Consider the following 56,187-nt stretch of genomic DNA (forward strand, 5'->3'; position numbering starts at 1 on the left):
GGCTCATAAGCCTCCATGTCGGCGACGCGGTAGTATTCCGAAAGCGCTGCCTTCAGCTTGCCGTCCAGCGCATCATAGGGCGCGTCGCCAATGCCGAGCACGGTCGCGCCGGCTTTCTTCAGCCGGTCGCAGAAATCAGCGCCGTTGGCGGGAAAATGCGGCGAGAAGAACACGAAATTCATGGACACCCCCTCCCGGCGGCGGCGCACCGCAGCCCCCGCCGGCGTTCAAGTCTGGCGCATTTGTGGGGCGCGGGGAAGAGCGCTCGCATTAGGGATTATACTCGACAAGGGCCGGGTGCGCTTGCCTCTCACAAGCCGCTCCTGTAAGAGAACCGGCATGAACACCCGCGCCACCCCCGCTTCCCGTCAGACCGGCTTTGCCGGCGAGACCGTGCGCGCGCTTGCCTCGACCCTGCTTCTTCTCGGCCTTATCGGCGATCGCCGGGTTCGCTGAAGGAGCGCCCGGCGGTCGAACCGCCGCGCAAGCGCATGCTCCTTGGCAAATCACATCAAGCGAACGAAATTCTGGTAAAGGCGCCGCTTGGCACCCCATCCGCCTGAAAGGTGGACCCGCCAGCCGCCGGGAGACACGACGATGAACGCACGAGAAGACATCCGCGCAAGCGAAGCCCCGACGGGCAAGCAGGCCGGCGGCATGCCGGACGCCGCCCGTAAATATCAACCCTATCCCACCGTCGGCCTCACCGACCGCACCTGGCCCTCGAAGGTGATCGACAAGGCGCCGATCTGGTGCTCGGTCGACCTGCGCGACGGCAACCAGGCGCTGATCGATCCGATGGGTCACGAGCGCAAGGCGCGCATGTTCGCGCTGCTGCTCGACATGGGCTTCAAGGAAATCGAGATCGGCTTCCCGTCGGCCTCGCAGACCGACTTCGACTTCGCCCGCTGGTGCATCGAGGAAGGCAATGTGCCGCCCGATGTGTCATTGCAGGTGCTGGTACAGTGCCGGCCCGAACTGATCAGCCGCACCTTCGAGGCGCTCAAGGGCGCCACCAACCCGATCGTGCATTTCTACAATTCGACCAGCGAATTGCAGCGCCGCGTCGTCTTCGAGAAGGATGTCGGCGGCATCAAGCGCATCGCCACCGATGCCGCCAAGATGATCACCGACATGGCGGCCAAGGCGGGCGGCGGCTACCGTTTCGAATATTCGCCGGAGAGTTTTACCGGCACGGAACTCGAGGTCGCGTTGGAGATCTGCAACGCCGTCACCGACATCGTCAGGCCGACGCCTGACAACAAGCTGATCATCAACCTGCCCTCGACGGTCGAGATGTCGACGCCCAACATCTATGCAGACCGCATCGAATGGATGTGCCGCAACCTCGACAACCGCGAGAACCTGATCATCTCGCTGCATCCGCACAATGACCGCGGCACCGGCATCGCCACCACCGAACTCGGCCTGATGGCGGGCGCTGACCGCGTCGAAGGCACGCTGTTCGGCAATGGCGAGCGCACCGGCAATGTCGACATCGTCACCTTGGCGCTCAACATGTACACGCAAGGCGTCGATCCGGGCATCGACTGTTCCGATATCAACCGGATGAAGGACGTCTACGAATATTCGAACCAGCTGAAGATCCCCGAGCGCCACCCCTATGTCGGCGAACTCGTCTACACGGCCTTTTCCGGCTCGCACCAGGACGCCATCAACAAGGGCATGAAGGCGCTGAAAAAGGCCAACACAAGCCTGTGGGAAGTGCCCTATCTGCCGATCGATCCAGCCGATGTCGGCCGCAGCTACGAGGCCATCATCCGCATCAACTCGCAGTCGGGCAAGGGCGGCATCGCCTATGTGCTGCAGGCCGATTATGGCCTCAATCTGCCGCGCAATCTGCAGATCGAGTTCAGCCAGGCGATCCAGGCGATCACCGATGCCGAAGGCAAGGAAGTGCCGGCCCAGCGCATTTACGAGCGTTTCCTCGAAACTTATATCGACCAGCCCGGCGCGCGCCTGAAATTCCTCGACCATCACACCTATCCGGATACCGAGATCAAGGGCCGGCGGGTGGTCGAGGCGATCATTCTAGACAATGGCAAGGAAGTAACGATTTCGGGCAGCGGGACCGGCCCGATCGACGGCTTCGTCGATGCGCTGTCGCGCCATGTCGGCGTCGAGATGTCGGTGCTCGATTATTCCGAGCATTCGATGCAGCGCGGCTCGAACGCGTCGGCCATCTCCTATGTCGAGATGGAATATCCCGGCGGCAAGCTGTTCGGCGCCGGCATCAACACCAACATCGTCGCCGCCTCGCTGGAAGCGGTGACGTCAGCCGCCAATCGGATCGTCGGTCGCAAGGCGCGGTAGCATCGGCCGGCGGCGCGAGGGACTTGGAGGAGCCCTCTCGCGCCGTCATTTTTTCAAGCTCGTGCAAGACCTTGGCCCGATTGGCCGATGATGTTTGCAGTGATGACCGTGCCGAGATTGGCCACGCCATTAACCACCGGGAAAATATCCGGTGAGGTACGCGATCGCATAATGGGTGTATACTTGTGTGGCGGTGCGGGCATTATATGATCCGTGCCTTAACCTGTGCCGAGTTCGAGAGGATCGACACTTGCAGCATGCCACGCCTGCCGCCCCCGCAGTGCGCGAAACATTGGAGCGACTGCTTGCCAGCGAAACGTTCGGGAGATCCGAACGAGCGCGCAAGTTGATCCGTTATCTTGTCGAACGCGAGCAGGCTGGCGAAGCCGACAGGCTCAAGGGCTTTTCCATCGCCATGGACGTCTTCGGCAAGGACGGCGATTTCGATCCGTCGACCGACGCCGTGGTGCGGGTTCAGGCCGGTCGGCTGCGTGATCTGCTGCAGCAATATTTCGCCAATGAAGGCATCGCCGAGCCTGTCCGCATCGCCATTCCGCGCGGCGGCTATGTCCCGGCCTACGAGCTCAATGCGATCCGCTTGCCGGAAACGGCCAAGCTCGCCAGCCAGACGGGAGCAGCGGCGGCACCATCGTCGCAACCCGACGTCGCCGCGAATGTCGAGGCACCCGCCGCGCTTCTGGCACCGGTGGTCGCGCCGGTGCCGTCGGTGGCGCGTCACCTCAGATTCTTCTGGATGGCGATCGCCCTCGTCATCGCCATGCTCGGCGTTTTGATCCTGCGTCAGGGCAGCGGTGGGCTGCTGACAGGCGGCGACCTGGCGGCGACGCTCGAGACCGCCGGCCTGACCGGCGTCTCGCCGTCCCCCGCCAGCGAGGCCTTGCCGCTCGTCTACATCGCCGTCAAGGCCAGTGGCACGGATGCCAGCCGTGTCGCCGCATCGCTGCGCGCCGGCCTGAGCGGCTTCGATACGATCGACTTCATCGGTCGCGACACGGTCGGCAAAACCGATCCAGCCACCAATGCCACGAGCTTCATCTTCGATGTTCTGCCTGGCCCGGACACGGGCGACATCATGGTCGAACTGCAGAGCGTGGCGACCGGACGGGTGCTGTTGTCGCGCAACCTGACCGCCGCCGACAGCGCACCGGCCGCCGTCGAGGACAGTATAGGTGGCATCTTGACGTCCGCTCTTCCCGATTCCGGCACGATCTACACCTATCTCGAACAGAGCGGCATCCAAACAGGCCTGACGCAGTGCCTGCTGCTCAACGGCAAATACTATCTCGACCAGAACGCCAGGACCCACGAGGCCGCCTATCGCTGCCTCGAAAACCTCGCTGAAAGCAGCGCCAAATCGTCGCTGGTTTATTCCGAGCTCGCTTCATTGCAGCTCGAGGCCGTGAACGACCACTACGCCTATCCGCCGGATGCGACGATCGAGAAGGCGCTGACATTCGCCCACCGCGCCGTGCAGATGGGGCCAACCAGCCCTAACGCGCATCGCGCCTATGGCTACATCTATTCGCGACTTGGCAATGCCGACGAAGCACTGCGCTGGATGCGCAAGGCCCACGACCTTAACCGCTACGATATAACCATGGCTGCCGCCTACGGCTACGCGCTGATTTTCGCCGGCCGGTATGCCGAGGGGACGCCGATCCTGGCCCAGGCGGTGGACGTCTCCAGCAGTCATCCGACATGGTGGGATTTCGGACTTTTCGCCGGCGAACTCATGCTTGGCGACACGAACAAGGCCGCCATCGCCAGTTCCTCTCTGAGAACAACCGCAACGAAGTCGCACTATCTTGCCGCCCGGCTGATTGGCGCCAAGATCGCTGGTCAGGACAATATGGCGCGCAAGCTGCTCGATGAGCTGACCGCCCAATTTCCAAAATTCGCCGCCAACCCGCGCGCGACCTTCATCGACCGGAAGTACCCGCCCGATCTGACCGAGCGGCTGGTCGGCGCCCTGCGCGCCGCGGGCCTCGGCAACGCGAGCTGACGTCCAACGGGCAGAACTGTTGGACCAACCGAATTGCCGGTCGCCGCAAGCACGTGGCGAAGCCCGATAGAGGTGATTTTGCCGGTTTTCCTGGGCGAACGCGCAAATCGCATAGTCGACAACCAGGAGTCGTCGCGAAAATTTTACTGGCCATCGTGCTGGACGAGGCGCAATCCAGCCGCATTTGGTGTCTGGTCCCGCGATTTCCCACAGCCCCGCAACAAGCCTCCCCGTCTCATGACTTCATCGCCTCATGCCGCCGACCACGGTGCTGGTTCGAAGACCATCGCCCTGCTGCATGGTTTTGGCGGCTGCCATGATATCTGGGATGATGTGATCGCGTCGCTGTCGCCCGCGTTGCGCACACTCGCCTATGATTTGCCCGGGCACGGGCTGTCGCTCGATTTCCCTGGTGCCGGCCCGGCCAAGGTTGCGGCAAGGGCCGTTCTGGCCGATCTCGCCGCTCGGGCGGTGAAACGCGTTCATCTTGTGGGCCACTCGATGGGTGGCGCGGTGGCGACGCTGATGGCCTTGACGGAGCCCGAGAAGGTGGCCTCGCTGACGCTCCTGGCGCCCGGCGGCTTCGGCCCCGAGATCAACGGTCCGCTGTTGCGCCGCTTTGCCGCCGCAAGGGATGCCTCCGACATCCGCTCGTGCCTCGTCGCGATGTCGGGACCGCTGACGCGGCCCTTCGATCACACGGTGGAGGCCCTTCGGGACATGCGCGCGCGACCAGGCCAGGTGGAGAAACTCGTCGACATCGCAGCCGCCATGACCAGCGGCGACCGGCAGGGCGTCATCCCCCGCGACCGATTGGACACGCTGACCATGCCGGTGATGGTGGTATGGGGAAGCGATGATCCGATGCTGTCCTTTACCCATACGGATGATCTGCCCGCGCGATTTCATGTGCACCATGTGCTGGGGGCTGGCCATATGCTGATCGAGGAGGCGCCCGATCTGGTCGCCACGATCATCCAGCGCAACATGAACCGCCGCCCCAGGCCCATGCCCGCGAAACTCGCCGCGACCGGTTGATACTTCCAGCGCGGTACCGCCCAGGCGCCTTGCCACCTGATCTCGCCAGTGCATTTTGCCGGCGGCTGTGTTAACTGCGTGTTAACCAACCCCGCGAGGCAGACGCCGATGAAGGACGCAGGCGAGAAGATCGATCCGTCAAGCAAACTGTCCGATGCCATCCGCGACGTGAAGAATGCCTTCGCCGACCGCGACGATGTCGTCGTCGACATGCGCGAGGCGCACCGCATGCGCCTCGACCTCCTGGCTGCGGAGCTCGCGCCCGTCTTCGCCGATGTTCCGGCCGACATGGACAATTTCGACTTTGTCGTCTCTTCGGGCCTGCAGCCGCGCCTGTGGATCGACGCCGTCAGCCATGTCGCGATGGGACGCGACCGCCGCACCTACCGCTTCCTCAAGGACACCCGCATTGGCCGCGTCGTGCTTGCCGAATCGACCGAGATGAAGCCGGTCGCCGATTCCGTGACGCGTTATGTCGCGGAGCGCATCGTCGAGCGCCGCAGGATGATGGAAGGCGGTGTCGAGCCTGCGGTCGCCGGCATGAAGCGCGCCGAGGTCGCGGAGGCCGAACCGCCCCTGCGAGCCTCGACGCCTGGCAAAGGCTGGTCGGCCTTCCTGTCCGGCCTTGGCCTGGTCGCCGCCGGCGCACTGGTCGGCCTCGCCGTATCGGCCGCGCTGCTCTGGGACCGCATCGCGGCCATGCTTGTCAACTGGCGGCCGTAGCCGCGCCGGCCTCCACACCGAGCTCCAGGCTCTGCAGATCGGTAGGCGGTATGGACGGCCCGGTCAGGCCGCGCCGCGTCAGGCGGATGCGCCAGTTTCCCTTTTCACCGTCGATGTCGATGAGATTGTACTGCGCTGCCGGGTGATTGCCGCCCGGCGCCTGGCCGGCGGCCGCGACGCCGACCACCGGAACCTTCGCACCGCGCTGCCCGATCTGGAACAGCGATGGCAGATGCGAATGGCCATGCAGCACGAGTTCGGCTCCATGGCGGCGGATGATCTTGTGGAAGCGGGCGATTCCGAACAGCCGCTTGTGCTGGGAGACCGCGCCGCGCACCGGCGGATGATGGATCATGATCGTCCGGAACAGCCCTTGCCTGGCCGTGCTCTCGAGGATCTTGCCTAGCCTTTCCGCCTGCCCTTCCATGAAGAAGCCATTGGCCATGAAGGGCGCCGTGGCGCGCGCCGTCGAGACCCCGATCAGCGCGACATCGCCGCGCACGCGCAGATAGGGGAAGGCGTTGCGGTCGACCGGGCTGTTGACGCCGTCGCCGCTCATCCACGCCGCCCACGAGCGGCAGACTTTGTCGAAGGCGCCCGGCACATAGGCATCATGGTTTCCCGGCACGACCGAAACGTCATGCGGCGACCCCAGCGTCTCGAGCCAGTGTTTTGCCATCTCGATCTCGCCGTCGAGCGCCAGGTTGACGAGGTCGCCGGTGACGGCGAGATGGTCCGGGTTTTGCGCCTTGATGTCGGCGGTGATGGCGTCGATGACGGCATCGTGCATGTGGCGGCGTCGGTTGCGCTGCCAGTTCACATAGCCGAGCACGCGCTTGGACGCGAGATCGCGATAGGATACATCGGGAAGCGGCCCCAGATGGACATCGGAAATATGCGCGAGCCTGAACATTCCTCTTTCATAGGCGACGCGCACGCGCCTTTCCACCCACGGTTTCGCTCCTGATGTCGACCGATGACGAAGCCGCGTTCCGCCAGACCGGCTGGGCGGGCTTGAGGGCCCGGCTGTTCCATCTCTATTTCGTGCTGCGGCGGCCGATGACGCTGGGCGTGCGCGGCCTGATCCACGATGCCGCGTCCAATTCCGTCTTCCTCATCCGCCACACCTATGTGCCCGGCTGGCAGCTTCCCGGCGGTGGCGTCGAGGTTGGCGAGACCATGGCCGAGGCGCTGGCGCGCGAACTGGCCGAAGAGGGCAACATCCATCTCGCGGACGCGCCGGTTCTCAAATCGATGCATTTCAATCGCCGCGCCAGCCGGCGCGACCATGTCGGCTTCTATCTCGTCGAAAGTTTTAGCCAGACCGCGCCGAAGCTGCCCGACCATGAAATCGCCGAGGCCGGCTTCTTTCCTCTCGACCGCTTGCCGCAGGGGACGACGCCGGCAACGCTGCGGCGGATTGCCGAGGTTTTCGGCAGCGTGCCGGCATCGCCCTATTGGTAGATCAGGCCGCCGCCCTCGCGAACTTCGCCCGGTCATGCGGCGCACCATAGTCGAGTTCCGGTCCCACCGGCACGATCCGCGTCGGATTGATCGTTTCGTGGCTGCGGTAATAATGCGCCTTGATGTGATGCAGGTTCACCGTCCCCGCCACACCGGGCACCTGATAGAGGTCGCGCAGATAGTTCGACAGGTTCGGATAATCGGCGATGCGGCGCAGGTTGCATTTGAAATGGCCGACATAGACCGGGTCGAAGCGCACCAGCGTGGTGAACAGCCGCCAGTCGGCCTCGGTGATGCGGTCACCCACGAGATAGCGTTGCCTGGACAGGCGATCCTCCAGCCCATCGAGCGTCGAAAACAGCTCGCCGAAGGCTTCTTCATAGGCCGCCTGCGTGGTGGCGAAGCCGGCGCGGTAGACGCCGTTGTTGACGGAGGGATAGACCAGCGCGTTGATCGCGTCGATCTCGCCGCGCAGTGCCTGGGGATACAAATCGAGGCCGGCATCGCCCCACTGATCGAAGGCCGAGTTGAGCATCCGGATGATTTCGGAGGATTCGTTGGAGACGATGGTCTGTCCCTTTTTGTCCCAAAGCACCGGCACCGTCACCCGTCCTGAATAGGAGGAGTCCGCCCTGGTGTAGATCTGGTGCAGGAAGTCGAGGCCATGGAGCGTGTCGCCGGTGGCGCCGTCCTCGGCGACAAACGTCCAGCCATTGGCACCCAGGAAATGATGCACGATCGAGACGGAGATGATGCCTTCGAGCCTCTTCAACGCTCGAAAGATCAGCGTCCGGTGCGCCCAGGGACAAGCGAGCGAAACATAAAGGTGATAGCGGCCGGGCTCCGCCTTGAAGCCTCGGCCGCGGCCTTGCGCCGGTGCGCCGTCTCGCGTGACCCAATCGCGCCACTGCGATTGCGGCCGCACGAACTTGCCACCGCTGTCCTTGGTGTCATACCAGCGGTCTTGCCATTTGCCGTCGACCAGCAATCCCATGGAATATCCTTTCGCGTTTCCACCTCATGTAGAGCGCGATGCGGCACGGCGGAATCATTCAGGACTGAACAGATCGTCAATCGGTAGGGCCAGCGAACGGGTCGATTGCGGCGGCGCCAAATTGATGCTAGCGGACACTCCGCATGTTCGACTTTGCTTTGATCCGGTTTGACCGACGACGAAAGGGCGCCCGCGCTTGATGAAGCGCTGACTGGCGAATGCTGCCGTTTGCAGCAATCTTTCCTCCTCTACCGGAACGCAAAGACCATGAGCCTTGCCGACGTGAAAGACCTGGCCGACGTGAAGTACCTGCCGGAAACCCCGGCGCACGACCCTGAAATCGAAGCCATCAATGACGAAGCCTTCGGGCCCGGCCGTTTCGTGCTGGCTGCCTACAAGATCCGCGAGGCCGGCGGCCACGAGCGCTCCCTTTCCTTTGTCGCGGTCGACGGCGACCTCGTCGTCGCCTCGGTGCGCATGACGCGCATTGCCGCCGGTGCCGGCCGGGCGCTGATGCTCGGGCCGCTCGCGGTGCGGCCCGCCTTCAAGAATCTCGGCATCGGCCGCCGGCTGGTGGCGATCGCACTGGAGGCAGCCGCCAAGGCCGGCGCGCCCGCCGTCATCCTGGTTGGTGACGAGCCCTATTACGGGCCGCTCGGCTTCAAGCGCATCCCGCGCGGCCAGATTTCGATGCCGCGGCCTGTCGACCTCGACCGCTTGCTCTCGCACGAGATCACGCCGGGCGCCGTGGCCAGGCTTTCGGGCGAAGTCGGCCACGCCAGCCAGGCCAGGATCGTCGAGCACGCCTAGGGCGGCTCCACGAAATTATGAGCGGTTTTCCGCGGTTCGCCGTTTCCTCAAGACGGCGAGCGGACCTTGACCTTGTCCGTCGATCCGGGCCTGATCCTGGCTCACGCAAAAGCCGGTTCTCATAAGAAGCCCGTTTTCAAGAAAAGGATGACGCCATGAATCCCAACGGCCAGATCGCGATCGTGACCGGCGGCGGCTCCGGACTTGGCGAGGCAACGGCGCGCGCGCTTGCCGCCAAGGGGGCGCGCGTCGCCATCTTCGACGTCGGCATCGAGCGCGCGGCCAAGGTCGCGGCGGAGATCGGCGGCATCGCCGTCCAGTGCGACGTCGCGAGCGCCGACAGCGGCGCCGCCGCACTGGCCGAGGTCGCCGCCAAGCTTGGCGAGCCGCGCATCCTGGTCAATTGCGCCGGCATTGCCATCGGCGTGAAGACGATCGGCAAGGATGGTCCCCATCCGCTCGAACAGTACCGCAAGGTGATCGAGGTCAATCTGATCGGCACGTTCAACATGATCCGCCTTGTTGCCGACCGCGCCGCCAAACTCGAGCCGCTGCAGGGCGGCGAGCGCGGCGTCATCGTCAACACCGCCTCGGTCGCCGCCTATGAGGGCCAGATCGGCCAGGCCGCCTATTCCGCCTCCAAGGGGGGCGTCGTCGGCATGACGCTGCCGGTGGCGCGCGATCTCGCCCGGTCCGGCATCAGGGTCTGCACCATCGCGCCCGGCATCTTCAAGACGCCGATGATGGCAGGCATGCCGCAGGACGTGCAGGACTCGCTGGGCGCCGCCGTGCCCTTCCCGTCACGCCTCGGCGAACCATCCGAATATGCGGCACTTGCCCTGCACATCGTCGAAAACCAGATGCTGAACGGCGAGACCATCCGCCTCGACGGCGCCATCCGTATGGCGCCGAAATAGCGCCAGGCGAACTGTTGTCGGAAGGACCAAATTCGGCCGGCAACACTGATAAGCGAGATAAATTGTGGCGAGCGTTTCGATGCAGCAAAATCAAAATAACGATGTGGTCCGAGAGACCGACGCCGAGGCGATTCGGTTGGCAAAAATACTTCTGCGCAGTGCCCGCTTCGGCGCCCTGGCGGTGCTGGAGCCAACCACCGGGGCGCCCCTGGCCAGCCGGGTGGGCGTCGCCACCGACATCGACGGCGCGCCGCTTATCCTGGTGTCGATGCTGGCGGCGCACACGCCTGCCCTGCTCGCCGATCCGCGCTGTTCCCTGCTGCTCGGCGAGCCCGGCAAAGGCGATCCGCTGGCGCATCCTCGGCTGACACTGGTCTGCCAGGCGTCGCGGCTGGAGCGCGGCTCGCAGCCGCATGCCCGCGCCGAGCGCCGTTATCTCAACCGCAATCCCAAGGCGAGCCTCTATGCCGGGCTCGGCGACTTCTCATTCTTTCGCCTGGAGCCGCGACGCGCCAGACTCAATGGCGGCTTCGGCAAGGCCTATCTGCTCGAACGGCCCGATCTCATCACCGATGGGCCCATCATCGAAGAACTCGCGGCAAGCGAACAGTCGGCCGTCGAGCACATGAATGCGGACCATCTCGACGCGATCGCCGTCTATGCCCGTCATTTCGCCAAGGCATCAGGCGATGGCTGGACCATAGCTGGTTTCGACACCGATGGCATGGACCTGGTGTCGGGGGACAATGTTTGCCGGGTATTCTTCCCACAACCCTTGGTAAAGGCGCGGGAATTGCGTCCCGTTCTGGTCGAAATGGCCACGGCCGGCAGGGCCGCATCATAGACATAAGACGAAACTAAATTGCATTTGATCAAAAGCACCCTTGAGATTTGAAGGAAATGTTCTAGGCTTAGCTGTGGTGTTGACTCGTCGGCACCTTCGCAAGTGAATTTATGGATTCAGGCACCATTGCCCCCATGGCGCCTCGATGAGCAAACAGCATGGGGCATCAATGGTCTCGACAAAGCTAATCGCAAACGCCGAATCGGCCGCCGAATTTCTGATGCTGATGGGCAACGAAAAACGGCTGTTGATCATGAGCTATCTGATCGACGGTGAAATGTCGGTCGGCGCCATCGCCGAAAAGGTGATGCTCAGCCAATCCGCCCTCTCGCAGCACCTGGCCAAGTTGCGGGCGCTCGACCTCGTGGACACCCGCCGCGACCGCCAGATGATCTACTATTCCTGCAAATCCGATGCGGTGCGCGAACTGCTCGCCATGCTGGATGGCATTTTCGGCGGCGGCAAGGAAGATCTGTCCCAGATGGCGCAGAGGTTGCGTCGCGCCGGGACTTGACCGGGCACTGCCGCGGCCGTTTACCTCGCTGACGGTTTCCGGAGCGTCGCTCATGTGCCTTTGCCGGCACACGAGCCGCGCTTTTTATTGTTGAGCGGGACATGGACCCAATTCGCATCGACGACCCCCGCGATCCCCGTGTCGCGGCCTATTTCGATATCCGCGAGCGCGACCTGGCCGGCCGGCAAGGCCGCTTCGTCGCCGAGGGCAAGGTCGTGCTCGACCTGCTTTTGTCGTCGAGCCGCTTCGGTGCCGAATCCGTCCTGATCCTGGAAAACCGGCTTGGCGGGCTTGAGGACATACTGCGCAAGGCACAGGCGGACCTGCCGGTCTACGTCGTCGCCGGTGAGGTGATGGACGCCATCGCCGGATTCCACATGCATCGCGGCATCCTGGCCATCGGCCGCAAGGAGGCACTCCAGCCGACCGGTTCATTGCTGGATGCCTTGCCCGCCCGAGCCCTGGTCGTCGTGCTTGTCGGCATCGCCAACCACGACAATATGGGCTCGATCTTCCGCAACGCCGCCGCCTTCGGCGCCGATGCGGTTCTGATGGACCCGACATGCTGCGATCCGCTGTACCGCAAGGCGATCCGGGTTTCGGTTGGCGCCGTGCTCAAGGTCCCTTTCGCGTCCTTCGACGACACGGCGGACTTCACCGCGGACCTTGATCGGCGGGGTTATGACCAGTTCGCCCTGTCACCGCGCGGCCGGATCGACATAGGTCAGGCACGGCGTGGCGAGCGCCTGGCGCTCTATCTCGGCACAGAGGGAGAAGGCCTGCCCGAAAGCCTGCTCGCCCGTTTGCAAACGGTGCGGATCACCATGTCGAAAGGCTTCGACAGCTTGAACGTCGCCGCCGCCTCGGCAATTGCCTTGCATCATTTCTCGCAATGACGGGCGTGTGAGCCGGGACGCCTCGCGAGGGCGGCCAGCCCGCGCCGTGTCAGTTGGCTTCCGCCTTCTGCAGGTCCCGCACGCGGTCGGCCAGGCTGCGGTCGTGGCCGGCCGAACGGTTCTCCTGCGGTGCCGCCAGCGCCTTGGCGATTGGTGAATCGGGGCCTTCGAGCTTGGCCGTCAGGTGGACGACCTCCGCCGCCAACTCGTTCATCTGCTCACGCAGCGCGGCACCGCCATTCGTCAAACCCGAAGATGCCACGGCGCCGAGATCCGCCTTAAGGCGCTTGTTCTCGCGCGCCAGCGCCGTCAGCCTGGCCTCCAGCCGTTCGCGGTCGCCGTCGAGCTTGGCAATCGCCCGCTCCACGTCGTCGCGCATGCCGGCCTCGTCATGGCGGCCCGCTTCATCGGGCTTGCCGACCAGCCGCAGGGCCGGTGTGCCGTCCTCGGCTTTCGCTTTTTCCCGCAACCGCGCCAACTCCTTTTCGCGCCGATCCAGCTTGTCCTCTCGGTCGGCGAGCGTTGCCATCAGCCTCTCGACCTTCTTGTCGAGTTCGGCGGCCCTTTTCTTCTCGGCTTTCAGGGCATCGCGCGCGGCCTTGCTTTCCGCCGCGATCTCCTGGTTGCGCCGGTCCGCTTCCTTGCGCTGGCCGCGCAGCAGCGCGATGTCGCTGGCAAGCTTCTGCAATTCGGATTCGCGCGCCACGAGTTCGATCTGGCGGCTGCTGGAGGCAAAACTGGCATCGTCATACATGTGCTCCAGCTTTTCGAGATCGAGCGCCCGCCTTTCCAGTTTTCGCTCGGTTTCCTTGAGCCGCTCCGAAAGCTGATGCAGTTCCTCTTCGCGCTGCCGCAGTGCGTCATTCTTGGCGCCGAGTTCGGCCAGCGCGTGGTCCTTGTCCGTGCGCTCGATCGCCAGCCCCTTCAGCGCCTCGCGGCCGCGATTGATCTCGACGAGTTGTTCGGCCACCTTCCCGCGCAATGTCTTGACGTTGATTTCGAGGCGCCGCGTCGTCATGGCGTACTCGGCCCGGATCCGGTCCTTGTCGGCCTGGATCTCGGCTTGCGTCAGCGGAATGGAGGCTTCGATGCGCCGACGGGTCAGGGCGACGGCACGCCGCCAGACGGCCGGAGCCACCATCAGCGCCAGAAAGCCGGCACAGAGAAAGCCGAGGGCAAAGAACAGGACCGACTGAACCAAAGGACTACCCGTTATCGACGACAACTTGGAAGGCTGGACCGTGCCATCTTGGCATGGCGGAAATCCGGCACCACGGCAAGGGCTTGCCGCGGCTCATTCGGGTCCTGGGTTCGACATCCGGTCAAAAATGCCGCGCTTCGATCATGTCGGACAGATCAGAACGGATTCCACGTCGCCCGCTCGGTCAGTTTCAGGTAGCCGAGATTGACGCCGAGCCGTGCGCCGACGCCGGTACGGATGGGAACCAGCAGCACATTGTTGTTCTTCAGCACGTTGAAGCCGACGCCCGCAACCACATAGGCCGAACCGGCGACACCGCCATAGCGGTTGTAGAGATTGCCGACATCGTCGAGATTGTAGACCAGCATCATCACGCGCGAGCCCTCGCCGCCGAAATCCCAGCCCAGCGACGGGCCTTGCCAGAACACTTTGTGATCGCCGGCATTCTTGGTGTAGAGCGTACCTTCGCCATAGGTCAGGCCGCCGATCAGCGCGCCGGATCCTTCCTCGCCGAGCAGATAACCATTGGGCAGGCCGTAGGAGGCGAAGATCTTCTCCACGACGGTGGCCAACCCACCCGATGTCGCGCCGAAGAACTTGTGGCCTGAATCGACAATCTCCTGAGCGGTGTACTCCTGGGCCCGCAGGGCCGATGGCGAGAAGACGAGAACGCCCATGAGCGTGATCGCCATTGAGAGGACACGGAGAAAACTCCGGTCATAGAATCGGGAAAACATGCTTCCAATCTCCGTCATGAAGCACTTTCGCCGACGCCTCGCATCCGTACGGCTCTTTAGGCGGCCGTTAAGGATGACTGTTAGGGGCAAACTATGCCGTAATTCTTTTTCAACCATTAAACTTCCACATGAAGATGGCGGTTCGAAGGCTGTTTGGCGGTCGCGCGGGGCCGGAAGCCTACGCGAACACGCCATTTGCCCCGACGACAATTCCGGATTTGTTGCTGTACGTACGAGTGCTGTGTATTCAGAAGGCCTCGGGTTGGAACGTGATTCGTGTGGGCAGGCGCGATAACAACTCGCCCGGTCACGACTAGTGGATTTTGCAGGGATTTTCACCGATGGCCGATCTGTTCACCCTCTCCGCTCCGGATCTGGCGGCGCTTTTGTGCAGTCGCGTCTGCCACGACATCATCTCGCCGGTCGGCGCGATCAACAACGGACTTGAACTGCTCGACGAGGGTGGCGCCGACGAAGACGCCATGCGGCTGATCCGCCAGAGTGCAAAGAACGCCTCTGCCCGGTTGCAGTTCGCCCGGATCGCCTTCGGCGCCGCCGGCTCGGCCGGCATGATGATCGACACCGGAGATGCCGAGGCCGTCGCCATCGCTTTCCTCAAGAATGAAAAGCCGGAATTGGTCTGGAACGGACCTCGCGCGCTGTTGCCGAAGAACAAGGTCAAGCTGCTGCTCAACCTGCTCCTGGTCGCCAATGCCGCCATTCCGCGCGGCGGCAAGCTGGTCGCGACGCTCGAGAATCTCGAAACCGAGCCGCGCTTTTCGCTTTCGTCAAGCGGGCCGATGCTGCGCGTGCCGCCGAAATTCCTCGAACTGCATTCCGGTCACAAGCCGGAGGAACCGATCGACGCGCATTCGGTGCAGCCTTATTACACGCTGCTGCTGGCCCGCGAAGCCAACATGACGATTTCGATCCACGCGACAGCTGAGGAAATTGTCCTTTCAGCGGCCTGAGATCGGCACCGGCGACACGACCGAGCAAAGTATTTCAATCTGAAATATTTCATTGACGCCCAATTGGGGCGCGATGAACTTTGCCAGCGCGGCAACCCCGAAGCATCGCGAAGGAAAAGTCCGACGAACGGCATCTTTGCAAAAATTTTACCTAACGGCTTTTCGGCTTCTTTACCAGATCGGTCTAGGCTGCACCGCAGATGCCCAGAACGACCGGATCGCCCAAGGGCAAAGAGGACCCGGATATGAAACGCTGCATGTTCGTCGACGATTCAAGCGTCATCCGGAAGGTTGCAAAACGCATCCTCGGCGGTTCCGACATGATGGTCATCGAGGCGGCCAGCGGACTTGACGCGCTGGAGATGTGCGCCGCCGACATGCCCGACATCATCGTCGTCGACGGCGCCCTGCCGGATGTGCAGGCGGTCGACCTCATCCGTCGCGTGCGCGCCATGGAAAGCCCGATCAGGCCGCAGATCCTGATCTCGCTGGTCGAGCTCGACATCGCCTCGATCATGCGGGCCAAGCGCGCCGGTGCCCAGGGCTACCTGTTGAAGCCCTTCAACCGCCCGCAGCTACTCGAACGCTTTCGCGCCTTGAAGATCGCGCCTGATTCGGTGCTGGCGGGCAATTCCAGGAAAAGTGCGTAACGGTTCCGCCCGCGATTGCGTGAAACCGGATGGTGCCTGTCCAACGCAAAAACCCGGCCGCGGCCGGGTTTTTTATTGAAAGAAATCGGACGCTGTTCGTCGCTCAGGCGCTGACGCGGATGTCTTCCGGTTCGCGCAGCACATAGCCGCGGCCCCAGACGGTCTCGATGTAATTCTGGCCACCGGACGCGGCGTCGAGCTTCTTGCGCAGCTTGCAGATGAAGACGTCGATGATTTTCAGTTCCGGCTCGTCCATGCCGCCATAGAGGTGATTGAGGAACATTTCCTTGGTGAGCGTGGTGCCCTTGCGCAGCGAGAGCAGCTCCAGCATCTGGTATTCCTTGCCGGTGAGGTGCACGCGCTGGCCACCGACCTCGACGGTCTTGGCGTCGAGGTTGACCACCAGATCGCCCGTGGTGATGACCGACTGGGCGTGGCCCTTGGAGCGGCGCACGATGGCATGAATGCGCGCCACCAGCTCATCCTTGTGGAACGGCTTGGTCATGTAGTCGTCGGCGCCGAAGCCAAGGCCGCGCACCTTGTCCTCGATGCCGGCCATGCCGGAAAGGATGAGGATAGGCGTCTTTACCTTGGAGAGCCGAAGCGTTCTCAAGACCTCGTAGCCGGACATGTCGGGCAGGTTGAGATCGAGAAGGATGATGTCATAGTCGTAGAGCTTGCCCAGATCGACACCCTCTTCGCCGAGGTCTGTCGTATAGACATTGAAACTTTCCGATTTCAGCATCAGTTCGATGCTTTGTGCGGTTGCACTGTCATCTTCTATCAGCAGAACACGCATTTCATTCCCCTTTTCTGCTGCCGGGTCATTTCACGACCCGTCCTGCCCCGGAGCAGTGGTTGCCTTGTGCAGAGGCTGCCATCAAATGGTTAACAAAACCTAATTTCCCGTCCAATACGGTACCAGATTTTTTAACCTCTTTCTACACCCTCTTGAATCTAATAATGAATCACAAACCCAAATTCCTAATGCGACACATTAACAACCTGGACTAAGCGACTCCAGGGACTCATCGAGGCGGCTTCGCTTCGGCGGCCGGAATTTTTACCCGGCCTTAAGCCCTGACCCGTATGATTAACAATGCCCGTAAACGAATGGTTACCGCCGGCAAAAAACTTTAGGGTTTTGTTTCCCATAGTGTGGGGAAAGCCGGTGGACACGGGCAGTGCTTGGGCCTTTCCAGGTGGTTTGGACGATATGTGCGGGTGTGCGTTTCCGGGAGTACCGAATCATGAAGTCACGTGAAAACCTCGTTCGACTGAAGCAGTTTCAGGTGAATGAGAAGCGGCGGCAGCTGCTGCAGCTCGACATGATGATCGCCGAGTTCGAACGCATGGCCGTCGAACTGGAGCTTCAGATCACCGCCGAGGAAAAGAAAGCCGGCATCACAGATATCAACCATTTCGCCTATCCGACCTTCGCCAAGGCGGCGCGCCTGCGCCGCGACAATCTCAGGAACTCGCAAGGCGACCTCGCCCAGCAGCGAAGCGCCGCCGAATCATTACTCGGCGAAGCTGAAGCGGAGCTTTCCAAGGCTGAAATGCTGGAATCGCGCGATACCAAGATTCGCGAGGCCGAAACCGGCGGCCGCAGCGCCATGATCGGCTGAACCGGCCGACATCGGCGCGGTTCGGCACGCCCACCGTCGGACGACAAATTGAACCAGCGCAGGGTGGCGGCCACAAAGTGTGCTGTTGGCACGCAGGACCTAGGCTGCACTATTCCCTTCATTTCCAACGATCGCCCTTGCCCGCGCATCCTTTGATATCGGGCGCATGCTGCTCGGCCCATGATCTGATCTGGGTGAGCAGTCCAGCCAGGTTCTGGCCGAGCTCGGTCAGTTCATATTCGACGCGCGGCGGGATGACCGGATAGACCTCTCGCCGCACCAGGCCATCACGTTCCAGCACGCGCAGCGTCTGCGTCAGCATCTTCGGCGTGACGCCTTCGAGCTCGCGGGCGAGTTCGCCATTGCGCCGCCGGCCTTTGCGCAGCGCGCAATCGATGCAGGCAAGCTCGCCGTTCACGTTGCCAAGAACTTCTCGCTCGAGCATGCCGGTGCCGCCCACGCCTTTCTTGCCACCAGGCCGATCGGCAAGGTGGCGCTGACGGTCTGAACGTGGGAAGCAGCAGGTCCAAAACAAAAGGGCGCGGAGTGCCGCGCCCTTTGATCGTGCTCAGGCCGGCTCTAGTGCCGGTATTGCTGGATACGCGTGGTGCGCAGCCCGGCAAGGCCGTATTCGTCGATCGACGCCTGCCAGGACAGGAATTCCTCCGTGGTCAGCTTGTAGCGCTGGCATGCCTCTTCGAGGCTCAGAAGTCCGCCGCGCACGGCTGCAACCACCTCCGCCTTGCGCCGGATAACCCAGCGACGCGTGTTCGTCGGCGGCAGATCGGCAATCGTAAGAGGGCTGCCGTCGGGCCCGATAACATACTTAACTCTAGGTCTAACCAGATCGGTCATCGTACTCTCTACAAAAAACTCAAAGACCCAATCCCCGCCACGTTACCGCCACAGCTTTAAAAATTGCCTAAGCAGACCCTAATGACTAGGTAAGGATCGTGAACGCCGCGTTAGTCTTTTCACGGGCATTTGAAATATCGGGCTCGAAGCCCTGTTTTAGCCCGGAGAAATGTTTCGTCCGCGGCGTCCGCCACACCCGGCGGGTCGCGGTGCAAGCTGGCGCCGCCGGAAAGCTTGACCTATATTCTCGACATTGGCATTTGAGGTGCCGCGGAATGAAAGCACCATGAACAGTCTCGACCTTCCCAGACGTCCCGAAGAAACCCGCATCGTCGTCGCCATGTCGGGCGGTGTCGATTCATCCGTGGTCGCCGGGCTGTTGAAGCGCGAGGGCTATGATGTCGTCGGCGTCACCTTGCAGCTCTACGATCATGGCGCGGCGACGCATCGGGCCGGATCGTGCTGCGCCGGCCAGGACATCGACGACGCCCGCCGCGTCTCCGAGACGTTGGGCATTCCCCATTATGTGCTCGATTATGAAGAGCGTTTCCGCAAGGCGGTCATCGACCCGTTCGCCGAAAGCTATGTCGCCGGCGAAACGCCCATTCCGTGCGTGTCCTGCAACCAGACGGTCAAGTTCGCCGATCTCCTGGCCACGGCCAAGGATCTCGGCGCCGACGCGCTGGCCACCGGCCACTATATCCGCTCCGGCGCCAATGGTGCCCACCGGGCGCTTTACCGGCCGGTCGATGCCGACCGCGACCAGAGCTATTTCCTGTTCGCCACCACGCAGGCGCAGATCGACTATCTGCGCTTTCCGCTTGGCGGCCTGTCGAAGCCACAGGTTCGCGCCATCGCCGAGGAGATGGGGCTGACGGTCGCCGCCAAGCAGGACAGCCAGGACATCTGCTTCGTGCCGCAGGGCAAATATTCCGACATCATCGCCAAGCTGAAGCCGGCCGCCGCCAATCCGGGCGACATCGTCCATATAGACGGCCGCGTGCTTGGCCGCCACGAGGGCATTCTGCGCTACACGATCGGCCAGCGCCGTGGCATCGGCATTGCCTCCGGCGAGCCGCTCTATGTCGTCCATCTCGATGCCGAGCGCGCCCGTGTCGTGGTCGGCCCGCGCGAGGCGCTGGAGACGCACAAGATCTATCTGCGCAACATGAACTGGCTGGGTGACGGCGCGCTCGCCGATGTGCCCGCCGGCGGCATGGAGCTGTTCGCCAAGGTGCGCTCGACCAGGCCGCCACGGCCGGCCGTGCTGCGCCACGAGGCAGGCATGATCTCGGTCGAACTGGCCGATGGCGAATCCGGCATCGCGCCCGGACAGGCCTGCGTGCTCTATTCCGACGATGGCAACGAGGCCCGTGTCTTCGGCGGCGGCTTCATCGAGCGCTCCGAGCGCGGCGCCGAGGCCGAAGCGATGTTGAGCCGGCTTGCCGCGAAGCCGGCTCAGGTTGCCGCCGAATAGGCGCAGCCGGAGTAGAATTTCCAAACGGTCTCAGGATTTGGTGTGGGTGACGGTCCCCGCCGTCAGGATGCGCAGCACCCTGATCGCTTCCTCGCCGCTGGTGCGCGGTTCGGCGCGCGTCTCGATGCACTGGATGAAATGCTCCAGTTCGCGCGTCAGCGGCATGCCCTGGGCAACCGCGACATAGGACGGCTCGTTCGTGGTGAACGCCCACTGGCCGCTGTCCTGCCACACCGCGTGGCGGTAGACGGCAAGCTTGCGCTCCCATGGCTCGACGTCGTCGAACACCGCCATCGCCTTGGTGCCGACCACGGTCAGCCGCCGCTCGCGATACGGGTTGAGCCGCGAGGTGAAAAGATGGCTGCGCAGCCCGTTGGGAAAGCGCATGTGCAGATGCGCGAAATCGCTGAGATTGTCGAGGAGTGCCGCCCCCTCGCCGCGCACCTCGATCGGCTCGGTGCCGGTGATGGCCAGGATCATCGACAGATCATGCGGCGCCAGGTCCCAGAGCGCATCGTTCTCGGTATGGAACTTGCCGAGCCCCAGCCGGTGCGAATGGATGTAGCGGACCTCGCCGAGCTCGCCCTTGTCGATAAGCCCTTTCAGCGTCTCGAAGGCGGGATGGAAGCGCAGGACATGGCCGACCATGAACACGCGCTTATTGTCCTTGGCCGCCTGCACCGAGCGCTCGGCATCGGCCACCGTCAGCGCGATCGGCTTTTCCACCAGCACGTCCTTGCCGTTCTCGACGGTGCGCACGGCGAGATCGGCATGGAACTGCGGCGGCAGGGCCATGATGATGGCGTCGATGTCATCGCGGACGAACAGCTGGTCCGGCTCGATCGCCAGGCAATCCTGTTCGCTGGCGAAACCTTCGGCGCGGGCACGATTGGTGTCGGAAACCGCGTGCAAGGCGCCGAGCGCCTTGAGGGTGCGGATGTGGTTGGAGCCCCAGTATCCGCAACCGAGGACTGCAATGCGCGGCTTCATCTGTGTCAACTCTAAAAACTCGTGGCCGAGACATAGCGACGTGCCCCGTCGAACTCAACCCCGGCGGCCGCATCCAGCTGTTCGCGCGGCAAAGCTTTTCGCCAATGAGAATATGCGCCGATATCGAATGCATCGAAGCTTGACAGCCTTGCCCTCCCAACCTTATATCCGCCCGACCTTGGCGAACGCCTCGAAATGCCTTGCGATTTAAGGCGGATTTCGGGGCTGACGCCGCCCTGGCGGGGTAGCTCAGTTGGTTAGAGCACGGGAATCATAATCCTGGGGTCGGGGGTTCAAGTCCCTCTCCCGCTACCACTTCAAACCCACTGTCGCATGTTGTGTTTGCAGCGACCGGCTGATGCAGCCCGCTTTTCGGCATGCAGGGTCGCTGAGTGGAGAGTCACGGTCGGGGGCGGCCCAAGATAGCAGGCGCCGCACCCAGCCCGGTATGTTTTCGGCAGAGCGCAAAATGGGCCGGTGCAACCGGCCCATGTCAGATCAATCCTCTTCAACGGGTGCCGGGGCCTCATCCGGTAGGATTTGCGGTCCAACCCGATCGGCAACCAGCATCGAAAGCATCATCTCGACAAGGCCGTTGGCGGCCCCCTTCTCGCCACCGGTAGCGCCGATCTGGATCTGCGGCACGAGCGGTAGCCTGCCATTCTCGATCGCCTCGGCGAAGCGCATGAGTACCTGCGAGTTGAGCTGATAGTCCGGGCCGCCGAAGGCCGCGACCTTCTTCTGCGTGGCTTCGGCCTCCGCCAGACCGACGGCGCGAACCCTCTCGGCATCCGCAAAACCGGTCGCCTTGATGCGTTCGGCATCGGCAAACGCGATAGCCTTGATCATGTCGGCCTCGCCTTGGCCGCCGAGGCGCACCTTCTCGGCCTCCGCCTTGGCGGTGACCTGAATGGTTTCCGCCTGCTGGCGGGTGCGGGCGAGTTGCGCCTTGCCCTCGTTCTCACTGATCTCGATGGTAAGTGCCGAAGTCGTGATCTTGGCTTGCTGTTCGGCGAGCGCCTCCTTCTCACGCAACGTGCGTTCCTGGATGGCCGCCTTCTCCTGCAATTTGTAAGTCTCGACCTTTTCGACCGCAATCTGGCGCTCGCGCAGCTGGATCAGGATTTGCTCTATGCTGTTCTGGCCGTTGCCAGCACGTGGCGTACCAATCAACACTTCCTGCAGCTCGAGGCTGTAGGTATTGAATTTTTCGCGCATCTCCTCGCCCGATTTGCGCTGGATATCGCTACGCTCCTGCAAAAGCTGGATCAGCGTCTTTGTCTGGGCGATATTCTTGAAGTAGGCAGAGACCATCGGATCGAGCGTCTGTTCGACCAGCCGCTTGATGTCACCGAAGCGCTGCACCACGAGCGGCGCCTTCATATAGTCGATATGCACGACAACTGAGAGCGGCAGCACGGGCTCGAACGCATCCTTGGTGATCAACGACACCTCGGACAGGTTCTCGTCCAGCCTGTGTTCGCCGAACTGCTCCTTCGTCCATTTGAGCACGAAGTTGGTGGTCGGCACGGTGATGATTTTGCCGGCATAGGTATTGAACGCATACTTGCCCGGCAGCAGCGGCGTTGACCAGACACCGCGTGCGCCGATTTCGACCAGCTCGCCGTGACGGTATGCCTGCCCGGATATGTCCGCGCCGTGGCGGCCATTATAGGAGACGACGACACCCACCGTGCCAACGTCGATGATCGTCTTCTCGACCAGTTCGACGGTGGCGAAAATGCGATTGAGGAAGTAGCTGCCGTCGGCCAGCACCTGCAACTGCCGGCCACGGTAGCCACCGGCATTGAGAAACTTCTCCGGATCCTGGAAATTGTTGTGGAAGTTCGGGTCGTTCGGATCGTTGGCGACGGTCGGTGCGATGATCTCGCCGTCCGGTAGGGCCGGACCGTCATGGATGGTGACGATACCGATCATGTCCTCGGCATTATGGATGACGACCGGCTCAAAGCCGCCCCGCTCCGAGATCATGCTGGACATATTGGCAAAAAGGTTTTGTTCCGACGAGCTCAGGCTAACGGAATGGATCGACTGGGCGGTGAGCACGATGAATTGTGCGAGATTGATGGCATAGGTGCCTTCGCGCAAGATCTTGCGCTGCGGTCCTTTCTGGCCGCCTTTTTCGAGAAAGCCGCGCACATCCTGGAAATCATCGGCCTCGGTGTTGGAAGCAAGCGTCTGCGTCGGAGGCAGCGGCTTGCCATCACGTGCAAAGACATAGCCGATCTGGCCTTGCGGGATGGTGACAAGATTGGCGCGATGCATCGAATATTGGAACGGCATGAAGAAATGCAGGCCACCGCGCACGACCTCCGGCTGGTAGCCTGCCTCACGGTTGAGCGCGATGAAGCCATTGCTGACGGAGCCGCGAAAACTCCATAGTTTTTCCAAGATGCCGAGCCTGTCGTTCGGGATGTAGCGGACCACGCCGCTCCACCAGAACAGGATCGCCAGCACGATGACGAGCACGGCCACCTCGATAGCCATCCATTCCATCGGGCCGAGATATTGTAGGGCTTCCATCTCTTCTCTCCTATGGGGCGCACGGGTTCGTTCACCCGGCGGTCACCCGGTTGGTGTTGATCTATGAGGCGGGGAGATTGCGCACCGACACGCGCGACACACTAAGGGCGTGTCGAACGTTTGGGCTGCTCATTGTATGGGAAAATGACCGCGCGTCCCGAGTCCCCCGGTAAGGGCAGGCGCGGCCGTGAGCGATGTCACATCGGTGTTGCCTTGATAGACATTACAGAGAATGACGTAGGGATCGCGCCGGCAGGTTTAAAGATATTCCGCGCGGAAATCGTATAAATCGCTGAAACAGCATCTCGCATACTTTACTACGGACTCACTCCAGATGAATATTGCTGGAAATGGGGTTTAAGTGCGCTAGGCGCCGAACTGCGCGGCTCCAAGATCTACCCCCGCGAAGGCGGCGGGGCTCGGACGCAAACCGTGGTTGCCCCCGCCAAAAAGCTCCTGCCAAGCGGCCGTTGGTATCTTGTCGCTTGGAGTGTGCTTCCTTTGCTGGCGACATGATATTTCTCACGCGCTGAAGGGCTACTGCCGGGCGTTTCAGCAATGACTAAAGGAACCGAACGGCGATTGCCGGAGTTGCTTCAAGCGGACGTCGAACGGGCCGCGTTTCTGGAGCAGCTGCATGAGCGACATAGGCGCCGAAATCTCTGAGAAACAGAGCAGCATTCGGGCAAAAGGGCCATTCCAACGTTTTCTTCGCACAATAGGACCTGGTTTCATCACAGGCGCCTCTGACGACGACCCTTCGGGAATCGGCACATACAGCCAGGCGGGCGCCCAGTTGGGGTTCAATGTCGGTTGGACCATGGTGTTCACGTTCCCGCTCATGGTCGCGATCCAGGAGATAGCGGCGCGAATAGGCCGGACGACAGGTCGAGGGATTTCCGGCAATCTCTGCCGACACTACCCGTCTCCCCTGATGTATTTCGTGGCGTCGCTCCTGTTCGCCGCCAACGTGATAAACATCGGGGCAGACCTGAGCGCGATGGCCGATGCGCTGCGATTGCTGGTGGGCGGCCCAAGCTGGCTCTACGTTGTCGCGTTCGGCCTGGCGTGCGTTCTGGCGATCGTCTTTCTCGACTACAGCCGGTACGTCACCGTTCTGAAATGGACAACGCTGAGCCTCTTTGCCTATGTGGTGGCCGCGTTTCTGGCTGATATCCCATGGGGCGAAGCTCTCAAGGGTGTCGTTCTTCCGCACATGGAATGGAACCGGGCGTACTTCACCACGCTGCTGGCCATACTCGGCACGACGATTTCTCCCTACCTGTTTTTCTGGCAGGCGTCGCAAGAGGTCGAAGAGGAGAAGATCGACCCGAAGGCCAAGCCGCTGAAGTGGGCTCCGTGGCAGGCGCCGGGCGCCTTCCGGCGCATTCGCGCCGACACGGTGGTCGGCATGGCTTTCTCGAACCTGATCGCCATTGCGATCATCCTTACGACGGCCGCCACGCTGCACAAGGCAGGGGTGACCGACATCAATTCATCGACCGATGCGGCCAAGGCCTTGGAGCCGGTCGCGGGCAAATTCGCCTTTGCGATCTTTGCGATGGGGATCATCGGCACCGGCCTTCTCGCGGTGCCGGTTCTCGCGGGCTCGGCCGCTTTCGCCGTGGGCGAGGCGCGCCGTTGGCCAGTGGGGCTGGAGCGCAAGCCGAAGCAAGCGATGGCATTTTACGCGACCTTGGCCGCCGCCGTGGCGTTGGGAATGGGCATCATGCTCACGCCGATCGATCCCATAAAGGCGCTTTACTGGAGCGCGGTCATCAACGGCATATGCGCCGTTCCCGTGATGGTCGTGATGATGCTGATGACCGGGCGTTCCGACATCATGGGCGAATTCCCCGTCGAGGGTTGGCTGCGCTTTCTCGGCTGGCTCGCGACGACAGCAATGGGGCTATCCGTGCTCGGCCTCGCGCTGCAATGGGTCTTATAAACGCCACGCATCCCGACCGGTCGCAGGACGCTTGCTGCGACACGGTCGTTGGGCCGATCTAGCCCCTAAGCCTGCGAACGAGTACGCAAAGGCCCGCCTCGCTCGAGTCGATCCACATAGCCTCAGGCGGGTCGCTATCTCCCCGCCACCGGCTCTAGTGCCTGATCATCCCGGCATCGACATTCAGCGTCTGGCCGGTGATCCAGCGGGCGTCTTCGCTCGCCAGGAACGACACGACGTCGGCGATATGCTCGGGCTGGCCCTTGCCCTTCATCGCCTGCAGCATCTCGACGAAGCCGAATGCCTCGTTGTGCGGGCTGGCCTTGACGCCGTCGCTCTCGATCAGGCCGGGCGTCACCGCATTGGCCGTGATGTTGTACTTGCCAAGCTCGGTGGCCAGCGCCCGGGTGAAACCGATGACGCCGCCCTTGGCCGCGACATAGGCCGCCATGTTCGGCGTGCCGGCGAAGAAGGTGTTGGAGGCGATGCTGATCACGCGTCCAGCCTTGCCCGCCGCCCGCATCTGGTCGGTCGCCGCGCGGGTGACGATGAAGGTCCCCGTCAGGTTGACGTCGATGATCTTGCGCCAATGGTCGAGGTCGACATCGTCCCAGGCGACGAACGGCACGATGCTGGCATTGTTGACCAGGATGTCGACGCCGCCGGTCAGCGCCTGGATCTCGCCGAACAGCGCCTTGACCGAGGCCGGATCAGAGATGTCGGCCGCGACATCCTTTGCCTTGCCGCCGATCGCGGCGGCGGCGGCCTTGGCCCCTTCGCCATTGATGTCGCTGACGATGACGGTCGCGCCGTCGGCCGCCAGCCGCGCCGCGATCGCCTTGCCGATGCCTTGTGCGGCGCCCGTCACCAGCGCCGTCTTCCCCGCAAGCCGTTCAGTCATGGAAATCCTCCCTCAATACCTAATCTTGTGATGTCTGTTCAGGCGTCGGCGTCGATCACGGCCAGTGCCGCGTCGATACCCTTGCCGACCGCAAGCTTCTGGCCTGCCGCGTTCATGGCGCCGCCAAGCGCCGTCAGCGCCGCGATCGCGTAGATGGGCTGCGCCGTCGGGCCCATATGGCCGATGCGCGTAAGCTTCCCCAATGTCTCACCACGGCCAGACGAGAAGACAACGCCGTAACGGGCGCGCGCCGCAGCCCGCAGCGCCTTTTCGTCGACGCCGTCGGGCGTGCGGACGGCCGTGGTGCTCGGCGAGGCGATTGCGTCGCTGGCGGCCCAGATCGACAGGCCCATGGCGACGACACCGGCACGCATGGCCTTTGCCGTGAGCGCGTGGCGCGCCCATACCGCCTCCGGACCCTCGTTGAGATAGAGATCGAGCGCGACATCCAACCCGTTCACTTCGGCCACCGACGGCGTGAACGGGAACGGCTTGTCCCGCGACCAGGCGTTCTCCCAGTCGACGATGCTCAGCACCGATGCGCGCGGTGCTGCCTTGTTGGCTTTCATCTTCGCCCAGGCGCGATCGCTGACGCCCATCAGCGTCAGCGCCGGCGGCGCGCCAAGGCACTTGCCGGGGCCGGTGACGTAGATGTCGGCCTTGCAATCCTCGGGATGCGTCTTCATCCCACCGAAGGACGAAACCGCGTCAACGATCAGGTAGCCGCCATGCGCCGAGACCAGCGCGCCGATGGCGTCGATCGGGTTGATCGTGCCCGACGGCGTGTCGTGATGGCAGACCGACACGATGGTGATTTCCGGATGCGCCTTCAGCATGTCGGCGACCGCCTGCGGGTCGATCGCCTCGTTATAGGGCACTTCGATTTCGAGCAGATGCGGCGAATAGCGTTTCGCCCAGTAACCAAAACCCTTGCCATAGACGCCGGAAGCAAGATTGAGCACGACATCGTCTGGCGTGATCAATGACGCCGCCGCAGCCTCGAGGCCCAGCACCGGTTCGCCATGCAGGATGAGGGGTTTGTTGGAAAGCCGCATCGCCTTCTGCGCCTTGTCGACCACCCTCTCGTAGAAGAGCTGGAACGCCGGGTCGTAGTCATAGAGGACCGTGCGCGAGAGGCCGCGCAGCACTTCGGGATAAGCGTTCACCGGCCCTGCGGTCAGCGTGATGACCGGATCGGCGTGTTCGAGATAGCGCATGGTTTTGGTCTCCGATTGACGGCGGTCAGCCGTAGAACTGCGTGCCGGTCTTGTAGGTCTTGAAGTTGTCCATGTCGTGCGAGTACATCAGCTCGGCGCCGTGGTCCTCCGCCAGCTTTTTCACCTTGCGCATCGAATTGACGCCCGCGACCGGGTCGATGTGGAAGGCCGCCTGGCAAAGCGTTTCAAGGCTCTTCTGGGTGTAAGCGGCGTCGATGGTGAACATGATCGGCTTGCGCTTGGGAAACTCGACCAGGAGGCTGTAATGGCCGATCGAGTGGCCTGGCGTCGAGATCAGCTTGACGCCCTTGGCCAGCTCGATGTCGCCGTCGATGCCTTCGAAGGTGGAGTTGGCGCGCGTCGTGCCTTCCAGCAACTGCGCGGTGGCGCCGCGCGCCTCCGCCGCCTCGGCCGAGAAGCTCAGGTCGGAATAGCCGAGATGTTCGAAGGGCTGCGGATTGCAGGCCTGCGGCACCTCCGTGCGGTGGCAGATCTTCTTGGCGTGCGGGAAATGTTTGTTGCCGCCGCAATGGTCGAAATGGAAGTGCGAGTTGACCACGACATCAATGTCTTTCGGTTCCAGCCCAAGCAGGCCGAGCGCGCCGGGAATGGTCTGGTGCTTTTCCTGGATCGGCTTCTCGAAGGGCAGCACCTTCATGACGTGGTCGTAGTCATAGCCGGTGTCGATGAGGAAGCGGCCCTCCGCATGCTCGATGAGGATCGAATAGACGGGGAAGCGCACTTCGCCGCCCGGACCGCGATTCCAGAACACGTGATAACCGTCGAGGACGAGCGAGCCGCCGTCGAGCAGGTAGACCTTGGTATCCGACATTGTTGCCTCCGTTTTCGGCGCGGGTCCCATCCGCGCATCTGGTTTTTCTCAGCGCGCCCCGCGCTCGTATGGAATGCCGAGTGCAGCCGGCAGGCTGGCCCGCCGCCCGAACAGCACCAGCATGATCATCACCGCCAGGAACGGCAGCATCTGGATGACGTCGGTCGGGATGTTGATGCCCGCCACCTGCATGGCCGTCGTCAGCGACAGGCAGACGCCGAACAAAAGCGCGCCGAACAGCACCCAGACCGGACGCCCGCGCGCCAGCATGGCCAGCACGATGCCGAGGAAGCCGGCGCCATTGGTGATGAAGGGGATGAACAGGCCCGCCCCGACATTGGCGAGATAGGCGCCGCCAAGCCCGGCCAGCGCGCCGGTCGAAAGCACGGCGATAGTGCGGGTCCTGATGACGTCGATGCCCGCAACATCCAGTGCTGCCGGCTTGTCGCCGGCGGCCTGCAGATTGAGGCCGAGCTGCGTGCGCCTGTAGAGGTAGCCCATCGCGAACACCAGCGCGACCGCCAGATAGACGATCAGATGATGCTTGAAGAAGGCCGGGCCGATCACCGGAATGTCCGACAGCAGCGGAATGACGGTTGCGTCCGCCGCCGGCAGGCGGGGATAACTGCGCGAGAATTGAAAATGGTGGAGCAGCGCCGTCAGGCCTTCGAGGCCGAGCGTCAGCGCGATACCGATGACGATCTGGTTCAGCCCGATGCGCACGCAAAGCAGCGCCATGATCAGCGCCACCGCCATGCCGCCGGCGGCGCCGGTGAGGAATCCCAGCCACAGCGATCCCGAATAGAAGGCGCCGACGAAGCCGAGATAGGCGCCGGCCAGCATCATGCCCTCGATGCCGATGTTGAGCACCCCGGCCTTTTCCGACATCTGCTCGCCGAGCCCGGCAAGCAGCAGCGGAATGGCGGCCGTGACGGCGCCGAACAAGAGCGCGCTGAGAAAGACTTCGCTGAACAGCCCGGTCATGTCAGGCCTTTCTCGACTGGTGATAGCGGTGGTCGACATACTCGGCGAGAGCGAGCACGATCAGCACGATGGAGACCAGCACCAGCGTGAAATGATTGGGCACGCCAAGCCGGCGTGCGGCGCTCTCGCCGCCGATCGACAACACGGAAAGCAGGAACACGAAACCTATCGCGGCAAAGCCGTTCATGCGGGCGAGGAACACGGCCGGGATGACCGCCAGCCCATAGGCCGGGTTCCAGTCGGCACGGACATTGCCCTGCACGCCGATGATGTCGACGGCACCGGCAAGGCCGGCGAGCCCGGCCGAAATGGCAAAGACGGCAATCGTCAGCCCTGGCACGCCCAGCCCCGCATGGACCGCGGCGCGCGGATTGGCGCCGACGATCCTGAGCTTCAATCCGAATGCCGTGCGCGTCATCACCAGATGCACGATGATGATCGCCGCCAGGCCGAGCAGCAGGCCGCTGGTGATGGTGGTTTCGAACAGGCGCGGCAGCCGGTCTTCCACCGGCAGCGTGCGGGTCTGCGGCACGGTGGTGCCGGGATCGCGAAACACCAGCTTGACCAGGACATTGGCAAGCGACGTGCCGAGGAACGTCATCATCAGCGTGGTGATGATCTCGTTGACACCCTGATAGGCGCGCAGCAGCGCCGGCACCAGCGACCAGATCATGGCCACCACCATGGCGATCAGGAACGAACAGAAGAGCGCCAGCCAGGCAGGCAATATCTCCACCAGCACCGGAGCGCTGGCGGCCGCCGTCACCGCGCCGAGCAGGAACTGGCCGTCGCCGCCAAGATTCCACATACCGGCGCGAAAGGCCACGATCAGGCCGGCGGCGAGAAACAACAATGGCGCCATGCGCGTCAGCGTCTGCTGGATGCCGAGCGGCGAGAACAAGCCCTTCTCAAGCACGTAGCCATAATAGGCGAGCGGGTCGACGCCGACGGCAAGCAGGATGCAGCCGGCGATGACGAGAGCGGCAAGGATCGGGCCGATCGTCATCAGCAGCCGATGCAGTATGTCACGGCGCGTGGCCGCCCCGCTCGTGGCATCGAGTGCGGTGGCGGCGGCGGGTGCGGTGTCGATGCTCATGCGGCAAGTCCGATCATCAGGCGGCCGACCCTGGTGCGGGCGTCGTCGGCATTGGCGACGGTGCCGACCAGCGCGCCGTTGGCGATCACCGCGATGCGGTCGCACATGCTGAGCAGTTCCTCGAGGTCGGTGGAGATCAGGAGCACGGCAAGGCCGCGTGCCGCGGTGTCGCGGATGCGCTGGCGCGAAGCCAGCGTATTGGCGAGATCGAGCCCGTAGGTCGGCTTGTTGAAGATCACCACCTTGGCGCCTTCGGCCAGTTCGCGTGCCAGCAGGACCTTCTGGATGTTGCCCCCCGAAAGCCGCCCGACCGGCGTCTTCAGGCTTGGCGTGCGCACATCGTATTCGCGCACGAGTTCGGCGGCGCGCTTGTCGATCTCGGCGCGCTGCTCGACGCCGCCGCGCCAGAACGGCGCCGCGCCGACCTGCTTGAGGAAGAAGTTGATGGAGACCGGGAAGGTGCCGACCGTGCCCTCGCCCAGCCGGTCGTCGGTCAAATAGCGAAGGCCGCGCTGGCGGCGTTCGCCGACACTCAGGGTCTCGATGGCGGCGCCCTCGAGCCGGACCGAACCACCGGTCGCCCCGCGCTGGCCGGCCAAGGCCTCCGCCAGCTGTTTCTGGCCGTTGCCGTCAATGCCTGCGATGCCGAGGATCTCGCCCGGACGGATGTCGAAGGAGATCGACGACAGGCCGGGCGCGTTGTCGGTCGGCGCAACCGTGAGATCCGTGACCTTAAGCAGAGGCGCGGCTTGCGCATCGACGGCGTGGGCCGGACGTTCGACAGCTTCGGGATCATCCTTCTGCTTGCCGAACATCAACTCCACGATCTCGGAAATGATCTCCTGTTCGCCGAGCGCGCGAAATCGCTCAGGCGGTATTTCGCCGACCTTGCGGCCGAGCTTCAGAACCGAGATGCGGTCGCCGAAGGCAGCGGCTTCCCTGAGCTTGTGGGTGATGAAGACGATCGCCAAACCCTGTTCGACGAGGCGGCGCATCAGCGCGCCCAACTCATCGATGCCCTTCGGCGTCAGCATCGAGGTGGATTCGTCGAGGATCAGCAGCCGGCTGTTGCGCACCATGGCGCGCAGGATCTCGACCTGCTGCTGCTCGCCCAGTGAAAGCTCCGAAACCCTGGCATGCAGTTTCACCGTGATGCCGAGGCTGCGGGTGATCTCGGCCACGCGGGCCTCGAGCTCTTCGGTCCTGGGGCGCTGCCACCAGGGTCCGCCAAGAAGCAGGTTCTCGGCGACAGTCAGGGTGGGCACCAGCATCATGTGCTGGAACACCGTTCCGATGCCGAGCGCCAGCGCATGGCGTGGCGACGTGATCGGCGTCGGCTTGCCGTCGACAAGGATGCGCCCCTCGTCCGGCTGCTGCAGGCCCGACAGCATGCCGATCAAGGTGGATTTTCCCGCCCCGTTCTCGCCCAGCAGCACATGCACTTCGCCAGGGCGGATCGACAGGTCGATGCTGTCATTGGCGACAATGCCGGGAAATCGTTTGGTCACGCCTTCGAGCGCGACGATGTCGCTGATATCGACGGGCGATGAAGAAAAACTGCTCATGAAAGCCCAGCACCAGAAAATGGGAACGGTCCGGAGGGGCGAACCGATCGCCCCTCCGGCAGCCGACTTTGATCGCCTTACTGGGCGACGCTTGTCATCAGCGCCCTGACGGCGGCCGCGTCGAAGACCGGCTCGACCTTGATCTTGCCGGAAATGACGTCCTCGCGCAGCGCCTGGATTTCGCCCCAGACCTTGTCCGGGATGGCGGCGGTCTTCAGCAGCTGCACGGAATCGTCCTTGAGGCCGATTGAATAGTGCTTGGTACCGAACGTGTCGGCCTTCAGGTCGGCGATCATCGCCGCGTAGACCGGTTCGATGTTCCACACCACCGACGACAGCAGGAAGCCCTTGTCGATAGGCGACTTGTCACCGATGACGTCGATGAAATAGACCTTGCCGCCATCCGCGGCCTTGGTCGTCTCCACCGCCTGCAGCATGCCGAAGCTGGAGCCGTTGCCCTGGCCGAAGATGATGTCGGCGCCCGAGGCGATGACGCTTTCGGTGACGCGCTTGCCGCCGGCCGCATCGCTATAGGCCGCCGGCCCGATCACCGCATAGGTGATCTTCACGTCCGGGTTTTCCGCCTTCACGCCTTGCGCGAACGCCGCCGACTGCGAGTTCCATGACGGAGGTTCGCCCGACACGACGATGCCGACCGACTTCGAGCGCGACACCTTGGCGGCTAGACGGCCGGCAAGATAAGCGCCCTCATGGCCGCTCAGGGTGTAGTCGGCGACGAGGCCCTTCTCCAGGCCGTTCGGCGTGTCGACGATCGCCACCGGAACCTTCAGTTCCTTGGCGATTTCAGGCGCCGAGGTGTTGTAGCCGCTGGCATGCGCGATCAGCAGGCTGGCGCCGTCGGACGCGAGCTCGCGCAGCGTCGGACGGACATCGCCATAGCCGAGGCCCTGGGCCACGACCACCTCGACGCCGGCGGCCTTGCCGGCTGCCTTGGCGGCGTCGATACCCTGCTGGTTCCAGCCATAATCCGTGCCCTCCTCGGGCGTCAGGATGGCAATCGACTTGACTTCGCCGGCAAACGCGCCGCCCATCAAGACGCCGCACAATACAAATGCACTTACACTGCTCTTAAGAATCTTAAACATGTTACCCTCTCTGTTTGATTTTCCAATCAATATTCTTGTTGTTATTGCGCCGAAGCGAGATAGACTGCCTGAGAAAACTACCCCATGGAGCTCAGGCAAAGTGAAAATCCGTTATGTCCTTCCCGCGATGTTGGCGTTCACATCGCTTGCCAACGCGGTTGAGTTGCACCAGGTGATTGTCCGCAAGGGCACCGATGGGCTCGATATGGTGCCGTTGACGATTTCGAATGCGGGCAAGGAAGGCATTTCCTGCAACGCCGACTTTGCCCACTGGTATTCGGAAGGCATCGCGACGATAGAGCCGGGCGAGAGCGCTCGTGTCGAACTCTGGTTCGACCCCAAGACCGGCACCTTCACCATTCTCAACGACAAGCGCGAGAACCTGCCTGTCGAGCGGCTGTGGTGCGGCCTGGCGGGCCGCGCATATGCCACTCGCGTGCAGATCGCGCTCGACCGGACCGACGCCGCCAAAGGCAAGCGCGAGGTATCCTGCGGCAAGCAGCAGGACGGCCTGGCGTGCCGGTAGGCGCTCATTGATCGATCCGCCCGGGACATCGGGCCCTATTCCTTCGCCAGGAACTTGTCGGTGAAGACGTCGTCGGCCGACAGCGCCGCCTTGAGCACGCCCTGGTCGGTGAGCGTCTTCAGGGTCTCCTCCCACTGCGTCTTCGTCATCCAGCCGAGGCCGTGTTCCTTGGTATCGGGGCTGGTGAAGGTCGAGGCGATATCGGCGTTGATCTGCGCCAGCAGCACATCCTTCTTGTCCGCATAGCCTGGCGCGGCCTTTGCCGTGATCTCGGCGGCTTCTTCGGGATGGGCGACGACATAGTCGAAGGCTTCCCTGTAAGCCTTGACGAAGCGGGCGACGACGTCCGGCTTGTCCTTGATCATCTTCTCCGAGGTGAACAGGCCGGAGCCATAGGCCTTCCAGCCATGGTCCGCGCCCATCATGATGCTGAGCGAACCCGGACCGCCGGCCTTGGCCTCCAGTTCGGGAACCTCGGCGTCGACATAGCCGACCACCGTCTGGACCCGGCCCAGAAGCAGATAGCTCTCATAGGGCGGCGAGACGCTGTTCAGCGTCATGTCTTTTTCGGTCAGGCCGTTTGCCGCCAGGAAGCCCTTGAAGAAGATGTAGGTCGAGCCCGCCGGGTGAATGCCGATGGTGAGGCCCTTGAGATCTTCCGGCTTGGTGAGCTTCACCGTCTTGGCGAGCGACATGATCGCCAGCGGCGAGTGCTGGTTGACCGCCGCCAGCGCCACCACGGGAACGCTCTGCGAGCGGGCGACGGCAAGCGTGGGAAGATCGCCGAAGCCGAAATCCGCGTTCTCGTTGCCCACCAGCCGCATGGCATCCGGCGAGCCGGAACCCTTGCGAATTTCGGCGACGTCGATGTCGTTCTTGGCGAAGAAGCCTTTTTCCTTGCCGACGAAGAACATGGCGTGGTTGCCGCGCACCACCCAGTCGAGCTGGACATTGACCTTGTCGGCCGCCAACGCGGCGTTCGAGAAGCCAAGCGCGCCGGCGAAGGCCGCAAGCGTGGCTACCTTGATAAGTGAGCGTCTCAGCATTTCTTGTTCCCTTTTATTGGCTTGGTTGATCGAGAGGCCTAGGCCTGGCTGAATTTGGGTGCCCACGGCACCACGATGCGTTCGAGGATTTCGGCCGCGTAGTAGAAGGCGATGCCGAGCGCGGAGACGAGCAGCAGCGCCGCGAAGACCAGCGCGGTGTCGAGCTGGGTCGAGGCGAACTGGATGACGTAGCCCAGCCCGTCCGAGGCGCCGGCGAATTCGCCGACGATGGCGCCGATGACGCTCAGCGTGGCCGCGATCTTGGTTCCCGCCATCAGGTTCGGCAGCGAATGCGGAACGCGGATCCTGAACAGGATCTGCGTTTGGCTGGCGCCGACGGAATTCATCAAAGACAACAGCGAGCGATCGACCGACTGCATGCCGGCCAGCATCGACAATGTCACCGGGAAGAAGGCAATGACCAGGATCAGCCCGATTTTGGGCGCCAGCCCGTAGCCAAACCAGAGAATGAAGATCGGTGCCAGCGCCACCTTGGGCACGTTCTGGAACAGCACCACCAGTGGATAAAGCGCCCGCCCCAGCCAGTCGAAGCGCACGATGACCAACGCGATGGCGACGCCGACGACGACCGAGACCAGGAACCCGAACAGGATCTCCCCCGCCGTCACCAGTGTCGCCTGCATCAGCGTTCCCCATTGCGCGACCAGCGATTTCGCGATCTCGGACGGGGCGGGAATGATGAAGGCGGAGATGGCGAAGATCCGCACCACGGCTTCCCACACCACGATGGTCGCCAACAGAAGAATGACCGCCGGCAGCCAACTGCTTGTCGCGGCGGCCCAGTTCGAGGCAAGCCGCGGCTCGGAGAGATTGGTGATGGGTTGATCGCTCATGACCCGCCTCCCGGTTGATGGCTGGCGCGCAGCATCGTGCGCAGTTGAACCACCAGCCGGACGAATTCCGGATCTTCCGTCACCGACAGGTCGCGCGGATAGGGCAGGCCAATGTCGAGGCTCTCGGTGATCCGGCCGGGCTTGATCCCCAGCACATGCACGTGGCGGGACAAATGAATGGCCTCGTCGATCGAATGCGTGACGAGAACGATGGTCTTGCCGGTGCGCTGCCAGATTTCCAGCAGCGACTGGCCCATCTGGTCGCGGGTAATGGCGTCGAGCGCGCCGAACGGCTCGTCCATCAGCAGCACCGCCGGGTCGAGCGCCAGGGCCCGCGCGATGGCGACGCGCTGGCGCATGCCGCCCGACAATTCGTTTGGACGCTTGTGAGCGCTGTCGCCCAGGCCCACCAGCTCGAGCATCTCCTGTCCGCGCGCCCGCAACTCCGCGCGCGACAGCGATTTGTCGGCGATGCCGAGCAGCATGGATGCGTTGTCGACGGCATTCTTCCACGGCAGCAGGTTGGCGTCCTGGAACACGAGGCCGATCATGCGCTTGCGCGCCGCCTCGACCGGCGAAAGTCCGGCGATGGAGACGCCGCCGCTCGTCGGATTGACCAACCCGGCCAGAACCTTGAGCAAGGTGCTCTTGCCGCAACCGGAAGGACCAATGAGGGAGACGAACGACCCCTTCGGTATCGCAAGATCGATATTCTGCAGCACCAGTTGCTTGGCCATGACCACCGAAACGCCCTTGGCGGAGATCAGGTCGTCATCGTGGCGGATATGGGCTGGCCGGCCACCTGCTGCTCGAATGGGTTCAATGCGCATGGCTACTCCCGGCCCTCCAGGATGCGCCGCACCGCGACGAGTTTGCGCGCCCGCTCACCTTGCAGCGCCTTTGTCTGCTCGGGCGTGTAGGAGAACATGCCCTCCCCCGACTTGATGCCGAACTTCGACGCGTTGGTCTTTTCCAGCACCATCGGCGCGACGTCGTCGCGCTTGGAGAGATCGCCGTTGAGGAAAGACGAGACGGATTTGTAGATGTCGAGGCCCGCCATATCGAGCAGCGCCATCGGCCCGATCACGGCGATCTTGTAGCCGATGCCCCAGGACACGCAGGTGTCGAGGTCTTCCGGCTCGATGACACCGCGCTCGACGAGGTCGACCGCCTCGCGCAGCAGCGCATAGAGCACGCGGTTTTCGACGAAGCCCGGAACGTCCTTCTTCACCACCACCGGCAACAGGCCGATCGAGCGGATCAGGTCGCGGATGACAATCACGGTCTCCGGCGACGTCTTCTCGCCGGCGATCACCTCGATCATCGGGATGATGTGCGGCGGGTTCGACCAGTGCATGCCCACCATCCGCTCGGGATGCGAGATGTGCGCCTGCAGCTTGGTGATCGGGATGCCCGACGTGTCGGACGCGACGATCGTGTCCGATGCGATCAGGCTGTCGATCGCGCGATAGACATCGGCCTTGATCGAAATGTTTTCAGGCACGTTCTCAATGACGAGGTCGGCGCCCGACACCGCGTCGGCGATGTCATCCGTGAAGCGAATCGTTCCAGGACCGGCAGCAGGCGGTGCGATGCCGAGGGAATCGAGAACGGTCTCCGCCACGCCCAGCATGGTTCCGGCGCGCTCGATCGCGGCTGGGGCGACGTCGTAGGCGACGACCTGCAGGCCGCCCCTGGCTAGCCTTGCGGCCATGCCTGGCCCCATCGTACCCAGACCGATGATGGCGATACGTTGGATCATCACGCTGCCCTGCTTTCCATTGCTATATTCGATGCCGCGATAAGGTCGGCGGCCTTCTCGGCAATCATGATCACCGCCGCGTTGATGTTTCCGCAGACGAGGTCAGGCATGACGGACGCGTCTACCACTCTGAGACCGTCGACGCCGCGAAGCCGCAATTGCGGGTCGACGACCGACGCCGCATCGGCCCCCATCCGGCAGGTTCCGGCCGGATGATGCACGGTGATGGAAGTCTTGCGGATATGTTCGTCGATCTCCTCGTCGCTCTGGCATTTGGGACCGGGAAAGAACTCCGCTTCGATGAAGGGCTGCATGGAGGGCTGCGCCGCCAGATCCCTCGCCACCCGGAAGCCGGCGCGAAGCGACTGCCAGTCCTTCGGCGAGGCGAGGAAATTCTGATGGATCAGCGGTGCCGCGAGGGGATCGGCCGAGGCCAGTTTCACCGCCCCCCGGCTCTCAGGCTGCGTCGCCACGATCCGCGTGGCAAAGCCGTCCGGAAACGGCGCCTTGAACGGCTCGAAATAAGGCCACGCTGCCAGCGGAGCCGCCGTGAACAGCAGTTGCACATCGGGCAACGGCCGCTCCGGGCCGCTTTTCAGGAAAGCAACGACGCCGCCGGGCACGTCGCCCGAAAAACCCCGTCCCGTGAAGTAGGTCTTGGCGAAATCGAACCCAATCCGATCGGCACGCATGTTGCGCAGGAAAGGGCCGCCCGGAGCCCGGCGCCGATACATGAGGATGACCGAGACGTGATCCTGCAGGTTCTTGCCGACCGCCGGCAGATCCACCCGCGTCTGGATACCCTGCGCCGCGAGTTCCTCTGGCGCCCCGATGCCGGACAGCATCAAGAGTTGCGGCGTGTTGATGACGCCGCCCGAGAGCAGAACTTCCTTGCGGGCGACGACCGTCCGTTCGCCACCGTCATGGTTCAGGACCACCCCGGTGGCGCGCGTGCCCTCCAGGATGATCTTCGTCGCCGTCGCTCCGGTCAGGACCGTCAAATTGGGCCGCTTCAGGGCCGGCCGCAGATAGGCGGACGCGGTCGAGCTGCGCCGGCCTTTCGAGATCGTCATCTGGAGGCGGCCGAACCCTTCCTGCCGCTCGCCATTATAGTCGTCGGTCTGCGGATAGCCGGCCTGGACGCTAGCCTGTGCGAAGGCGTCGATCAGCGTGTCCTTGTAGCGGCAGAACTGGGTGCTGACCGGACCATTGCCGCCGCGATATCGGCTCTCGCCGCCTTCCCAGCTTTCCTGCTTGCGGAAATAGGGCAGCACCTTGTCATAAGACCAGTCGCTGAGCCCGCTGGCGGCCCAACGGTCGTAGTCACCGCGATTTCCCCGCACATAGGCCATGGCGTTGGTCGACGACGATCCGCCGATCACCTTGCCGCGCGCGCACTCGACCCGGCGTCCGCCGACATTGTCTTCCGGCTCGCAGAAATACATCCAGTCATGGCGGCGTTCCGTCAGGATCTTGCCCCAGCCAAGCGGTATGTGGATCATGGGGTCGCGATCCCAGCCGCCGGCCTCGAGCAACAGCACCGAACATCGGGGGTCGGCGCTCAGCCGGTTGGCGAGCACGCAACCGGCCGATCCGGCCCCAACGATGACATAGTCGTAACTTTCAGCATGCGGCATGGTGCGTTTCATCGCCTTGGTCCGGCGCTCCTGCGCCAGGGAACTGTTGAAACCGGGACTGGATCATCCCGGCCAGAACCGGGATGGCCCAACTATTCCGCGCACCGCGCTAGGCCAGACCGGCCTCTCGCAGACGCTGCGACCAGTGATTCCATCCTCGATCGATCTGGGCACCGACGAGTTTTCCCGCCGTCCTTATCTCGCCCGGCGACAGATATTTGACAGTGCCGATCCGCAGGCCGGCCGTGAGCGCTGCCGCTTCCTGCTCCAGATAGAAGGCGCGGAAGACGACTTCCCGCACGGAGTTGCCGACATTGACGACGCCATGCCGCGCCATGAGGACCACGGTCTGGCTGCCGAGGCTTTCGGCGATGTCGGCGCAGACGTCGTGGCTGCCGCCGAAGAGATCCGTCTCATCCCCATGCTTGTCGCGGATCTCGTAGACCGGGACCGACTCGCCGATGAAAGCGCCCATGTGGGTGACTGGTCGAAGCGGCGTATCGACGAAGCAGTACGGCAGGACAGCCGGAGAATGGGTGTGGAGCACACACTGAACGTCCGGCCGCGCCTTGTAGATCTCGCTGTGGATATAGCGCTCGAGATAGGACGGCCTGTTGTCCGAGGTTTCGCCGTCGAGGTTGAAACGCTGGATGTCGTCGACGGTTATCAGGCTCGGGGCAAGCTTCTGCGCCAGGAAGAAGCTTTCGGGATCCTCGGGGTCGCGGGCACTGATGTGCCCGAACGTATCCATGATGCCTTCGTTCAGAAGGATCTTCGTCGCCGTGACCAGCTCTTCAAAGACCGTCTGGCGCGCGAGGCTGTTGTCTTTCATTTCCAATTCTCCCATTGCGCGGCGCTGGCGACAATTTTGTTCTTGTTATCGGTCGCCGATGCCGCGGATTTCACTTGTTCTCGTAGAGGCCGACGATCCGGTTCTGCTCGATGATGTTGCCGGCATATGTCTGCAGGAACTCTTCCCTTGTGGGCGTCCCTTCGACCTTGGTGTCGAGGGCATAGACCCAGAAATAATAGTGATGCTCGCCATGGCCAGCCGGCGGCTGAGGGCCGTAATACTGCTTGCCGCCGGCGCCGTTGGGGCCGACGCGGAATTTCTCCTGCGCGTCCGAAAGATCGGTGGCCGACGGATCGATGCCATAGACGACCCAGTGCGTGAAGCCGTTGGGCAACGGCGCGTCGGGATCGTGGCAGATGACCGCGAGCTCCTTCGTGCCCGCCGGCACGCCGCTGACCGTAAGCCTGGGCAATACGTTGCCTTTGTCGCCGGCATGCTCGTCGCGCAGTTTCCCGAGCGGCTCGAAATCCGCCGATGTAATCTTGAGGTCCTTGATATTCAGGGGCATGGAATTTCCTTCGCCAATTTCGATGGAACTAGACACCGGCCTTGAGGTCGGCGACGGTTTTGCCGCCGACGCGCTGATGCACGCGCGGACCCGAAGCGACGGCGACGCAGATCAAAAGCTCATCGGGGCGCGGGCCGTCCGGCACGGAAAAGGTGACGGCGTCATAGTGGGACCGGATGTAGAGCTCGTCCTTGTGGGCGAGCGGGATATCGATGGATGTACCGGCGGCGGCGACCTTGCTGACCGACGAAATCCAGGCCTTGCCACCACCGACCTGCTGGCGCAGCGGATCTCCGAACACCGTGGTGATGCAGGCGACGACATGTTCCTGTTCGCCCGATGTGCCCGCGATGCCGCCCTTGCCATAGCTTTCGACCGGCCTGTTGCCGAGCAGCGCCACGGCACGCTCGCCGAGCGCATGACCAATGGCTGAACTCGGATTTGTCAGCTCGGACAATTCGGCGACGAACTTTCCGGCGAAAGGGTTGCGTATGACGACGCCTGTCGCGACCTTGACGAGCGTGTCGCCGGGTTGGCCGCCATCATGCCGGCTTTCCTGGACCGAGGCGTACCAGCCCCTGACATCGTAATCCCGTTCGACTTCACTGGAATAATTCATCTTTATCTCCTGAAGGGTGCGCACGGTTTCCGCACGCGCCGATTAATTCGTTGACCGGCTGGCCAAAAAAACTACTGCGGCCATGAAAAGACGCCGCGCAGCGGGTCGTAGCGGGCTGCTTCCAATGCTGCCGGCGTGAACATGTTTCCCTTCGAGAGCGAGCGGTTCGCCGCATAGTCGCCGGACAGGGCCTGGCAGCGATCGGTGATCGGGCGAATGCGCTTTTCCCACGCGACGAGCGCGTCCTCGACCGAAGAGCCCGTCTCCAGATCTTGCGACAGGCTGAAGGCATTGACCATCGCGCAGCCGGCGCCCTGCGCAAGAGCCGGGCACATGGCATGCGCGGCGTCCCCCACGAGGGCGACCTTGCCTCTCGTCCAGCTATCGAGCTTGGTGGTTTCATATTTGTCGTACCTGGCGGTTTTCAGCTTCGCCGCCTCGATCAGGCAGGGCTCCAGGAAGGGAAACATCTCGACCCAGACCTCGAGGTCGATCGGCACCTGCGAACCCCGAGGATCGGCGGCCGGGGCCATGAGGCCGAGATAGAGTTCGTTCTCGTTGCAGGGCGAGTAGAGGATGCGCTGGACGCGCGGCCAGAAGTTCCACATGTCTATGGTGTTGTCCCACTCGCCGTGACCGAGCTCCTTCTTCTTGCGAGGGACAATCAGCCGGATGAGACCGTCCTTTGAGACCCACCGATCCTGCTTGAAGCCGATGGAATCCCGGACCTTCGAGCCAACGCCGTCGGCGCCGACGATCAGGTCCGCTTCGAGAACCTCTCCGGTCTGAAGGGTCAGGCGGCCTTCCGGATCGGCGGCGACCGCCTCGGAGTTGACCGATATCTCGACGCCCAGAGCGCGGGCGCGGTTGACCAGCGCATCATGCAGGTGGCTGCGGGTCATGATGCGCCAGGGAAGCCCGTTGAACGTTTCCTTCGAAACGGACTTGTTGTGCATCCAGGTTTCGTAGGTCGGAGGCGTGTGCGAGCCTTGGAGAACATCATCCAGCGCGCCCAGTCCTTCGAGGACCCGAAGGCCGTTGTGCCAGAGATAGATGCCCGCGCCGAATGCCCGTAGCTCCGAGCTCTTTTCATGCAGCCTGACGTCCCAACCGTTCTGCCTCAGCGCGATGGCGGCCGTCAGGCCGGCAAAGCCGCCGCCGGCGACCTCCGCGCGGCGCGCCTTGCCCTGGGTTTTGTGTACATTTGCCATTTTCTATCCTGATGCTGCGTACGAGAAGACGGCGTGCTGCGCCGTCAGGCGTCGATGAAATTGGTGATGGCTTTCAGCGTGATCTCGGGAGAGACCTCGTTGACGTAGTGGTCGGCGCCGGGGACGACGACCACGGGCAGATCCGGCCGCAGCCGGCTGGTCTTTGTCAGCGCCGCCGCCGAAACCAATTTGCTCGCCTCGCCCCGAACGATGAGAACGGGCTTCGCCACGTCCCGATAGGCGGGCGCCAGGTCCGATCGCAGGCCCTTGGCGGTCTGAGCCATGGCCACGGGCGACGCCAATGGCCGCAACCCGCCGTCGACCCGGTGATAGCCGCTCTCGGCCCGTATTCTGATGGCAGCGGCGGGAATGTTCGTATAGCGCCCGGCCAGATAGGATTCGACAGCCTCGAGATTCTCGAAAAGCTGGCTTCCCGCGTTCACGCGGGCCTCCAGCGCGTCCAGGGCCTCGGTCTCGATGTAGGGCGTGAAGTCGATTGCCACGACCGACCGCACCAGGTCTGGATGTCTCACGGCGGCCGTGACGGAATTTCTGGCGCCAAGCGAATGTCCGACGAGGATGGCGGGACCCCGGTCGAGCGTGCGGATCAGGCTGGCAATGTCGTCGGCATAGTCGTTCGCCTCATAGCCGCCTTCCGGCTTGTCGCTGAGGCCGTGCCCCCTCTGATCGACGGCCACGGTCGTGAAGCGATCCGAGAGCCGGGCCATCAACGGCGTGAAGACCGCGGAGTTCGAGGTAATGCCATGGAAGAACAGCATCAACGGGCCGTTGCCGCTTTCGCGCACATTCAAGGCGATACGGCCGGTGTCGATGCGTCGCGAGCCAGATTGGTCGCAAGCTATCTCTGCCGCCATGTCCATGACCTCACCATCACTGCCGTCTCGTTCAAAAGGATCATACAGCCGGAGGGACGTCAAGCGGATTGTCTGACATTCTTGCAATCTTCAGATTTGACAATCTGGCTATTTTCCACGGCGTGACGTATGTTGCTCCGGCGATTGCGACTCAAACCCAAGAGACGTTAGAGATGCCTCCAGATTTGAATTTGCGAATTTCGCCACGGACAGTGCAACGGGAGACGGTCGACAAGTTACGGCTCGCCATCTTCTCCGGGCTGTTCCAGCCGGGAAGCCGCCTCATCGAAAGCCAGCTATGCACACAGCTCGGCATCAGCCGCCCTTCGCTGAGGGAGGCTTTGCGCAGTCTCGAGGCCGAGCGGCTGATCGAGATCGTACCCAACCGCGGCCCCTCTATACCGTCCCTTACGTGGGAGGTGGCAACCGCCATTTACGAGGTTCGAGAGCTGTTGGAAGTCGAGGCGGCGGGACGGTGCGCGTCGAGAATTTCACCTGAGCAGTTGCGTGAACTCGACAAATCCCTCTCCGCGTTCGAAGAGGCGGCGTCCAGCAATGACAGCCTGGCGCAGGTCATGACGGCCGCGGACTTCTATTCCATCATCCTCGCCAATTGCGGCAATCCGATCCTCGAGGAAGTCCATCGCGGCCTGGTGGCCAGGATAAGCTTCTTTCGGGGACGATCCATGTCATTGGACGGCCGGGCACAAAGCAGCCTGGCGGAGATGAAGGAGATATACGAATCCATCGCCGCCGGCGACGAGAAGGCCGCCCGCAAAGCCTCGAAGAACCACCTGTTGAAGGCGAAAGCGGCAGCGAAGATGTCCATGGACAGCGCGACTTGAGTTTTTCGAAAGACAGCTGCTCCGCCTGAAACTCGAAGCCCTTTGATGTCGCGGATCGACTGTCCGCGAACAGGTCGACGCGCGGACCCACGTCGTACGGCGCCCCACTTGCCGAATACGCAAGCGCCAGATGGAGTGATGATGACCATGGCGAATTTCGAACGCGAACGGGATGCCGATTTGGTCATCGTCGGTGGCGGCTCGGCGGGGGCGTTGCTGGCCGCGCGACTGAGCGAGGACCAGGCCTGTCGCGTTCTCCTGATCGAGGCAGGTGAAGAGGCTGTTGACCCCGACATCTGGAACCCCGCGGCATGGCCGGCGCTTCAGGGCCGTGGCTACGATTGGGACTATCGCACGGAGCCGCAAGCCGGCACCGCGGGCCGGGTGCATCACTGGGCACGCGGGCGATTGGTGGGCGGCTCGAGTTGCCTGCATGCGATGGGCTATATGCGCGGCCACCCCCAGGACTTCCAGGCATGGGTCGACGCGACCGGCGATGACAGGTGGGGCTGGGACGGATTGCTGCCCGCGTTTCGGGCCATCGAGGATCACCCGCTCGGCGGCAACGGCCTTTACGGCAAGGGCGGGCCGATGCCGGTCCATTTGCCGACGGACGAGGTCAGTCCGGTCGCGCGCGCGTTCATCGAAGCCGGCGCTTCGCTCGGCTTGCCGCGCCTTGCGGGCCACAACAGCGGACAGATGATCGGCGTCACCCCGAACTCCTTGAACATTCGCGACGGCCGGCGGGTCACGGTGGCCGACGCCTGGCTCACGCCGGCCGTTCGAAGCCGCAAGAACCTGACCATCCTTACGGGATCCCGCGTGCGGCGGCTCAAACTAGCGGGCAATCAGGTCCGCGGCCTCGAAGTCGTGGGACAACAGGGTCCGGTCGAAATCCTTGCGGATCAAATCGTGCTTTGCGCCGGCGCGCTGGAAAGTCCGGCTTTGCTGATGCGCTCGGGCATTGGTCCGCGCGACATGCTCGATGCCGCGGGCGTCGGCTGCCTGATCGATATGCCGCAGGTCGGTCGAAACCTTCAGGACCACCTGCTTGGTGCCGGAAATCTCTATGCGGCCCGCAAACCTGTTCCTCCCTCGCGCCTCCAGCACTCGGAGTCGATGGCCTATATGCGGGCCGACGGGTTTACCGGTACCGGTCAGCCCGAAATTGTCGTTGGTTGCGGCGTCGCGCCGATCGTGTCCGAAAGCTTCGAAGCGCCAGCCCCCGGCACGGCCTACTCGCTGCTGTTCGGCATCACCCATCCGACGAGCCGCGGCAGCGTGCGCATCAGCGGGCCGGAACTCGACGATCGATTGATCATCGACCCCGCATACCTGCAAAGCAACCGGGACCGCGAGCTGTTTCGCCAGGCGCTCGAGGCGGCCCGGACACTCGGGCACCGAGACGAACTCGCCGGCTGGCGAGAGCGCGAGCTCCTGCCAGGCACGCTGAACGGTGTGGCTGAAATGGACGACTTCATCGCGCGGGCGGTCATCACCCACCATCATCCCTGCGGCACTTGCAGGATGGGCAAGGATCCGGACGCCATCGTCGATGCGGACCTGCGGCTCAAGGCGCTCGACAATCTTTTTGTCGTTGACGCTTCGGTCATGCCCAGTCTCACCGCAGGGCCGATACACGCCGCGGTCCTCGCGATCGCCGAGACCTTCGCTCGCCGGAAACTCCTGCCGTCTTGATCGGAAGGCCGGCGAGCTCCACGACGGCCAAAAGCACATCGTCCTTCCAGCCGGCCGTCACCGCGGCCTGGCCGATTTCATTGACGAGAGACAGCAACTGGTGCCGTCATTCGGCCGAGGTCAGCCGCCAAAGCGCGGTTCGGCGATACCCTTGATTCCCAGGCCAGTGATGGCAAACAGGCTGCCGCGCAGCACGCCGTCGCCGGGGAAGCGCGGCAGCGGCGGCTTGGCCATCGAGGTGACGTAGAGCGTGTCGAGCTTCGGCCCGCCGAACATGACGCTGGTGATCTTCTTCACCGGCATGTCGATGATGCGGTCGACCGAGCCATCAGGCGCATAGCGCACCAGCCTTCCGTCATAGACCAGCGCATTCCACAGATAACCCTCCGCGTCGACGGTGGAGCCGTCGGCGGCCCCACCCTTGCTGGTGTCGACGCGCACGAAGGTACGGCGATTGGTGGCCGCGCCGGTGGCGATGTCATAGTCGTAGGCCCAGATCTCGCCGGTCCAGGTGTCGGCGAAATAGAAGGTGCGGTCGTCGGGGCTCCAGCATGGGCCGTTGGAGCAGATGATGCCGGAATCGATCCTGGTCACCGAAAAATCCGGATCGAGCCGGTAGAGCCCGCCGGAGGGGCCTTCCTCCATCGTATCCATCGAGCCGGCGAAGAAGCGGCCGCGTCGGTCGACCTTGCCGTCATTGAGACGGTTCATCGGCCTGTCCGGTTCCGGGTCATGGATCAGCGTCACCTCGCCGGTGGCGAAATCGAGCAGATGGAAGCCGCGCTGCAGCGAGACGACCGCCCCGCTGCCATCCCTGCGCAGCGCCATCGAGCCGATCTTCATCGGCACGTCCCAGGAGCGGATTTCGCGCCCGTCGGCGGTCGCCCGAAACACGCGACCGTCGAAACTGTCGATCCAGTAGAGGCGCTCCTGTTCGACGTCCCACAAAGGCCCCTCGCCCAGCGTCGTCTTCACGTCCACCACGACTTCGATCTTCATGCCATCCTCCCATATATTGGTGTGCAGCGGCGATTGGTCGGCCGCCTCAGAAAGCAACCTTGTCGCCGCCCTTCAAGGACAGGATTTCGCGCGCCTCGTCGGGCGTCGCCACCTCCATGCCAAGCCCTTCGATGATCTTGCGCGCCAGCACGACCTGTTCGGCATTCGACTTGGCAAGCTTGCCCTTGCCGGCCCACAGGCTGTCCTCCAATCCGACACGGATGTTGCCGCCGAGCGCCGCCGATTGCGCGGCGATGCGCAACTGGCTGGCGCCGGCGCCAAGCACCGACCAGCGGAACTGGTCGCCGAACAAGCGGTCGGCGGTGCGCTTCATATGCGCGACATCCTCCGGATGCGTGCCGATGCCGCCGAGCAGGCCGAACACCGACTGGACGAAGAAGGGCGGCTTAACCAGCCCGCGATCGGCGAAATGGGCGAGATTGTAGAGATGGGCGATGTCGTAGCATTCGAATTCGAAGCGTGTGCCGTTGTCGTAGCAGGTCGCCAGGATGTACTCGATGTCCTTGAACGAATTGCGGAAGACGAGATCGCGCGTCGCTTCGAGATGCGGCTTTTCCCAGTCGAATTTGAAGGTCTCGTATTTGTCGGCGAGATGGTAGAGCCCGAAATTGATCGAGCCCATGTTGAGCGAGGCGACCTCGGGCTTGAACTGGGCTGCCGGCTTCACGCGCTCCTCGACCTTCATGTAGGGGCTGCCGCCGGTGGTGATGTTGATGGCGGCATTGGTGCCTTGCTTGACGCGCGGCAGGAAGCGGGCGAAGGCCTCCGGCGTCTGGTCGGGCTTGCCGGTTTCCGGATCGCGCGCGTGCAAATGCAGGATCGCAGCGCCGGCCTCTGCCGCGGCGATCGCTTCCGAGGCAATCTGATCCGGCGTTATCGGCAGATAGGGCGACATTGTCGGCGTATGGATCGCTCCCGTCACCGCGCAGGTGATGATGACCTTGCCCCTGGCCGCCGTTGCGCCAGATTTGCGGCTGGTTTCTTTCATTGTCCGAACTCCTGATCCGATTTCTTCTTGTGCGCCGCCAGCGCCATCAGCCGGCGGTCGCGCCACACCTGCCGCTCGCCTAGATTTTCCCTGGGCAAGCGCTTGTTGCGCTCGGCCTCGACGGTTGCCATCACCTCGCCCGCCCAATCGACCCGGCGCAGCATCTGCGGAAAGATGTTTGAGTAGATGCCCTGGTAGCGATCGACATAGTCGCGCACGCCACCGGGCGCGTTGAGATCGATGGTCTCGAACGGACCCATGAAGGACCAGCGCAGCGCCAGGCCGTCGCGGATGCCGATGTCGACATCCTCGACGTTGGCATAGCCGTCGGCGACCAGCCGGAACGCTTCCTCAAGCAACGCGCCTTGCAGGCGGTTCATGATGAAGCCGTCGAGTTCGCGCTTCATCACCAGCGGCGCATGGCCGGCCTCGATGAGGAAGGCGCGCGTGGTTTCAAGCGTCTCGGCCGACGTCCACGGCGATGGCACCACCTCCGCAGCCGGAATGAGATAGGGCGGGTTGATTGGGTGCACGACTAGGCAGCGATCTCGTCCCTTGAGATGGTCGGTGAATTTCGATGGCAACAGCGCCGAGGTGGAACTGGCGATCACCGCTTGCGGATCGGCGGCCGAGTCGATCAGCGAAAACACCTCACGCTTCACCTCGAGATTTTCCGGTGTGTTCTCCTGGACATGGACCGCCCCGGCCAACGCCTGCCCGAGTTCGGCGACAACAGCGATGCGATCGAGCACGGCAGCGGCGGACTGCCCCCGCAGCAGGTCGTTGGCGGCGAGATCGCCGAGCACGCCGGCGATGTAGTCGCGCGCGCCGTCGGTCGCCGATGAAGACTGGTCCCACATCGCCACATCATGGCCGGCGCGCGCGAAACTGATCGCCCAGGCCCGCCCGATGAAGCCGCTGCCGATTATCGCAACTCTTGCCATGAACCCGCCTCCTCAAAGTGTCTCGACATTGCCATCGACGCCGAGCGACTGGCCGGAGATGTTTATCCCCGCGTCCGAAAGCAGGAAGGCGACCATAGAGGCGACATCATAAGGGCTGGTCATGCGGCGCAACGAGATGTTCTGCAGGTAGCGCCCGGTCATCTCCTCATGGCTGATGCCGACCTGCTTGGCGCGCGCCGAGATGACGCCTTCGATGCGGGGGCCCTCGATGATGCCGGGCAGGATGGCGTTGACCCTGATGCCGTGCGGCCCGAGCTCCTTGGCGAGACTCTGCGTGAAGCCGATGACGCCGAACTTGGCGGCCGAGTACGGCGTGCGGAAAGCATAGCCGTGGCGGCCGGCGGCCGACGACATCGAGACGATCGAGCCGCCACCTGCCGCCTTGATCATCGGCACGGCGCGCCGCGCGCACAGGAACTGGCCGGTCAGGCAGATATCGAGGCAGCGCCGCCAGTCGTCTGGCTCGATCTCGTCGACGCCGCCGGTCGGTCCGGCAATGCCCGCATTGTTGATCAGCGCATCGAGCCCGCCGAGCTTCTCGGCGACCGTCTCGAACAGCCGGTCGACGTCGTCCTCGCGCGAGACATCAGCCTTGACCGCGGCCACCAGTTCGATCTTGCCCGGAGCAGCGGCCAGCGCCTCGTCGGAAACGTCGCAGACGACGATGCGCGCGCCAAGCCGCGACAGCGTGTCGGCGATGGCGAAGCCGATGCCACCGGCGCCAGCCGTCACCAACACGCGCTGTCCTTTGAGGCCGGCCAGGAATTCGTCCGCCGTTTCAGGTGCCTTGGTGCTCATCGTCCTGTCCTTTCAATGAGGCTGCCGTTCGCGCAGCGCCATGACGGCGCCCAGAACCACCAGCCCGTAGAGAATTGCCCGCGTCGCATAGGGCAGCGTGGTGCCGGCCAGCAGCATTTGCAGCGCGGTCAGCAAAAGCACGCCGCCGAGCATGCCGAGATAATGGCCGCGCCCGCCGGTGATCAGCGCGCCGCCGACCACGACGACGGCGATCGACGGCAAGAGGTAGTCGTCGCCCATGCCAAGGCTCGCCTGACCGGAAAAACCGGTCAGCATGACGCCGACAAGGGCCGCGCAGACCGCCGACAGCATATAGACCAGGATCAGCGTGCGCTCGACGCCGATGCCGGACAGGCGTGCCGCGCGTAAGCCGTTGCCGATGCCGTAGACCCGGCGCCCGAACGGCGTGCGTCCAAGCAAGAGCACCGCCAAGGCCACGAAGACCACCATCACCAGGACGACCGGCGTCACGAAACCGAGCCTGGCCGTCATGAACCAGCGCAGCATCGGAGACGAGAAGCCGGCCGGCGTTCCCTGCGAATAGAGCAGCGCGAAGCCTTGCAGGATGCCATTGGTGGCGAGCGTCATGACGATCGGCGAAATGCCGAGATAGACGATGCCGAAGCCATTGGCGAAACCGATGGCGCAGGCCATCACCAGCACGACCGGCAAGGCATAGACAAGGGCGGCGTCCGAGCCGTTGACCATGCCGGCCAGGATGATGCCGGAAATGCCGATCGTCCACGGCACCGAAAGATCGAGGCCGCCGGTCAGGATGACCGTTCCCTGCCCCAGCGCCAGCACGGCCAGGAAGGACGACAGCACCAGCAGCGAATTCCAGTACCCCGGGTTGAAGATGGCACGGCCGAGCCATATCTGGGTCACGATGACGATGACAAGCAGGCAGACATAGGCGGGCAGCGCATAGCGCAGGACCTCGGCGTTGCGGCGATAGAGGGCTGGAGGCGGCAGGGCTGCGTCCCGCTTACCATGCCAGGGTCCGCTGACCCTGAGCCGCCGGTCCACGCGCTCAAGCTGCGAAGGCAATATCCCGGCGCGCCAGGCGGCAAGCCGGGCGCGCGCCGCGCGAAGCTGCACGGCAAGCACCGACGTGTGGGAAAGGGAACCGGCCAAGGCAGCCAGCACCAGAATGGTGCCTTCGGCGATGGTCGCATAATAGGCCGATACGTTGAGCACCAAAAGGATGTTCACCACCATCATCAGTATGAAGGCGCCGAAGACGCTGCCCACCGGGCCGCCCTGCCCGCCGCCGAGGCGCGTGCCGCCGACGACGACCGCGGCGAACATCGACAAAAGCAGCGGATTGCCGACCAGCGGATCGCCGCTGCCGGTCTGAGCGCTGATGAACACACCGGCAAGGCCGTAGCAGCCGCCGGCGATCACATAGACGGCAAAGCGCACCAGCACGATATTGATGCCGACCGCGGCTGCGGACTCGGCGTCGCTGCCGACGGCATAGAGCGCGGTGCCGAAACGGGTTCCCTTCAGCCAGAACCAGGCAAGCAGGACCACGCCGATCACCACCAGCGGCATTGGCAGCCAACCGGTGATCGCGTCGCCCAGATAGAAGCTGCCGAGATCGGGCGATACGAAGCCGCCGGGCTTGTCCATCACCAGCAGCGTCACGCCTTGCAGGATGAACATGGTGGACAGCGTCACCACGATGGGCTGCATGCGCAGCACGGCGATGAAGAAGCCGTTGAAGGCGCCCACCGCCATGCCGACGCCGATGCCGACCGCCGTCCACAGGACGATGCTGGCGCCCGGCGCCATCGGATCCATGCTCGATGCCAGCACGGCATTGACCAGCGATATCACCGCGCCGGCTGACAGGTCGAAGCCGCCCGCCAGGATCACAATGGTCTGGCCGATGGCCGCGAGCGCCGAGGTCGCGCCGCCGCTCGACAGGAACGACACGTCGAAATAGGTCAGCGGCCCGGCGCTGATCCAGTCGACGACGAAAAGCAGGGTCGCCAGCACGGACGCGGCGATCAGCGCGCCGCGATTGCGCGCCAGCGCGCGGCGCAGGCCGAAGCCGACTGATGCGGGGGATGAGACGCTGCTCATGCGGCGACATCCCCGGCATGCCCGAGCGCCGGCCGCATGATGGCGGGCTCGGTTATGGCGTCCCCCTCCAGTTCCGCGGCGATGTGCCCGTCATAGAGCACCAGCACCCGGTCGCATTGATGGACCAGCTCGGGAATCTCGGTCGAGTGCAACAGGATCGAGCCGCCGGCGGCGACGTAATTTCGCATCATCACATAAAGCTCATGCTTGGTGCCGACATCGATGCCGCGCGTCGGATCGAACAGAAGCAGGATGCGGCTTTGCGCCACCAGCCATTTGGCGATGGCGATCTTTTGCTGGTTGCCGCCCGAGAACGCCCCGGCCCGCGTCCACAGCGCGCGGCGGTCGACTTCGACGGCGGCGAATGCCTCTTCCACGGAGCCCGTCTCGGCCTTGGTGTCGACGAGGCCAAACCGCGTGAAGCGCGACACGACGGGCAGCGTGGCATTCTGGCTGCCCGACAGTTTCAGGAACAGGCCCTCGGACTTGCGGTCTTCCGGCACCAGGCCGATCGCCATGTTGGGCCGAAGCGCGTCGGCCGGGGAGCCGAGCCAGACTTTGCGGCCATCGACGAGAATGTCGCCGCGGGTGATTTCAGCCATGCCGAAACAGGCGAGGAACAGGTCCTGCTGACCCATTCCCTGCAATCCGGCAATGCCGAGGATCTCGCCCCGGCGCAGATCGAAATTCGCGCCGTCGAGCTTGCGTCCGACCTTGAGGTCACGCACGCCCAGAACCGGAGGCCCAAAGGCCTGGGCGCCCTCGGGCTTGGGCGGAAAAGTCTGCTCGATGCTGCGGCCGATGATCTTTTCGATCACGTCTGCATCCGAGACCTCGGCGACCGGCGCGGTGAGCATGTGGCGGCCGTTTCTCAGGATCGTCAGCGTGTCGCAAAAGGCCCTGACTTCGCGCATGCGATGGGTGATGAAGACGATGGTGGTGCCTGCCGCCTTCAGCCTGGCGATGATGTCGCCCAGCCAGTCGACGTCGCGGCCGGCGAGCGTCGAGGTCGGCTCGTCGAGCAGCAGGATGCGCGGCTTGCGATAGACGGCGCGCGCGATCTCGATCTTCTGGCGCACGGCAAGCTCGAGTTCGCCAACCTCGGCATCGAGATCGACGGAAAAGCCGAGTTCGTCGATATGACGGCGCACTGCATTGCGTGCCGCTTTGCGACGTATCAGGCCGGAGACGCCGATGGGAGCGTATGGCAACAGCATGTTGTCGAGGACCGAGAGATCGCGCACCAGGGTCATCTCCTGGAACGCCGTCTGCACGCCCAGCGCATGTGCCGCGCGCGGTGCGCCGTAGCTGATCTCCTTGCCGAAGACGCGGACATGGCCTTCGCTCGGCCGCACAAGGCCCGACAACAGTTTCACCAGCGTCGACTTGCCGGCTCCGTTCTCACCCAGCAATGCGTGGACGCTGCCGGGCGCGATGGCGAACGATACGCCGTCCAGCGCGACCGTCGGCCCAAAGGCCTTGCCGATGCCGTCGATCTCGATCGCGGGAAGTTCGAACTGTTCTGTCATGTCCTCGATCGCCGGGCTTTTGGGCGCCATCCACCGGCGCGGATCGACGATGCACGGGAGATAATCCGCGCATCGTCACCATTGGCCTTGGGAGGCTCAGTTCTCCGGCTGACCGACAAGGGCGGCGTTGAGGCCGACCTCGGGTGTCTGGTCGGAGAAGATCGAAGCAAACCAGCCGGGATTTGAGACCAGCGACGGCTTGAAGGCGTTGCAGCCTGCCTTCATTTCCGCCCATGTGCCTTCGTCGCACAGCTTGATCGTCTCATTGGTGACGACCGGCAGCGGCAGGATCGTCGTCTTCGGCACGTCCTTGCCTTCGATCGCCTCGACGGCGAGCTTCAGCGCCAGCGCACCCGAATAGGGCGGCGAGGCATAGGAAATGCGTTGCGCGCCAGCCGGTGCGTAGGGTGGAGCAGCACCTTCCACCTCGGTGCCCTCCGGCAGCATCTGGATGCGGCCGCCATTGGAACCTTCACCGGCGCATGGCAGGAGTTCGCTGGCCTTCTTGCCGGCTTCCAGCTGCATGGAGTTGGCGGTGAAGCAGCCAACCTGCATCCACAGCCCGTTTATGTCGTTCCAGTTGCGGGTGGCCAGGATCTTCGAAAGCTCGGTGCGGGCGACCGCCTGGCTCCACATACCGACAGCCTCACCGACGATCTTGATGTCGGGATATTTGGCGAAGACTTCCTTGGCGGCCTTTGTCCGCTGATCGTCGACGGACGTGCCTGGAACACCGGTGATGGCGATGATGTTACCCTTGCCATTGAGCTTCTTGACCAGCCATTCGGCGGTCACCCGGCCCGCCTCCAGCTGATCGATATGGACATTGTCGGCGCAGGGTTCGGTGATCTCGGCGTCGTAGGCAAAGACCTTCACACCCTTGTCGCAGGCATTTTTCACGACCTGGTTGAGCGCGGTCGGCGAGATCGGATAGACGACGATCGCCTCGGCGCCGCTCTGCACCATGGCGTTGATCTGCTGGATCTGGCGCTGGGCGTTCGGCCCGGCGACCTGGACCTGCAGGTCGACCTTGTCGGCCAGGCTCTTGTGCGCGGCCATGGCCTTGACCATGTTCGCCGCCTCGGCCTGCCAGTCATTGCCGATATAGCTCATGCTGAGAAATATCTTGTGCTTTTCGGCGGCCTCGGCGGCCGACACGCCAAGGGCGCAAACGGCCATGCCGGCCAGCAGCGCGAGCCGCCGGATCTTCAATCCGATTCTCATGTGAATTCCTCCCGATACGAACGACCGAATGCCTCCCAGGGGCACGAGACGCGGCCCCTGTCATCCGATCTTGGTGACCGTATCATGATTTGATCAAAGATCAATGATGAAATATCCTATAGAACGGCGCGACGCTTGACGCCGCGACCGGAACCTTGCATTTCGGGAGCATGCGCAGCCTTTTGCGCGGGAAGGTTGATCGGGAGATGGCCGGAGCGGCGTTCAGGAAGCCTGGTGTCGAGATAACGCCGCTGTCCAGGGAGACCCTGCAGGACAGGGTCTATCGCCATGTCACCGAATTGATCCTCGACGGCAGCATCGTGCCTGGCGAGATGGTGACGGTGCAAAGCCTCGCCGACGCCTTCGGCGTCAGCCCGATGCCGGTGAGGGAGGCATTGCGGCGGCTGACCGCGGCCAACGCCTTGATGGTCGTTTCAGGCCGCTCGATCGGAATTCCGGCACTCAGCCGCGCCCGCCTCGTCGACCTCAGGAATGTCCGCTTCGAGATCGAGGCGATCGCCGCCGCGTGGGCGGCCGAACACATGGACGAGCAGGGGATCGCGCGGCTCGCCCGGCATCTGGAAGTCCTCGAACAGGCCAATGCGGCGGGAGACGTCAAATCCTACCTGCGCGCCAACTACGCCTTTCATTTCTCCATCTACCGGGCCGCGGGCTCCGAGAACATCCTCAACATCATCGAGAACCTGTGGCTGCAGATCAGCCCCTATTTCAACATGCTGCACGATTCCGGAAACTATTCGACCGCCAACGAGCACCATAAGGAGATGTTCGCGGCGCTGCGTGATCGCGATGGCGAGGCGGTCAAGGCCGCCGTCCGCGCCGATATCGACGCCGCTTTCAACGTGCTGACTGGCCTGCTCAAATAGCCGTGCGTCCAATCGGTGAAGGCGGATATGGCCAGCTGCATTGCCTTCCGCGGGCGCTCGCTGGATAGTCCTGGCAATGTTCGAGACCTTGGCGATTCACTGGCCCCAAATACTGGCAATCATCTCGGTGGTGATGGCGACCATCGGCATTGCCCATGCCGTCATGACCAAGGAGGACGTTCGCGCCGCCACCGGCTGGGTCGGTGTCATGGTGCTGTCGCCGATCCTCGGCGTGCTGATCTATGCCGTCGCCGGCATCAACCGAATCCGCCGCGCCACGATCAGCGCGCAGCGCCCGCTTGCCGATGGCCTGGTGTCGGCCAAGCATGAGCGCGATGTCGCGGCCGAGGAGGCGTTGATCATCGAGCGCTATGGACAGCGCTTCACCGGCCTCAGGACGCTGGGCGACAGGGTGGCGCGGCGCGCGCTCAACCCGGGAAACGCGATCGACGTGCTGGAAAGCGGCGACGAGGCCTACCCCGCCATGCGCGCGGCGATCGACGGGGCCGAGCGCAGCGTCCTGCTCGAGACCTATATTTTCGACAATGACGCGGTTGGCCTGCTCTTCGTCGAAGCGCTGGCCGGCGCCGTCCGGCGCGGCGTCACCGTCCGCGTGCTGATCGATGCCGTCGGCGCCCGCTACTCCGTCCCCAGCATCCTGGGGCATTTGCGCAGCGCCAACATCACGGCCGATGTCTTCAACGGCAACATCGTCATGGGCCTGCGCTTGCCCTATGCCAACCTGCGGACCCACCGCAAGATCCTGGTGGTCGACGGCACGGTTGCGTTTACCGGCGGCATGAACATCCGCAAGGGTTTTTCGGCGGAGTTCGCTGGCTCCAACAGCGCCAGGGACACGCATTTCAAGGTCACCGGACCGGTTGTGGCCGATCTCTTCTCGGTCGCGGCGGAAGACTGGCGCTTCGCCACCAAGGAGGCGCTGAAGGGCGATGCCTGGCGGATCGCACCGGTTTCGCCGCCCGCCGGCCAGCCGA

General features: G+C 63.4%; 54 protein-coding genes and 1 tRNA gene (2 of these 55 only partly in view). 21 read left to right on the forward strand and 34 right to left on the reverse strand.

The window, feature by feature from the left end; genetic code table 11:
* Window positions 1-182, reverse strand: the 5' end (the start) of a protein-coding gene (locus LB569_RS17330; protein WP_224693333.1) for an acetyl-CoA carboxylase biotin carboxylase subunit family protein. The gene continues 985 nt to the left of window position 1, outside the view; 182 of the gene's 1,167 nt are visible here — the first part of the coding sequence; it begins with the start codon at window positions 180-182; its stop codon lies beyond the left edge, outside the window.
* 415 nt (window positions 183-597) lie between these two features.
* Here LB569_RS17330 and leuA point away from each other — a divergent pair, with 415 nt between their 5' ends.
* The 4 genes from leuA to LB569_RS17350 all read left to right on the forward strand — a co-directional run bounded on the left by leuA (window position 598) and on the right by LB569_RS17350 (window position 6,118).
* On the forward strand, window positions 598-2,334 hold the full coding sequence (gene leuA, locus LB569_RS17335; RefSeq protein WP_224693334.1) for a 2-isopropylmalate synthase: 1,737 nt from the start codon (window positions 598-600) through the stop codon (window positions 2,332-2,334).
* Window positions 2,335-2,584: 250 nt separating this feature from the next.
* Window positions 2,585-4,357, forward strand: a complete 1,773-nt coding sequence (locus tag LB569_RS17340; protein ID WP_224693335.1) for a tetratricopeptide repeat protein — start codon at window positions 2,585-2,587, stop codon at window positions 4,355-4,357.
* A gap of 237 nt (window positions 4,358-4,594) precedes the next feature.
* Window positions 4,595-5,395, forward strand: coding sequence for an alpha/beta fold hydrolase (locus tag LB569_RS17345; RefSeq protein ID WP_224693336.1), 801 nt, complete (start codon window positions 4,595-4,597; stop codon window positions 5,393-5,395).
* Window positions 5,396-5,503: 108 nt separating this feature from the next.
* Complete coding sequence (locus LB569_RS17350) at window positions 5,504-6,118, forward strand: hypothetical protein (RefSeq protein ID WP_140704688.1); 615 nt, start codon at window positions 5,504-5,506, stop codon at window positions 6,116-6,118.
* Here the strand turns inward: LB569_RS17350 and LB569_RS17355 are convergent.
* Window positions 6,102-7,031: a metallophosphoesterase family protein gene (locus tag LB569_RS17355; protein ID WP_140704686.1), complete on the reverse strand. Its 930-nt coding sequence runs from the start codon at window positions 7,029-7,031 to the stop codon at window positions 6,102-6,104. The two genes, LB569_RS17350 and LB569_RS17355, sit on opposite strands and share 17 nt — an antisense overlap.
* Before the next feature lie 53 nt (window positions 7,032-7,084).
* Here LB569_RS17355 and LB569_RS17360 point away from each other — a divergent pair, with 53 nt between their 5' ends.
* A complete protein-coding gene (locus LB569_RS17360) occupies window positions 7,085-7,582 on the forward strand; it encodes an NUDIX domain-containing protein (protein ID WP_224538886.1) in 498 nt (165 codons plus the stop codon).
* A 1-nt stretch (window position 7,583) separates the two neighbouring features.
* Here the strand turns inward: LB569_RS17360 and LB569_RS17365 are convergent, their stop codons facing one another.
* Window positions 7,584-8,576, reverse strand: a complete 993-nt coding sequence (locus LB569_RS17365) for a glutathione S-transferase family protein (protein WP_224693337.1) — start codon at window positions 8,574-8,576, stop codon at window positions 7,584-7,586.
* A 267-nt stretch (window positions 8,577-8,843) separates the two neighbouring features.
* Between LB569_RS17365 and LB569_RS17370 the strand changes: the two genes are divergently transcribed.
* From LB569_RS17370 to LB569_RS17390, 5 genes are all read left to right on the forward strand, one after another.
* Window positions 8,844-9,386 (forward strand): GNAT family N-acetyltransferase, encoded by a 543-nt coding sequence (locus LB569_RS17370; RefSeq protein ID WP_140704680.1) that lies wholly within the window; start codon window positions 8,844-8,846, stop codon window positions 9,384-9,386.
* A 155-nt stretch (window positions 9,387-9,541) separates the two neighbouring features.
* Window positions 9,542-10,303: a 3-hydroxyacyl-CoA dehydrogenase gene (locus LB569_RS17375; protein ID WP_224693338.1), complete on the forward strand. Its 762-nt coding sequence runs from the start codon at window positions 9,542-9,544 to the stop codon at window positions 10,301-10,303.
* A gap of 79 nt (window positions 10,304-10,382) precedes the next feature.
* The gene (locus tag LB569_RS17380) at window positions 10,383-11,147 is read left to right on the forward strand and encodes a HugZ family protein (RefSeq protein ID WP_224693339.1); all 765 of its coding nucleotides are present in this window, start codon (window positions 10,383-10,385) and stop codon (window positions 11,145-11,147) included.
* Window positions 11,148-11,316: 169 nt separating this feature from the next.
* A complete protein-coding gene (locus LB569_RS17385) occupies window positions 11,317-11,661 on the forward strand; it encodes an ArsR/SmtB family transcription factor (protein ID WP_140704674.1) in 345 nt (114 codons plus the stop codon).
* Between the two features lie 101 nt (window positions 11,662-11,762).
* Complete coding sequence (locus tag LB569_RS17390; RefSeq protein ID WP_224693340.1) at window positions 11,763-12,557, forward strand: TrmH family RNA methyltransferase; 795 nt, start codon at window positions 11,763-11,765, stop codon at window positions 12,555-12,557.
* A gap of 49 nt (window positions 12,558-12,606) precedes the next feature.
* Here LB569_RS17390 and LB569_RS17395 read toward each other — a convergent pair whose 3' ends face one another.
* Together LB569_RS17395 and LB569_RS17400 are read right to left on the reverse strand one after the other, a co-directional pair.
* On the reverse strand, window positions 12,607-13,758 hold the full coding sequence (locus LB569_RS17395) for a hypothetical protein (RefSeq protein WP_224693341.1): 1,152 nt from the start codon (window positions 13,756-13,758) through the stop codon (window positions 12,607-12,609).
* A gap of 155 nt (window positions 13,759-13,913) precedes the next feature.
* Window positions 13,914-14,450: a DUF1134 domain-containing protein gene (locus LB569_RS17400; protein ID WP_224538899.1), complete on the reverse strand. Its 537-nt coding sequence runs from the start codon at window positions 14,448-14,450 to the stop codon at window positions 13,914-13,916.
* A gap of 386 nt (window positions 14,451-14,836) precedes the next feature.
* Between LB569_RS17400 and chpT the strand changes: the two genes are divergently transcribed.
* A complete protein-coding gene (gene chpT, locus LB569_RS17405; RefSeq protein WP_140704666.1) occupies window positions 14,837-15,466 on the forward strand; it encodes a histidine phosphotransferase ChpT in 630 nt (209 codons plus the stop codon).
* A gap of 245 nt (window positions 15,467-15,711) precedes the next feature.
* On the forward strand, window positions 15,712-16,116 hold the full coding sequence (locus LB569_RS17410; RefSeq protein WP_140704664.1) for a PleD family two-component system response regulator: 405 nt from the start codon (window positions 15,712-15,714) through the stop codon (window positions 16,114-16,116).
* A 103-nt stretch (window positions 16,117-16,219) separates the two neighbouring features.
* Here the strand turns inward: LB569_RS17410 and ctrA are convergent, their stop codons facing one another.
* A complete protein-coding gene (gene ctrA / locus LB569_RS17415; RefSeq protein ID WP_006203583.1) occupies window positions 16,220-16,915 on the reverse strand; it encodes a response regulator transcription factor CtrA in 696 nt (231 codons plus the stop codon).
* 451 nt (window positions 16,916-17,366) lie between these two features.
* Here ctrA and LB569_RS17420 point away from each other — a divergent pair, with 451 nt between their 5' ends.
* Window positions 17,367-17,744, forward strand: coding sequence for a flagellar export protein FliJ (locus tag LB569_RS17420; RefSeq protein ID WP_140705050.1), 378 nt, complete (start codon window positions 17,367-17,369; stop codon window positions 17,742-17,744).
* A 118-nt stretch (window positions 17,745-17,862) separates the two neighbouring features.
* Here LB569_RS17420 and LB569_RS17425 read toward each other — a convergent pair whose 3' ends face one another.
* Window positions 17,863-18,204, reverse strand: a complete 342-nt coding sequence (locus LB569_RS17425; RefSeq protein WP_224693342.1) for a winged helix-turn-helix transcriptional regulator — start codon at window positions 18,202-18,204, stop codon at window positions 17,863-17,865.
* Between the two features lie 119 nt (window positions 18,205-18,323).
* Window positions 18,324-18,599, reverse strand: a complete 276-nt coding sequence (locus LB569_RS17430; protein WP_006203587.1) for a DUF1153 domain-containing protein — start codon at window positions 18,597-18,599, stop codon at window positions 18,324-18,326.
* A 286-nt stretch (window positions 18,600-18,885) separates the two neighbouring features.
* Between LB569_RS17430 and mnmA the strand changes: the two genes are divergently transcribed.
* Entirely contained in the window at window positions 18,886-20,076 is a 1,191-nt protein-coding gene (gene mnmA, locus LB569_RS17435; protein ID WP_224693343.1) for a tRNA 2-thiouridine(34) synthase MnmA, read from the forward strand.
* Between the two features lie 30 nt (window positions 20,077-20,106).
* On the opposite strand, the gene LB569_RS17440 is transcribed toward mnmA, so the two are convergent.
* Entirely contained in the window at window positions 20,107-21,066 is a 960-nt protein-coding gene (locus LB569_RS17440) for a Gfo/Idh/MocA family protein (protein ID WP_224693470.1), read from the reverse strand.
* Between the two features lie 238 nt (window positions 21,067-21,304).
* On the opposite strand from LB569_RS17440, the gene LB569_RS17445 reads away from it, so the two are divergent.
* Window positions 21,305-21,381, forward strand: a tRNA-Met gene (locus LB569_RS17445).
* Window positions 21,382-21,564: 183 nt separating this feature from the next.
* On the opposite strand, the gene LB569_RS17450 is transcribed toward LB569_RS17445, so the two are convergent.
* Window positions 21,565-23,610, reverse strand: coding sequence for an SPFH domain-containing protein (locus tag LB569_RS17450; protein ID WP_224693344.1), 2,046 nt, complete (start codon window positions 23,608-23,610; stop codon window positions 21,565-21,567).
* Between the two features lie 637 nt (window positions 23,611-24,247).
* Here LB569_RS17450 and LB569_RS17455 point away from each other — a divergent pair.
* Window positions 24,248-25,558 carry an NRAMP family divalent metal transporter gene (locus tag LB569_RS17455; RefSeq protein WP_224693345.1) on the forward strand — a complete coding sequence of 437 codons (1,311 nt, stop codon included), beginning with the start codon at window positions 24,248-24,250 and terminating at the stop codon, window positions 25,556-25,558.
* Between the two features lie 154 nt (window positions 25,559-25,712).
* Here LB569_RS17455 and pldH read toward each other — a convergent pair whose 3' ends face one another.
* The 7 genes from pldH to LB569_RS17490 all read right to left on the reverse strand — a co-directional run bounded on the left by pldH (window position 25,713) and on the right by LB569_RS17490 (window position 33,259).
* A complete protein-coding gene (gene pldH, locus LB569_RS17460; RefSeq protein ID WP_140704658.1) occupies window positions 25,713-26,459 on the reverse strand; it encodes a pyridoxal 4-dehydrogenase, SDR-type in 747 nt (248 codons plus the stop codon).
* Window positions 26,460-26,497: 38 nt separating this feature from the next.
* Window positions 26,498-27,676, reverse strand: coding sequence for a pyridoxamine--pyruvate transaminase (gene ppaT, locus LB569_RS17465; protein ID WP_224693347.1), 1,179 nt, complete (start codon window positions 27,674-27,676; stop codon window positions 26,498-26,500).
* A gap of 25 nt (window positions 27,677-27,701) precedes the next feature.
* Window positions 27,702-28,508 carry a 4-pyridoxolactonase gene (gene pldA / locus LB569_RS17470; protein ID WP_224693348.1) on the reverse strand — a complete coding sequence of 269 codons (807 nt, stop codon included), beginning with the start codon at window positions 28,506-28,508 and terminating at the stop codon, window positions 27,702-27,704.
* A gap of 48 nt (window positions 28,509-28,556) precedes the next feature.
* Entirely contained in the window at window positions 28,557-29,492 is a 936-nt protein-coding gene (locus LB569_RS17475; RefSeq protein WP_140704653.1) for a putative B6 ABC transporter permease subunit 1, read from the reverse strand.
* Between the two features lies 1 nt (window position 29,493).
* Window positions 29,494-30,588: a putative B6 ABC transporter permease subunit 2 gene (locus LB569_RS17480; RefSeq protein WP_224693349.1), complete on the reverse strand. Its 1,095-nt coding sequence runs from the start codon at window positions 30,586-30,588 to the stop codon at window positions 29,494-29,496.
* Window positions 30,585-32,153, reverse strand: coding sequence for a putative B6 ABC transporter ATP-binding protein (locus LB569_RS17485; protein ID WP_224693350.1), 1,569 nt, complete (start codon window positions 32,151-32,153; stop codon window positions 30,585-30,587). The genes LB569_RS17480 and LB569_RS17485 overlap by 4 nt, the downstream gene beginning before the upstream one ends.
* A 77-nt stretch (window positions 32,154-32,230) precedes the next feature.
* A complete protein-coding gene (locus LB569_RS17490) occupies window positions 32,231-33,259 on the reverse strand; it encodes a putative B6 ABC transporter substrate-binding protein (RefSeq protein ID WP_224538914.1) in 1,029 nt (342 codons plus the stop codon).
* Here LB569_RS17490 and LB569_RS17495 point away from each other — a divergent pair.
* Window positions 33,258-33,785: a hypothetical protein gene (locus LB569_RS17495; protein WP_224693351.1), complete on the forward strand. Its 528-nt coding sequence runs from the start codon at window positions 33,258-33,260 to the stop codon at window positions 33,783-33,785. The genes LB569_RS17490 and LB569_RS17495 overlap by 2 nt on opposite strands.
* A gap of 35 nt (window positions 33,786-33,820) precedes the next feature.
* Here the strand turns inward: LB569_RS17495 and LB569_RS17500 are convergent, their stop codons facing one another.
* The 10 genes from LB569_RS17500 to LB569_RS17545 all read right to left on the reverse strand — a co-directional run bounded on the left by LB569_RS17500 (window position 33,821) and on the right by LB569_RS17545 (window position 43,156).
* Window positions 33,821-34,831 carry an ABC transporter substrate-binding protein gene (locus LB569_RS17500; protein WP_224538918.1) on the reverse strand — a complete coding sequence of 337 codons (1,011 nt, stop codon included), beginning with the start codon at window positions 34,829-34,831 and terminating at the stop codon, window positions 33,821-33,823.
* A gap of 38 nt (window positions 34,832-34,869) precedes the next feature.
* Window positions 34,870-35,685 carry an ABC transporter permease gene (locus LB569_RS17505; RefSeq protein WP_224693352.1) on the reverse strand — a complete coding sequence of 272 codons (816 nt, stop codon included), beginning with the start codon at window positions 35,683-35,685 and terminating at the stop codon, window positions 34,870-34,872.
* Complete coding sequence (locus tag LB569_RS17510) at window positions 35,682-36,515, reverse strand: ABC transporter ATP-binding protein (protein ID WP_224693353.1); 834 nt, start codon at window positions 36,513-36,515, stop codon at window positions 35,682-35,684. Before LB569_RS17510 ends, LB569_RS17505 begins: the two co-directional genes overlap by 4 nt.
* Before the next feature lie 2 nt (window positions 36,516-36,517).
* On the reverse strand, window positions 36,518-37,447 hold the full coding sequence (gene fhmpcd1, locus LB569_RS17515; protein WP_224693471.1) for a 5-formyl-3-hydroxy-2-methylpyridine 4-carboxylate 5-dehydrogenase: 930 nt from the start codon (window positions 37,445-37,447) through the stop codon (window positions 36,518-36,520).
* A complete protein-coding gene (locus tag LB569_RS17520; protein ID WP_224693472.1) occupies window positions 37,447-39,084 on the reverse strand; it encodes a GMC family oxidoreductase in 1,638 nt (545 codons plus the stop codon). Before LB569_RS17520 ends, fhmpcd1 begins: the two co-directional genes overlap by 1 nt.
* A 109-nt stretch (window positions 39,085-39,193) precedes the next feature.
* The gene (locus LB569_RS17525) at window positions 39,194-39,916 is read right to left on the reverse strand and encodes a class II aldolase/adducin family protein (RefSeq protein ID WP_224538926.1); all 723 of its coding nucleotides are present in this window, start codon (window positions 39,914-39,916) and stop codon (window positions 39,194-39,196) included.
* Between the two features lie 70 nt (window positions 39,917-39,986).
* Window positions 39,987-40,445 (reverse strand): YbhB/YbcL family Raf kinase inhibitor-like protein, encoded by a 459-nt coding sequence (locus LB569_RS17530; RefSeq protein WP_224693355.1) that lies wholly within the window; start codon window positions 40,443-40,445, stop codon window positions 39,987-39,989.
* Window positions 40,446-40,473: 28 nt separating this feature from the next.
* Window positions 40,474-41,064 carry an amino acid synthesis family protein gene (locus LB569_RS17535; protein ID WP_140704634.1) on the reverse strand — a complete coding sequence of 197 codons (591 nt, stop codon included), beginning with the start codon at window positions 41,062-41,064 and terminating at the stop codon, window positions 40,474-40,476.
* 71 nt (window positions 41,065-41,135) lie between these two features.
* A complete protein-coding gene (locus LB569_RS17540; protein ID WP_224693356.1) occupies window positions 41,136-42,275 on the reverse strand; it encodes an FAD-dependent oxidoreductase in 1,140 nt (379 codons plus the stop codon).
* A 44-nt stretch (window positions 42,276-42,319) separates the two neighbouring features.
* Window positions 42,320-43,156, reverse strand: coding sequence for an alpha/beta fold hydrolase (locus LB569_RS17545; RefSeq protein WP_224693357.1), 837 nt, complete (start codon window positions 43,154-43,156; stop codon window positions 42,320-42,322).
* 62 nt (window positions 43,157-43,218) lie between these two features.
* On the opposite strand from LB569_RS17545, the gene LB569_RS17550 reads away from it, so the two are divergent.
* Both LB569_RS17550 and LB569_RS17555 read left to right on the forward strand, forming a co-directional pair.
* Window positions 43,219-43,995 (forward strand): GntR family transcriptional regulator, encoded by a 777-nt coding sequence (locus tag LB569_RS17550; RefSeq protein WP_224693358.1) that lies wholly within the window; start codon window positions 43,219-43,221, stop codon window positions 43,993-43,995.
* Window positions 43,996-44,136: 141 nt separating this feature from the next.
* Complete coding sequence (locus tag LB569_RS17555; RefSeq protein ID WP_224693478.1) at window positions 44,137-45,693, forward strand: GMC family oxidoreductase; 1,557 nt, start codon at window positions 44,137-44,139, stop codon at window positions 45,691-45,693.
* A gap of 120 nt (window positions 45,694-45,813) precedes the next feature.
* Here the strand turns inward: LB569_RS17555 and LB569_RS17560 are convergent, their stop codons facing one another.
* From LB569_RS17560 to LB569_RS17590, 7 genes are all read right to left on the reverse strand, one after another.
* Complete coding sequence (locus tag LB569_RS17560; RefSeq protein WP_224693359.1) at window positions 45,814-46,692, reverse strand: SMP-30/gluconolactonase/LRE family protein; 879 nt, start codon at window positions 46,690-46,692, stop codon at window positions 45,814-45,816.
* Window positions 46,693-46,738: 46 nt separating this feature from the next.
* On the reverse strand, window positions 46,739-47,701 hold the full coding sequence (locus LB569_RS17565) for a 3-keto-5-aminohexanoate cleavage protein (protein WP_224693360.1): 963 nt from the start codon (window positions 47,699-47,701) through the stop codon (window positions 46,739-46,741).
* Window positions 47,698-48,645 carry a 3-hydroxyacyl-CoA dehydrogenase gene (locus LB569_RS17570; RefSeq protein WP_224693362.1) on the reverse strand — a complete coding sequence of 316 codons (948 nt, stop codon included), beginning with the start codon at window positions 48,643-48,645 and terminating at the stop codon, window positions 47,698-47,700. The genes LB569_RS17565 and LB569_RS17570 overlap by 4 nt, the downstream gene beginning before the upstream one ends.
* A gap of 12 nt (window positions 48,646-48,657) precedes the next feature.
* Window positions 48,658-49,464: an SDR family oxidoreductase gene (locus LB569_RS17575; protein WP_224538937.1), complete on the reverse strand. Its 807-nt coding sequence runs from the start codon at window positions 49,462-49,464 to the stop codon at window positions 48,658-48,660.
* A 12-nt stretch (window positions 49,465-49,476) separates the two neighbouring features.
* Window positions 49,477-51,552 (reverse strand): ABC transporter permease, encoded by a 2,076-nt coding sequence (locus tag LB569_RS17580; protein ID WP_224693363.1) that lies wholly within the window; start codon window positions 51,550-51,552, stop codon window positions 49,477-49,479.
* A complete protein-coding gene (locus tag LB569_RS17585) occupies window positions 51,549-53,081 on the reverse strand; it encodes a sugar ABC transporter ATP-binding protein (RefSeq protein ID WP_224693364.1) in 1,533 nt (510 codons plus the stop codon). Before LB569_RS17585 ends, LB569_RS17580 begins: the two co-directional genes overlap by 4 nt.
* Window positions 53,082-53,177: 96 nt before the next feature.
* Window positions 53,178-54,305 carry a sugar ABC transporter substrate-binding protein gene (locus tag LB569_RS17590; RefSeq protein ID WP_224693365.1) on the reverse strand — a complete coding sequence of 376 codons (1,128 nt, stop codon included), beginning with the start codon at window positions 54,303-54,305 and terminating at the stop codon, window positions 53,178-53,180.
* Window positions 54,306-54,511: 206 nt separating this feature from the next.
* On the opposite strand from LB569_RS17590, the gene LB569_RS17595 reads away from it, so the two are divergent.
* On the forward strand, window positions 54,512-55,192 hold the full coding sequence (locus LB569_RS17595; protein ID WP_224693367.1) for a GntR family transcriptional regulator: 681 nt from the start codon (window positions 54,512-54,514) through the stop codon (window positions 55,190-55,192).
* 76 nt (window positions 55,193-55,268) lie between these two features.
* Window positions 55,269-56,187, forward strand: the 5' portion of a protein-coding gene (locus LB569_RS17600; RefSeq protein WP_140704603.1) for a phospholipase D-like domain-containing protein. 545 nt of this gene lie beyond the right edge of the window; only the first 919 of its 1,464 coding nucleotides appear in the window; its start codon is at window positions 55,269-55,271; its stop codon lies off the right edge, out of view.

This window comes from Mesorhizobium sp. BH1-1-4, from assembly GCF_020165665.1.
Lineage (GTDB): Bacteria > Pseudomonadota > Alphaproteobacteria > Rhizobiales > Rhizobiaceae > Mesorhizobium.

Bases quoted from the DNA above. Each gene is read 5' to 3' on its own strand.
- LB569_RS17485 (WP_224693350.1), bottom strand. From the start codon at position 32,153: ATGAGCAGTTTTTCTTCATCGCCCGTCGATATCAGCGACATCGTCGCG.
- LB569_RS17380 (WP_224693339.1), top strand. From the start codon at position 10,383: ATGCAGCAAAATCAAAATAACGATGTGGTCCGAGAGACCGACGCCGAG.
- LB569_RS17520 (WP_224693472.1), bottom strand. From the start codon at position 39,084: ATGCCGCATGCTGAAAGTTACGACTATGTCATCGTTGGGGCCGGATCG.
- LB569_RS17370 (WP_140704680.1), top strand. From the start codon at position 8,844: ATGAGCCTTGCCGACGTGAAAGACCTGGCCGACGTGAAGTACCTGCCG.
- LB569_RS17360 (WP_224538886.1), top strand. From the start codon at position 7,085: ATGTCGACCGATGACGAAGCCGCGTTCCGCCAGACCGGCTGGGCGGGC.
- ppaT (WP_224693347.1), bottom strand. From the start codon at position 27,676: ATGCGCTATCTCGAACACGCCGATCCGGTCATCACGCTGACCGCAGGG.
- LB569_RS17355 (WP_140704686.1), bottom strand. From the start codon at position 7,031: ATGTTCAGGCTCGCGCATATTTCCGATGTCCATCTGGGGCCGCTTCCC.
- LB569_RS17345 (WP_224693336.1), top strand. From the start codon at position 4,595: ATGACTTCATCGCCTCATGCCGCCGACCACGGTGCTGGTTCGAAGACC.
- LB569_RS17350 (WP_140704688.1), top strand. From the start codon at position 5,504: ATGAAGGACGCAGGCGAGAAGATCGATCCGTCAAGCAAACTGTCCGAT.
- LB569_RS17455 (WP_224693345.1), top strand. From the start codon at position 24,248: ATGAGCGACATAGGCGCCGAAATCTCTGAGAAACAGAGCAGCATTCGG.
- LB569_RS17590 (WP_224693365.1), bottom strand. From the start codon at position 54,305: ATGAGAATCGGATTGAAGATCCGGCGGCTCGCGCTGCTGGCCGGCATG.
- LB569_RS17570 (WP_224693362.1), bottom strand. From the start codon at position 48,645: ATGGCAAGAGTTGCGATAATCGGCAGCGGCTTCATCGGGCGGGCCTGG.
- LB569_RS17490 (WP_224538914.1), bottom strand. From the start codon at position 33,259: ATGTTTAAGATTCTTAAGAGCAGTGTAAGTGCATTTGTATTGTGCGGC.
- LB569_RS17565 (WP_224693360.1), bottom strand. From the start codon at position 47,701: ATGAAAGAAACCAGCCGCAAATCTGGCGCAACGGCGGCCAGGGGCAAG.
- mnmA (WP_224693343.1), top strand. From the start codon at position 18,886: ATGAACAGTCTCGACCTTCCCAGACGTCCCGAAGAAACCCGCATCGTC.
- LB569_RS17480 (WP_224693349.1), bottom strand. From the start codon at position 30,588: ATGAGCATCGACACCGCACCCGCCGCCGCCACCGCACTCGATGCCACG.
- LB569_RS17580 (WP_224693363.1), bottom strand. From the start codon at position 51,552: ATGAGCAGCGTCTCATCCCCCGCATCAGTCGGCTTCGGCCTGCGCCGC.
- LB569_RS17500 (WP_224538918.1), bottom strand. From the start codon at position 34,831: ATGCTGAGACGCTCACTTATCAAGGTAGCCACGCTTGCGGCCTTCGCC.
- LB569_RS17595 (WP_224693367.1), top strand. From the start codon at position 54,512: ATGGCCGGAGCGGCGTTCAGGAAGCCTGGTGTCGAGATAACGCCGCTG.
- LB569_RS17475 (WP_140704653.1), bottom strand. From the start codon at position 29,492: ATGACCGGGCTGTTCAGCGAAGTCTTTCTCAGCGCGCTCTTGTTCGGC.
- LB569_RS17375 (WP_224693338.1), top strand. From the start codon at position 9,542: ATGAATCCCAACGGCCAGATCGCGATCGTGACCGGCGGCGGCTCCGGA.
- pldH (WP_140704658.1), bottom strand. From the start codon at position 26,459: ATGACTGAACGGCTTGCGGGGAAGACGGCGCTGGTGACGGGCGCCGCA.
- LB569_RS17555 (WP_224693478.1), top strand. From the start codon at position 44,137: ATGACCATGGCGAATTTCGAACGCGAACGGGATGCCGATTTGGTCATC.
- LB569_RS17585 (WP_224693364.1), bottom strand. From the start codon at position 53,081: ATGACAGAACAGTTCGAACTTCCCGCGATCGAGATCGACGGCATCGGC.
- LB569_RS17505 (WP_224693352.1), bottom strand. From the start codon at position 35,685: ATGAGCGATCAACCCATCACCAATCTCTCCGAGCCGCGGCTTGCCTCG.
- LB569_RS17430 (WP_006203587.1), bottom strand. From the start codon at position 18,599: ATGACCGATCTGGTTAGACCTAGAGTTAAGTATGTTATCGGGCCCGAC.
- LB569_RS17510 (WP_224693353.1), bottom strand. From the start codon at position 36,515: ATGCGCATTGAACCCATTCGAGCAGCAGGTGGCCGGCCAGCCCATATC.
- chpT (WP_140704666.1), top strand. From the start codon at position 14,837: ATGGCCGATCTGTTCACCCTCTCCGCTCCGGATCTGGCGGCGCTTTTG.
- LB569_RS17385 (WP_140704674.1), top strand. From the start codon at position 11,317: ATGGTCTCGACAAAGCTAATCGCAAACGCCGAATCGGCCGCCGAATTT.
- pldA (WP_224693348.1), bottom strand. From the start codon at position 28,508: ATGTCGGATACCAAGGTCTACCTGCTCGACGGCGGCTCGCTCGTCCTC.
- LB569_RS17575 (WP_224538937.1), bottom strand. From the start codon at position 49,464: ATGAGCACCAAGGCACCTGAAACGGCGGACGAATTCCTGGCCGGCCTC.
- LB569_RS17535 (WP_140704634.1), bottom strand. From the start codon at position 41,064: ATGAATTATTCCAGTGAAGTCGAACGGGATTACGATGTCAGGGGCTGG.
- LB569_RS17530 (WP_224693355.1), bottom strand. From the start codon at position 40,445: ATGCCCCTGAATATCAAGGACCTCAAGATTACATCGGCGGATTTCGAG.
- LB569_RS17420 (WP_140705050.1), top strand. From the start codon at position 17,367: ATGAAGTCACGTGAAAACCTCGTTCGACTGAAGCAGTTTCAGGTGAAT.
- LB569_RS17400 (WP_224538899.1), bottom strand. From the start codon at position 14,450: ATGGCGATCACGCTCATGGGCGTTCTCGTCTTCTCGCCATCGGCCCTG.
- LB569_RS17410 (WP_140704664.1), top strand. From the start codon at position 15,712: ATGAAACGCTGCATGTTCGTCGACGATTCAAGCGTCATCCGGAAGGTT.
- LB569_RS17365 (WP_224693337.1), bottom strand. From the start codon at position 8,576: ATGGGATTGCTGGTCGACGGCAAATGGCAAGACCGCTGGTATGACACC.
- LB569_RS17495 (WP_224693351.1), top strand. From the start codon at position 33,258: ATGTTACCCTCTCTGTTTGATTTTCCAATCAATATTCTTGTTGTTATT.
- LB569_RS17560 (WP_224693359.1), bottom strand. From the start codon at position 46,692: ATGAAGATCGAAGTCGTGGTGGACGTGAAGACGACGCTGGGCGAGGGG.
- ctrA (WP_006203583.1), bottom strand. From the start codon at position 16,915: ATGCGTGTTCTGCTGATAGAAGATGACAGTGCAACCGCACAAAGCATC.
- LB569_RS17545 (WP_224693357.1), bottom strand. From the start codon at position 43,156: ATGGACATGGCGGCAGAGATAGCTTGCGACCAATCTGGCTCGCGACGC.
- LB569_RS17390 (WP_224693340.1), top strand. From the start codon at position 11,763: ATGGACCCAATTCGCATCGACGACCCCCGCGATCCCCGTGTCGCGGCC.
- leuA (WP_224693334.1), top strand. From the start codon at position 598: ATGAACGCACGAGAAGACATCCGCGCAAGCGAAGCCCCGACGGGCAAG.
- LB569_RS17525 (WP_224538926.1), bottom strand. From the start codon at position 39,916: ATGAAAGACAACAGCCTCGCGCGCCAGACGGTCTTTGAAGAGCTGGTC.
- LB569_RS17450 (WP_224693344.1), bottom strand. From the start codon at position 23,610: ATGGAAGCCCTACAATATCTCGGCCCGATGGAATGGATGGCTATCGAG.
- fhmpcd1 (WP_224693471.1), bottom strand. From the start codon at position 37,447: ATGATCCAACGTATCGCCATCATCGGTCTGGGTACGATGGGGCCAGGC.
- LB569_RS17540 (WP_224693356.1), bottom strand. From the start codon at position 42,275: ATGGCAAATGTACACAAAACCCAGGGCAAGGCGCGCCGCGCGGAGGTC.
- LB569_RS17440 (WP_224693470.1), bottom strand. From the start codon at position 21,066: ATGAAGCCGCGCATTGCAGTCCTCGGTTGCGGATACTGGGGCTCCAAC.